Origin of the sequence: Clostridium sp. (genome assembly GCF_018372875.1) — a bacterium.
In the GTDB taxonomy this organism is placed as follows: domain Bacteria; phylum Bacillota; class Clostridia; order Clostridiales; family Clostridiaceae; genus Clostridium.
The window spans coordinates 1-57,671 of sequence record NZ_JAHAIF010000013.1 but is presented as its reverse complement, the minus strand read 5'-3'; the positions used below and the strand labels follow the sequence as shown (position 1 = coordinate 57,671).

The window sequence follows — 57,671 nt, the reverse complement described above, 5'->3', positions numbered from 1 at the left end:
TTCATCAAGTACTCCCTTATTCTTTAATACTTTATGGAAGTATCTTAATGAGTCTGCATCATGCACGTTTACCGCACTTAATAATCTATCTACGAAGCTTCCAAATACATAGTAAGTATCGTATTCTTCACCTTCTTCAACTCTGATTTCATAAGTAAATTTCTTTTCTTCTGGTATATATCTTTCATCTTCAGCTATTTCAAGTTCAGTTATTGGAATTTCCTTAAGCATTCTAGCTGCTTCCTTAATAACATCATCAACACCATCTCTTGTAGCTGCTGACATTTTAAATACCTTATCAAAACCTAATTCTTGTACCTTCTTTTTGAAGTTTTCAAAAACTTCTTCATCATATAACATATCAGTCTTATTAGCTACAACAATTTGTGGTCTATCCCAAAGCTTAACTGAGTAATTTTTAAGTTCTTCATTAATCTTTACAAAGTCTTCAAATGGGTCTCTACCTTCTATTCCTGATATATCAACTACATGTATTAATAATCTTGTTCTTTCAATATGTCTTAAGAACTCTAATCCTAAACCAACACCTTCTGACGCACCTTCTATAATACCTGGAATATCTGCCATAACAAATGGTTCTACTCCATCAGCTGCAACAACACCTAAATTTGGTTTTAAAGTTGTAAAGTGATAGTTTGCTATCTTTGGCTTAGCTGCTGTAGTCATTGAAAGGAAAGTTGACTTACCTACATTAGGGAAACCTAATAAGCCAACGTCAGCTAAAAGTTTAAGTTCTAATACAATTTGCATTTCTTCTCCAGGCATTCCTGGTTCAGCAAAGTGTGGTGCCTGTCTTGTAGGAGTAGCAAACTTAGCATTTCCTTTTCCACCCTTACCACCTCTTAAAAGAACAAATACATCATCCTTATGTGAAAGGTCAGCAATTACCTTATTTGTTTCGGCTTCTCTAATAATAGTTCCCATTGGAACAGTTATATAAAGATCTTCTCCATTTTTACCATAGCATTTTGATGTTGAACCCGCTTCTCCATCTTCTGCTATAAATTTCTTTCTATATTTAAAATCAAGAAGAGTAGTAATTCCAGTATCTACTTTAAATACAATACTTCCACCTTTTCCTCCATCTCCTCCATCTGGTCCACCTAATGGGACATACTTTTCTCTTCTGAAGGAAACAGCACCATTACCACCCTTACCAGACCTTACAAATATCTTGGCTTTATCTATGAACATAATCTCACCTATCCTTATGTAAAATCTTCTTTATTTATCTATTGTTTCTTATTTCTCACCTTATTATAACATGAACATATATGTAATAAATTAAACAAATATTACAAAATTATCTTTATATGCATATTACTTAAAAAAAGCACCCTGAACCAGGGTGCTTTATTTAACAAATTATTCAGCTATTGCTTCAACGTCAACTGGGTAAACAGAAGCTCTCTTCTTGTCTCTTCCCACTCTTTCGAATCTAACAACACCATCGATCTTAGCAAATAAAGTGTCATCTCCACCTTTACCTACGTTTAGACCTGGGTGAATCTTAGTTCCTCTTTGTCTTACTAGTATGTTTCCAGCAAGTACGAATTCACCGTCAGCAGACTTAACACCTAATCTCTTAGATTCTGAGTCTCTTCCGTTCTTTGAGCTACCTACCCCTTTTTTGTGGGCAAATAATTGAAGGTTCATTTTTAGCATGGATTACACCTCCTCTTTAATTAAAGTAATATATTCTCTACGTTTCTTACTACCAAACATTTCATCCAAGCTTAAGATTGTACTCTCAATGCTTTTCTCAAAGGTTCTTAAAAGAACTTGAGATTGCTCTATTTCTTCTTGGGTAAACCCATTAAGATCTAGGGCAAGATATCCATCCCTTATTTCATAGTTTACATTAAGTTTTAACACTTCATCTAAACCTACAACCACACTTTGAGATAAAACTGAAACTGAGTTACACACCATATCGTAAGCATCTCCAGCTAAAATAGCTTCTCTCTCAATTAGAGCATGATTATTAATTTTAAAGGATATTATGTTTTCGTTTTTAGATTCAATCCTAATTTCTATCATAAGAATTAAGCTTCGATCTTTTCTACTACTAACTTAGTATAAGGTTGTCTATGACCATTCTTTCTTCTGTAGTCTTTCTTTCTCTTATACTTGAAAACTGTTACCTTCTTAGCCTTACCTTGAGCTAATACTTTAGCAACAACCTTAGCACCTTCTACTAATGGAGCTCCAACCTTTAAAGTTTCTCCTCCAACAGCAAGTACTTCAGTTAATTCAACTGTTGAATCAACAGCAACGTCTAGCTTTTCAACGAAAAGAACGTCTCCTTCTTGAACTCTGTATTGTTTTCCACCTGTCTTTACTACTGCGTACATTAAAAACACCTCCTCATAACGGTCTCGCCACTATAGGTACAAAACTATTATGTTTTGTTTTTTAAAAAAACCTGTGCGTGTGCGGTTTACTGTACTAGTCTATCATAATTTAAAAATATTGTAAAGCAAAAAGTAAGTTTATGATAGTTTGAATAATCGATTTAATAAAGATAATTAAGATACGTATAAGTTTTTAGTCAAACTCCAAATAAAACATTTGTAAAATCTTTACTTGTTATATACTTACATCTATTAATCTTACTACTTTTATCAACTATATTCATAATTATTACTCTTTCACTATTCTCTTCAGTATATATTTCACCTTCAGAGCATTTTTTAATAAATATCCTCCTACGTTTCAATATAGTTTTTACAGTATTCTCATTACATTCAAGAACCTATGCAATCTGAGATATCTTTATATCTCCATAATTATAAAGTATTTCTAAATATAAATTTCCAAACTCTTTATTTCCCATGTTGCTATTACAAATAGATAAAGCTTAATCACTCTCTCCTAAGGATACATAAGAATTTATTAACATGCTTAAATTTTTAGTATATGCTTTATAATTCTCTCCCAGCTCTAATCCTTTTTTAAAGTTTTCAATAGCTTTATATACTCTATTCTTATTTCCAGTTGTAATATTTGTTATTCCATCTGTTCCAATACTTTGTTTATCCTTTAGCACATTATAATAGCTTGTTACAATTTTATAGTAAGTTTCGCCAATTTCAGGTATTAGCTTCAGAAGTTTTGTATACCCTTCCATCATTGCAGCCCCATAATACCTTTTATTAATAGAATAGGTATTCTCCCCATAGCCTACTAATGAACTTCCAATAACATATACAACTCCTGGAAATATAAAAAGCAAACTTACTAAAGCAATTACTATATGTCCAACCTTTATTTTCACTTTATATTTCTTCATACTTAAAGCCCCCTCATTTTTCTTCTTACTTGGTTAGACTAAGCATTTCAGAAAAAGTTTCACTTTGAAAGTTTATTTCTTCTTAAGTTCCTACATTCTTTTAAAACAAAAAACTCGCCATGAAACATGACGAGTTTAAAATTCAAACTATTGTTTTTGCCATAACGCTGCTACATTAGCTGGCTCCCATCCTGGTAAAGATGTATGTGCCTGTCTACAAACATAATTGCTTCCATTATAACTTACTATATCACCATTTTTATATGATACATAAGCTGCCCAAGCTTGAACCTCTGGTGTATAGTTTTCTACTACAACAGTTACTTTATTTGATACAACAGAATTTGATCCTTCATAAAGAACAACTGTGTAATCATAGCTACCAACCTCTTTATTTATGATTTTTTTTGTAAGAATTACTTGCTCACTATTTCCAGCAGTTAGTGTACCTGAAGCTACTTCTATATTTCCTTCAAAAATTTTATAGCTTGTTGCCTTATTATATTCAGGAACTGTAGCTAATAGAGTATAATTTCCATTATTAACAGTGCTAACTGATAGTGTTGCTGCTTTTAGTGAAAGTTCTGGTTGTGGTTCTACCTTTACTACTACCTTATTTGATGTTACAGAATTAGTACCATCACTTAAAACCACAGTATATTCATATTGTCCATTTTCTTTATTACTTAAACTCTTTGTAATTGTAGTATCCTTAGAATTTCCTGCTGTTAATGTTCCTGTAGCAATCTCCATTGTACCCTCTAGAATCTTATAACTTGTTGCAGTATTTCTTGACGGTACTGTGGCTGTTAATGTGTAACTTCCATTATTAACACTACTAACAGAAAGAGTGGCAGGCTTTAATGTATTTTGAACTGGAGTTAGTTTATCAAAATAATCTCTATAATTATTAGAAAACTCAAAATTATTTTTAGCATCCCAATTAATAGACCATGTCATTAAACCTCTGAATGCTGGATATCCTTTACCATTAGCTAACTTATAACTTCCACCATATGATACACCTTTAATTAAATAATCTAATGCTTTCTTCATTTCTGTTGGATTTATATATCCACCACTTGGTGCAGCAGCCTGAGTTGCTGGCAATCCAATCATAACTTGGTCTTCTCTTAAAGCTGGGAACATATTATTACTATTACCTGCTATAGGGAATCCATATAAAAGCATTTCTGCCATTGCTACTTCATAATCTGCTGTTCCTTGTGTATATGTGACACCATCTAACCCTTGATTACCACCAGCATTATAATGTTGTACATGAATATAAGTTAATTTGTCTCTTAATCCATATATTATTGGAAGATAAGCTCCCCAAATGTTTCCATAAGCAGTAATTCCACCTTGAACATAAGCTGTTTCTGGAGCCATACTTATAATAAAGTTTGGTCCATATTTATCAGATATTTCCCTTACACCTGAAATAAGATTAACTATTTGTGGTGTTTTAGGATTCTTGAAATCTGTATCTGATGCTTGTAATGATATACCAGATTCTAAGTCTATATCCAAACCATCAAAGCCATATTTATCTACCAAACCACATATTGATTTAACAAACTTTTCTTTAGCTATTGCATCCGGTAGTAATACTACACCATTTTGTCCACCTATTGATAAAATAACTTTTTTACCTTTGCCCTTAATGTACTGAACATCTGAAATAAACTGTTCTTCATCATAACAAGGTGTAAATTCAACTACAGCTCTATCACTATATGTTTCTCCAAAAGCTACGTTTATAACATCCCACTTATCTGATACATCCCTCAAGTTAATAATTCCTGTGCCATTATCAAAATTATGCCAATATCCCACAAGTAACCTTTCTCCTAAGCTTTGTGCTGCACTAACTGCCTTAATAGGAATAATTGATGAGAATAGTAATACAGCAGCAAAAATTGATAATAGTTTTTTACACTCTCTAGTCATAATATACCCTCTCCCTTTTTACTTTTTCATATTTTTTTAATATGTATTCTAAGACAGCTATTCGTATTAGCTAGCTATTTTAAATATTCCCACTAGTCAATTCACTATATTTGTACTAATTAACTTAGGTTTTTATGCTTCTACAATTATTGATTTTTTGTGAACTTATAAAAGATATGTATTTAGTAATATTTTTAGATATTACTAAATATGTTTTATTGATAATTATATAAAGATAAGGGGTTGCTTTATGTTTAAAAACTTTTTTAATTCAAATGTCAAATTTCTTATTTCTATAACTCTTTCAATTACTCTTTTCTTAACTCTACTTCCAGCGACACTTACCTCCGCTTCAACATCTTCTGTTCCTAAACATGTATTAGTTGGTTACTGGCACAACTTTGAAAACGGTTCAGGTACAATAAAGCTACGAAATGTTTCTGATAACTGGGATGTAATTAATCTATCCTTTGGTGAACCTACATCTGTAACTTCTGGGGATATTCAATTTAAACCTTTTAATGCTACAGAAGAAGAATTTAAATCTGATGTGAAATATCTACAAAGTAAAGGAAAGAAAGTATTACTTTCAATTGGTGGTCAAAACGGCCAAGTTCAATTAAAAGATGCTACTGCAAGAGATAAATTTGTAAGTTCTGTATCTAATATAATTGACACTTATGGATTAGACGGATTAGACATAGATTTTGAAGGTCATTCTTTATATCTTGACCCAGGTGATAAAGACTTTAAAAATCCTACTACTCCAGCTATTGTAAACCTAATTAGCGCTTTAAAAGAATTAAAAGCTAAATATGGTGATAACTTCATGCTTACTATGGCTCCTGAAACTTTCTTTGTTCAATTAGGATATACTTACTATGGTGGTTTAAATAGTTATGTTGATTCTAGAGCTGGTTCCTACCTACCTGTTATTTATGCACTTCGTGATTCTTTAGACTGGCTTCAAGTTCAATACTATAACTCAGGTGCTATAAATGACTTAAATGATAAATCTCAAACTATGGGCTCTGCCGAATTCTATGTTTCATTAGCAGATATGCTTTTAACAGGATTCAATGTTAATAAAGACCCTAATTACTTCTTCCCTGCTTTAAGAGAGGACCAAGTAGTTATAGGGGTACCTACGTCATCTTATGCAGGTAATGGATGGGTTTCAAATAGCGAAGTTGAAAAGGCAATTACAACATTAATGAATGGTGGTACTGTTGGTAGTTATACTGTAAAAAATGCTCATCCTAACTTAAGGGGACTTATGACATGGTCAATAAATTGGGACAAATATGCTTCTTATTCATGGTCAAATCATTTTCGAAAGTACTTTGATTCTTTAGCACCACAAACAAATACACTTAAAGCACCTACTTTATCAGCTAGTTCTGTACAAAATGGTAGCTTTACTTTAAGTGCTAAAGTTCCTGCTTACAACACTGCTACATCCTATAAAATATTAGAAGATTCAAAGATAATATCATCTGGTACTTTAGTTCCTGGCCAATCCAAAGAAGGCTCTATAAGTTATGAAGTTAAAAATAAAGCTGATGGAACTTATAAATATAAAGTGGAATTATCAGACCCTACTAGTTCTGTAAATTCCAACGAAGTAACTGTTACTATAAAAGCTCCAACTCCACCTGCTTTAAAAGCAGCCACTATATCTAATAGTGAATGTAAAAATGGAAATTATACAATTTCCATAGAAATTCCTGATAATAACTTAGCTACTTCTTATAAGTTATTTGAAAATAACACTGAAATCGCTTCAGGTAATCTTTCTTTAAATGAAAATACTCAAATAATAACTAAATCTATATCTAACAAACCTGAAGGAACTTATAGCTATAATGTAGTCTTATACTATGAAAACTCATCTATTAACTCAAATGAAATAAGAGTTAATGTTCCAAAATATGAAGTAGAGACTTCTGCTTGGAAAGCTTATACAACCTATAAAGTTGGAGATATAGTAACTTATGCAGGTAAAGAATATAAATGTATTCAACCTCACACTTCACTAAATGGATGGGAACCTAGCAATGTACCTGCTTTGTGGAGTGCAATTTAATATATAGAAAAATCCCGTCACATTCTCATGACGGGATCTTTCTATAAACTTATTTTGCTCTTCTCTTTCTAAACATTATAGTTGTAACACCTAGTGATGCTCCTGATAAACCTATAAGACTTAATATAGGAGTCATATCTCCAGTCTTAACTAATTCACCTTCACCTGGCTTCGTTTCAGGTTTTACTTCTGGCTTAACTTCTGGTTCTTGATCTGGAACTACTACTTCTTCTCCAAAGCCATTAATGTTAAGTTCTTTTGCTATTTGTGCAACTAAAGAATTATCATAGTCAGCACTAAATTCCCAGAACATAGTTCCACCTAAATTATTATCTTTAACATATTGAGTTTTTGCAGAAAGTCCTTGTGGTTCAATAAAACTCATAACAAAATACTCTTTTCCATCTGTATGCTTATATGTTACATACATAGCTTTAGCATCATTATCCCAATGTTTATAGAATCCATCTGATTCCTTTAAATTCTTAACAGCTAATAACACTGGTGTTTTATTAGTTTCATCCATTGGGAATCCAGCCCTTATAAGAGCATCTTTTATAAAGCTTAATTCACCATCTAATTTATCACTAACCAATTGTGGTATGCCAGCACTAAAGGATAATCCAATATTAATTTTTTCAGATGGACATCCATTTTCTAAATATAATTTAACTGCCATATCTGTATTATAGTCATCATAATCAAATTCAGTTTTCCATGTCTCTGAAGCATATAAAGCTGAATCAAAATAACATGAACCATATCTAAAATCATATGTCATAATATTTATATAATCTAACAAAGGAATTACATCTTGGAACTCTGTCCAACCACCATTTGAGAAGTTAATATTTGCAGAACCAGCTATTGTTAATAGTTTATCATCACCTATAGCATTTCTTACTTCTCGTAAAAGTAAAGTAAAGTTTTCTTTGTCTTCTGGTCTAGCTTTTATTACTCCCCATCCACCATTAACAGGATATTCCCAGTCTAGGTCTATTCCAGCTAGTCCATATTCATCAATAACATTCTTACAAGATTGAGCAAAAGTCTTTCTTCCTTCCTCTGTTGCTGCTGCATCTGAGAATCCTCTACATTCCCATCCACCAACAGACAATAGAACCTTTAAATCAGGATTTTTTTCTTTTAAAACATCAATTCTTGAAAGATCACTCTCTACCTTTTCAGGTAAATAAATTGTGTGTAGTAAACTGTCATCAAAATCATGAGGAACTACTACATCCGGGTTAGTCTCATCTCCAAGTTCTTCATATTCCCTATTGTAAATAAGACCAAAGGAATAATTTAAATGAGTAATCTTTGTAACATCTAATGTATCAATGTCACAATTTCTTTGGAACACATACCCCACATTTCTATATTCTTTTTCTTGTGTAGCAGCTTTAGTTGGAACAGCTAACATACTTCCAGCTAATAATGTAACACTTGCTACAGATGCCACAAATACTTTTAAAAAATTTTTCTTCATCAAAGAACCTCCCACATATTATAAATTATCTTTACACATACATTGTAAACTATTACAAATATTTTTACAATATTTTCCATATATGTTTTTTAGGCGTAAATAATCTCTAGTAACATCTAAATGTTGAAGTTATAGACAATTTAATAATAGATATAATTTCCTAAAGAATATAAAAGAAACCACCTTGCGGCAGTTTCTTCTCAATTCTGCTAGTTCTTAATAAGATACTTACTTACGTTAGCTTTCTGGTTCTTAAATATTAATGGTTCTAAAGTATATCCTTCAACTTCATCAATATAGTTTAAATATATACCCTTATCTAATCCATCTATTTCTTTTAAGAAAGATAGCATATCTCCTTTTATCATATCCTCATAAGTTTTGTTAACCTCTATAAAGAAATCATTAATTCCATTTTCACTATGAAATCTAAGAATCTCATTTCTAATTAATCCTTCAAGATATGATAGCTTTAATAATCTTCCACTTCCTTTACATAAAAGACATGGTTCTTCCATATACTCATATACGCTTTTACCTATTCTCTTACGGGCAATTTGTACTAAGTTTAATTCAGTAAATGGGAATATTTTTACATTTCCACCATCATCTTTAAGTGCTTCTTTAAGCTCTCTCATAACTATAGATTTATGAGCTTTATCTCTTAAATCTATAAAGTCTATTACTATTATTCCACTTAAATTTCTAAGTAATATTTGTCTCCCAATCTCTTTAGCTGCTTCCACATTAGTTTCTAATATAGTCTTCTCAAAGTTTCTTTCCTTAATATTTTTGCCAGTATTAACATCAATAACATACATAGCTTCAGTTTTATCAATAACAATTGATCCACCACAAGGAAGTACAACTTTATTATGTCTAAGCTTTAATAATTCTTTTTCAATCTCATATGCATCAAATAAGGCTCTATTATCTGTATATAATATAATTTTTGCACTTTCATCATCTTTAAGATAATTCTTTGCAAATTCATAATCCTCTTTATTATCTAATATAACTTTAACAGGATCTACAGAAATTTTATCTCTTAGTACCTTGATTAAAGAAAGATTTTCTCCATAAAGCTTACCTAAATTAGAAGAATACTTAGCTTTTCTTTGTATATCCTCATACTCATTAAGAAGTACTTTTCTTTCATGCTTAAGTTCTTCAATACTAACATTAGCTGCTTCTGTTCTAACTATAAGCTTTCCATTTTCTATTTCCTCTAATTCAGCAAGGATAAGCTCTTTTTTAACCTCATCCTTGAATCTTTTAGAGAACTCTATTCCGTATCCATTACTTTCAAGTACTAAATACTTTGATGGAATACCAAACTTTGCACTTATTTTAGCTCCCTTATCATTAATAGGCTCCTTTAGAATTTCAACTATGATTTCTTCACCCTTCTTAATGCCTCTAGCTTTAAGTTCATTACTATAGTAAAGATACCCTTCCTTATTTAATCCTAAATCTACAAATATTGAGTTAGTTGCAGGAACTATATTTTTCACTCTTCCCTTATAGATTTCACCTATTACTGGCTCACCATTTTCCTCTTCTACAATACACTCTTGTAACTTGCCATTTTGCCTAATAGCAATTCTTAGGATATTCTCTCTTCTTTCTATAAATATCTCTTTCATATAATTAACACTTCCTATACACAGTTATATAGTGGTACTAACTTATTACCCTTTTCAAAATACATTTCTTCTCTCTTTATATCTACAAAAGCATCTTCATCAACATTAGAAGTATGTTCTTTAATGTATTTAGCTAATAAATCTGCTGATAAATGTTCTCTACTTCCTGACTTAACTACAGTATTTATAACTAAAGCTTCATCCTTAACCCAGAATTTAAATTCATAGATGAATTCCTTAATATTAACTTCTTTTTCAGCCTTTTTACTCTTCTTTAAAGTAATCCATTCATTCTTTTCAACTAAAGCCTTAACTTCATCTTCAAGACCTTCAACACTTGTATAATTTATTTTTATAGTATATCTACAAGCATCTATCATAGCCATAGCTTGTGGCATCTTCTTCTCATTTGGCTCAGTTGGTGGAATTTGAGTTGCTGTAACAAACTTAATTCCTGAAGCTGATTTTTCATTTAATCTATCTATAATTTCTTGTACATCCATCTCTTCAACTAAGATTAAATCCATATATTCACCACTTGAATATACTCCAACTCCTAAAGGTTGAGCTATGGATAAAGCCATATGTGGGTTAAATCCTTGTGAATATTTAACTGGTAATTCAGCTCTTCTTACAACCTTTTGTATTGTTCTCATTAAGTCTAAGTGAGAAATAAACTTTATATTACTTTCTTTAGTATACTTTATTAAGTATCGCACCCTCAAAACACTCTCCTTCTTTGAAGTTTACATTTACTCCACATCCTGTACATCCTTTTCTACAGTTTTGAGTAAGCTCTGCTTTTTTAGCCTTTTCATTTTCTCTTTCAAGATACTTTCTTGTAACTCCAATATCTATAAAGTCCCAAGGAAGTATTTCATCATATTCTCTTTCTCTATAAGCAAAGAAATCTCCATCAACATTGCATTCTGCTAATGCTTCTTTCCATATATCAAAGCTGAAGTATTCAGACCATCCATCAAACTTAGCACCCTTTTCAAAGGCTTTAATTAATACTTCACTAAGTCTTCTATCTCCTCTTGCAAATACAGCTTCCATATATGAAGTCTTTTGCTCATGGTAGTTATAGTGAATGCTTCTTGATTTTATTGAACCTTTAACTGCATTTATCTTTTCATCTACTTCTTCTAATCTAGCCATTGGTGCCCATTGGAATGGTGTAAATGGCTTTGGAACTAATATAGAAGTACTTACTGTAATACTAAGTCCTTTAGCTCTAACACTCTTTGGAAGTGCAAAATATTCATCAGCCATCTTTCCTGCTAAATCACCAATACCAGCACAATCTTCTAATGTTTCATATGGTAACCCAATTATGAAGTAAAGCTTAATCTTGTTCCATCCTGATTCAAAAGCGTTTCTAGTAGCTTCTAAAATTCTTTCTTCAGTTAACCCCTTGTTAATTATGTCTCTCATTCTTTGAGATCCTGCTTCAGGAGCAAAAGTTAATCCTGTCTTCTTAACCTTTTGGATTTCCTTAATTAAATCTACTGAGAATGCATCAACTCTAATAGAAGGTAGAGCAATTGCAACCTTATCCTTTTCATGTTCCTCCATTAAATCATGGATAAGTCCTTCAATATCAGAGTAGTCACATGTACTTAATGAAGAAAGTGAAACTTCTTGATAACCTGTACTCTTAAGCATATTTCTAGCTTGCTTTACTAAAGTTTCTTTTGACTTTTCTCTAACTGGTCTATAAATCATACCAGCTTGACAGAATCTACATCCATTTGTACAACCTCTGAAGGTTTCAAGAACTATTCTATCATGAACAATTTCTGTATAAGGTACTATCATATTCTCTGGGAATGATACTCTATCAAAGTTATTTATTATTCTCTTTTTAACAACTGCTGGAACATCATCATACTTTGGCTTAAAACTCTTTATTGTTCCATCTTCATTGTATTCTACATCATATAGTGAAGGTACATATATACCTCCAATCTTTGATATCTCTCTTAGGAAAGCCTTTTTGTCCCACTTTCCTTTCTTGTACTTGGCATAAACCTCAAGTACATCATCCATCATTTCTTCCCCTTCACCAATTTCAAAGAAATCAACTATTCCAACTAATGGCTCTGGGTTGTAGGCACAAGGTCCCCCTGCCATAACTAAAGGTTCATCTTCTCCTCTTTCTTCTGCTCTTATAGTTATTCCAGACATATCAAGCATATTTAATATGTTTGTATAACTCATCTCATATTGAAGAGTGAAACCTAATATATCAAACTCTTTTAATGGAGTTTTAGTTTCTAATGTGCATAGAGATATATTATTCTTTCTTAATTGCTCTTCCATATCTGGCCATGGAGCAAATACTCTTTCACAGTATGTATCTTTTCTTTCATTTATAGTATGATATAGTATTCTTGTTCCTAAGTGAGACATTCCCACTTCATAAACATCTGGGAAACAGAATGCAAATCTAATATCTACTTCTTCTGGATTTTTAATTATTTCATTTAATTCTCCACCTACATATCTAGCAGGCTTTTCTACTTTACATAGAATGTGATCTGTTATTTTATTCATTAATAGATCCTCCTAAGTTTATTTACTTAATTTATTTCATATCTTCTAATTCTATCACAAAGCTTAGTGGCTTTCAAAAAGAAAAATAAGACAGATTGTAATTAAGATAAGAAAGATTACGAAGTTCTTTAAAGCAAATTTTAAATTTAATTTCTATAAAATTTAAAATATAAAAATAAATATTTAAATATTGCTTTAAATATAAAAAGAAATAAATATATAAATATGGACCTAAATCCAAACAAAAAATTCTGCCTAAGCAGAATCTATTCTTATCTTTATTATTAATATTATACTAAGAAACTGCATTACAATCTCTCTATCTTACTATCTTATCGAATAAATTCTCTTGCACACCATCATTCTCTTCCCTTACCAACGGTTCAACTTTGTTATATACATCATTAACAAACTTAACTATTCTTTCAACATCACTATCTAAAGCAATTAATTCATCCTCTTGAGAACATCTTGCTCCAATATAAAACTTGTCTATAAACGAACATCCCTCATCAAAATCTTTAAACATTTCATTGTATTCTCTACAATATCTACACAACTTAAATGTATCATGAGTTCTTTTTAACTCGCAGGCTTTTTTTATTATTTCTTCCTCTAACTTATCATTTCTATCATTTAATATAATGCATAAATCTATATCACTATTTTCATTTATACACTTTTTAGCTACTGAGCCAAACAGATAGCAATGAATAACCTCCTTTGGAAATGTATCAGTAATATCTTTTATTACTTGTACATAATGTTCAATTAACTTCATTATCCTCCACCTACCATATATAATAATTAATTATACCCTATATGATTACTTTAATGCAGACATTAAGATTAAGAATATACTGCATAATAACCTACCACGATTATTCAAGTCATTCAAAAAAAGAGAGATTGAACGGCAATCTCTCTAATTATTAATATTATTAAATTTCTTACTATCTCTACCTCTTACCTTCTTACCTAAGGAAGTGTATTTCCTGCTGCCTTAAATATATCATACCATTCTTTCCTTGTAAGAACTATATCAGATGCTTTACAAATTTCCTTTAATCTTTCTACATTTGTAGTACCTGCTATACCTTGCATCTTAGCTGGATGTCTTAAAATCCAAGCCATAGCTATTGTTGTATTTGAAACCCCATATCTAGATGCAATTTCATCAATAGTCTTATTTAATTCTGGGAACTTATCATTATTTAAGAAAACTCCCTCAAAGAATCCATATTGGAATGGTGACCATGTTTGTATTGTAATATCATTTAATCTACAATAATCAAGAACACTCCCATCTCTATTTATTCCAGCTTCATTTTCCATATTTACATTTAACCCTGTTCTAATCATTCCTGAGTTAGTAACACTTAATTGAAGTTGGTTAAATACAATCTTTTGATCTAAGTACTTTTGTAATAATTCTATTTGAAGTGAATTGTGGTTAGAAACCCCAAAATGTCTTACTTTTCCAGAGTTCTTTAATATATTAAATGCCTCTGCTACTTCTTCTGGCTCTACTAAAGCATCTGGTCTATGAAGTAGGAGAGCATCCAAATAATCAGTTTTTAGTCTTTTTAAAATTCCATCTACAGACTCTAAAATATATTCCTTAGAAAAATCGTAGTTTCCATCCTTTTGATTTATACCACACTTTGATTGAATAAACATCTTTTCCCTTAAAGTAGTATTCATTCCTATAGCTTCTGAAAAAATCTCTTCAGACTTCCCTTTTCCATATATATCAGCATGATCAAAATAATTTATTCCTTCATCTAATGCAGTCTTTACTAATGTTTCAACCTCATTGTTAGTAAGGCTTGCGATTCTCATACACCCTAAAGATACTTGTGATACTTCCATATCTGTATTAGCTATTTTTATTTGCTTCATTTATACAACCTCCATCACCCTTGAAAATGTTTTCTTTTTATAGATTACCACCATATATATAATTAAATCAACTAAATTCTGTTCTTTCTAATAATGTATATATAATTTATATAACAAAATAAAATTAAAACTATAGGTATAAGTATTGCCCCTACAGAATAGCCCCCTAAAAATTGAAATACCTTCATAGATATTAAGTTATATGATATTAAATTTATCCCATCACCGCCTCCATTAACCCCCAATATTATTCCAACAAATATAATCACTCTCATTATTATTGAAACAGCTTTTTCACTAATCTTTACCTAGGCTTTCAAAGTAAAACTCCACTAATATTAAATTGAATAATATATTCATTTCCCCAAGGTTCTAAACTCCTCATCCCTATAAAAACTATACAAATGCATATAAATAATTTTCCTATATTAGTTACTATACTTGCTCTTAAATCCCCACTTATTCCCTTGTAGTAATCTAAACTAAGATACTTCCTCATAGTTTATTTCCCCCTCACCATAAACTATAGCATTAGATTTTTTATATGAATTAAAGCAACTAAAGACAGCTATTACTATACCTACACTATACATTATTAACTTATCTAATATATTGAATTTATCACTTTCTATTCCTAAGTAATAAAATACTATAGCTATCATTACCATTAATGCTGGAATTAATAATGCTCCATCTTCTTTATTATTTCTCAAGCCCCTATCTGAATTTAAAAACAATAAAATATTTAATTCTATTATTACAACTGATAATTTATATATAAAATATCCTAGTTCAAGTTCTCCCTTAAATGCTAATCCCACTCCCCCTAAAATAAATCCTAATATTACCTGAACATATGAATTTATATATTTAAGTTTTAAAATATCCTGTGTTTTCATAGGAAGGGTAAATAATAAATTATATTCTTTTTCTGTAATTAAAAGTGAAATTACTAACGGAAACATTACTACAACTAATTCTAACCCAGGATTATTTATAAATAACACTAGTGCAAATCCCATTATTCCAAGCAATGAACTAGGTAGAAAACCTTTCTTTGCTAATGCAATGTATATTTTTAATAAACTCACTATTTATTCACCCCTTTTTATATACCTGTCTTTTTACATATAAATAATTAAATATAAATATTAAGCTAATGATTGCTAATCCTAACCATAGCCCACTTTCACTTCCCCCAAGGCTTTTAATAAATCTATTATTAAAGGATGAGTTAAAAATATAAAAAATACTTTCATCACCTGTAATTTCGAATATTATTAATGGAATAAAAGAAGGGGCTAGCATTAAAATAAGTCCTAATATATTTACTAACTTTTCCCCTATACCTCTCTTTAAAAATCTAGTAATATTTTTTACTGTAAAAAATAACAGTGCCATTATTATAAAAACTGCTATTACTCCCCTTACTTCTATAATTAAGGAATTTTCAATCTTAACATTAAACATACCTATATAAGGAATTAATAATAATAAAAATGCATATCCAAAGCTTAAAAACCTACTTATTACCAACTCTTCTTTATTTATAGGTAGAAATGTACTCATTTTAGTTATTTGATACTCATACTTTTGCTTTGGCAAAACCCAGAATACTACAAAGGAAACACTAATAGATATTAAAGAAATAATATCTAAAGCCTCAACTAAAACATTGAAATTTTCTTCATATATTTTTGAAAATAATGAAAAATCATAAATATTATTCAAAGTATATTTAATAACTTTCATACTTACAATACTTAAAATTAAATAAAGTATTAGATATAAATTAATACTTGTTCGCCCCTTACCATCCATAGATAAATTCATAGTATATAACACTCTCTTAATTCTATCCTTCACTTTGCCCCCTCCAAATCAAATATTATTACTCACCTTATTAGGTAATCTTTTTATGAAATTTAGTCCTTATATACCTGTCTTTTTACATACCAATAGTTAAAGATAAAATAAATACTAAATAATACTGCCCCTACAATAATACCAACGCTCTTATCACCTAAGGCTTGAACAAAACTACTTCCATGAATTATATTTACTATATTATTAATTTCATCTTCATAATTAATTAAAGTAAATAATGCTGGAATTAAATAAATTAAAAGTAACAATATAAAACCAATTATTTTTACTCTTTTATATGCCTTCTCATTTCTAAAGAATCTAGTTATATTTATAAAAGTTAGATATATCAATATTAAAATCATAATTATACATAACATTCCTCTTATACCAATTCCATAAAAGTCATTTATATTAATAGCATATAAGCTAAAATATAATACAAAAATTGATATTGAAACCAATAATAAATTAATAACTCTTTCAAGAAATATTTCTCCTTTTTTAGCAGGAAGAATTTCAAATATTTTTGATAACTTATTATTGTTTTTTTGTGTAGGTAGAGAGCATTGTATAATTGATACAAGAACACCAGCAAATGGTGAATACACACGAAGTAAATTATTTAATATAAAACTATTATTTATAATGAATTGATGCTGAATATCATAAGCAATTGAATCAAACTGCATATCAAAAAATATCATTCCCAAAAGGCATACTATAAATAAACAAACAAAGGATACAATATTCTTATTTCCATCAGTTATAAAATCCATCATTAAGGCTATTCTCTTAAATCTTCTCTTCATTTCTTATTACCCCAAATATGAAACGATAATAAATTTTCTATATTAGGAACTATAGTTCTTAAATTCTTTAATTCTCCTACTAATTTTTCTCTTTTAATTAACCCTTCAAAGGAATCATCCCACTTTTTTATACCTATAAAGTCATCTTCATAGCCAATAATCTCAGATAAATCCCCCTTAACTACAGCAAAACTTTCTTGGATATTATCCATAGAATCAAATTCTAAAATTCTTCCTTCATGAATTAATACTATATAGTCTGCTACCTTATCTAAATCAGAGGTAATGTGAGTTGATAAAATAACAGATTTCTTCCCATCTCCTACAAACTCTCTAAGCATATCAAGGAATTCTAGCCTTGCTACTGGATCTAACCCTGATGTTGGCTCATCTAAAACTAAGATTTGTGGGTCATGTGCTAATGCTAAAGCTAACATAGCTTTTGTCTTCATGCCAGTAGATAAATCTCCACACCTTTTATTCATATCTATACCAAACTTCTTTATATACTCCATATAAAGCTTGTGATCCCATTTATCATAGAAAAATTCAAAAGTTTCTTCATGTTCTTCAATTGTTTTATTCTCTATAAGATAACTTTCTGCTGGTACATAACCTATATTATTCTTTACAAAAATCTCATCTTTAATATTATCTTTTCCTAGAACTCTTATTTCCCCTGAAGCCCTTTTATAACTGTTTAGAATAAGCTTTAATGTAGTAGTTTTTCCTGCACCATTTTGCCCTATAAATCCTAAAACTGTTCCTCTTGGAACACAAAATGATACATTTTTCAAAGAAAAGTCCTTAAACTTAATACTTAAATCCTTAATCTCTAATAAATTTTCCATAATTTTAATTCCCCCTCAAAATCTTATTAACCCTTTTAACTATCTCTTCTTTTGTACACTTACCATCTAATAATTTACCTACTATATCATCAAGTTCACAAAATAACTTTTCTTTATTTTCATTAATTAATTCTTCATTATCCTTAACTCTCACAAAGGTACCCACCCCTGAAACAGAATATGTTATTCCAGCCTTCTCTAATTCTAAATAAGCCCTTTTTATAGTAATAGTACTAACATTAAGTTCCTGAGACAGCTTCCTAACAGAAGGCAGTAAGTCATTTTCCTTTAGACTACCATCTATAATTAAATTCTTTATTCCCCTTACTACTTGTTCATACATAGGCAAATCACTTGTATAATCTAAAATTATTTTCACTCATACACCTCCTTAGGTGTGTATACTATATATTCACACTATACACTCTACAGTTATTTTTTGTCAACACTTCAATTATTTTTAATTTAAATTAATATAATATTGCTATAACAATTAAAAAAGAGAAATTGCAAAGCAATTTCTCCTTCTAATCTTTCTTATTCTTTTTACTTACTAATAGTTCCTCAAGGGTCATGTTACCACTTTCCTTCAAGGTCTTTATAAGTTCGTCTTCATAAATTATTCCTAAAAGTCTCATATCATCATCTAAAACAAAAAAAGAATTAAACTTATTCCTATCTACTAGGCTTAAAACCTTAATTAAATCTCTCTTGTAATAGACAGAAATACTTTTATTCTCTATATATCCATCACTAATTAACCTTCTACTCTTTCTTACTATACTTCCCATAATTATATAAATAGTTTTTTCATTCTCTAAGAAGGTTGTATATGTTAATAAAACTGATGCTAAAAGCAAACTAATATTGACCTTATGTATGTATATTGTTAATAAGAAACCTATCATAATAAATGCAGCTACCATAAAACTAGCTCTTACTAAAAGTTTCTTTGCTTTTTTATATAAGATTTTCTTACTTAAAAGTATCTCATATATTCTTACACCATCTAAAGGATACGCTGGCAACATGTTAAAGAATAGTAAGCCAAGATTTATCCATATGCTACTTTCAACATTTAATCCATATTCACTCTTTAAAAATAATAATACCATTGCTGAAACAAAGTTAAACAGGGGTCCAGAAACATATAAAATCAGTTTTCTATTTTCTGATAAATCATCGATATCATCTATCTCTGTTCCTGCCCCTGTTATATGAATTTTAAAACTATTTAATCTTAGTCCAAATTTATTTGCTACTAAGATATGAACTGCCTCATGCAGTATAACCCATATAAAACCCACCAACATTTGCTTATTTAAAGTACAAATTACTAATAAGAATATAAATTCTAATATTAGCATCTTTCTTTTTCTGTCCATTTAAAACTCCTAAGGATTGCTAACAACTAAACGCTCTTTAAGGATGAAAAATCCATCATTTCCACTGGATCTTTTTCAACCCCCATATAACTTATCTTATATACTATTCCTTTAGTTCCTTCAGAGTCTAACACCCCTGTTTTACCTATTGACTGTCCCTTTTCTACCTTATCTCCTTCCTTAACATCAACTGTAGAAATTAATCCATAGTATGTCTCTATACCATTTCCATGGTCAACTATTATATGTTTTTCATCTCCATCTTCCTTAATTTCTCTTATCTTTCCATCAAAGCTTGCAATAACATCCATTTCACTATCTGTCTGTATTATAATTCCTACATTTTCACCTGATAAATGAGATACTGTACCTACTACTGGTATTACATAGTTATCCTTTATATCTTCTTTAAGAGTTTTATCACCTGTTACAAAACTCTTAAAGTTATCTATATAGTCTAAAATGTTTTCTTTATAATCCTCTACCCCAGGTATATTCATGGCCATTATTGCTTCTTCAACATCAAAATTCTTATCTAAAGCTTCCCTAGTTACAATATACGCTTCTTTTGCACCTTCTATAGGAATTAACTTTATTCCCATAAAAATCACTAAAAGGATTAAGGCTCCAACAAGTTGAAAAATAAACTTTTTTACAAACCTATTTTCTGTTCTATTATTACCACTTTTTCCTCTTCCTAAATAATCATAAGAAGAGGCTGGTTTAGGTGTTTTACCAGGTACCTTATTCCTTAAGTTTTTATAGTATTTCTCGTATTGCGACTTGTACTCTCCCATCTCTTTCCTCCTAGTAGTTTTACTAATAAATTATATTTTCACTATATGGTTAATATTCCTATGTCATAATTTAACCAAACTTTTTAGGAAAAAGTTGAGTAACTTTTAATAACAAAAAAAAGAAATTGCTTAGGCAATTTCCCTTTTAAAAAAGTATCTTTTTCTTTCTCATAGAAATATTTAAAACCATTGCTACACCAATTACAGTAGTTAATAAAGAGCTACCACCATAACTTATTAAAGGCAATGTTATACCTGTTATAGGCAAAAGCCCTATAGTCATACCTATATTTTGTGTAACTGCAAACATAAAATAAGATATAACTCCAATACAAACTATAGATGCAAATCTATCTCCACAATTTCTTGAAATTACTATCATCTTTGTAATTAACACTCCATATAAAAGCAAAACAAATACACCTCCAATAAAGCCCCATTGCTCTGCTATGGCTGAAAATATAAAATCTGTTTGTATTTCTGGTACATTAGTTCCTGCATAACCTGGATCAATATCAGGATCAAAGGATTTATTAATTCCAGTTAATCCCCCTGCTCCAATCCCTATAACCCCTTGAGTATACTGATATGATAAATCATCTGCATATTCTTCTGGATTTAAGAAGGAATTTATTCTATCAGCTCTATATCCTCCAAGTAGTCCTGAGTACCAAACAAATACAATTCCTATAGCTAAAACTGATAAGCCTCCAATTATAACTCTTTTATCTAAACCTGCTATAAAAAACATTCCAAGCACTATAAAAAAACATACCATTGTCATTCCCATATCTCTTTGTAACAATATAAAGAATACTGGAATAGCTATATAAAATCCTAATCTAAGTAAATTTCTTATATCATTAATCTTATAATCCATCTCATTTAACAGCTTGGCTACCATCAATATAATTCCATACTTAGCTATTTCAGATGGTTGAAACAGGCAAATTTTTAAATCTATCCATCCTCTTGCTCCATTAACTTCAACCCCCACCTTAGGTATCCATACCATTAGTAATAATATTACTGATCCCCAGAAAATTATAGGAATATAATTATAAATAACTCTATAATCTACAGTTAATATTATGTAAAGAGCTACCATAGAAATTAAAAACCATATAATTTGTCTTTTAGCGAAATAAAACGGTCCGAGTATAGGAAAAACTTCTCCCTTAGTGCATAAATATATATTTAGTATCCCAAACATTATTAATAATAACATTGATATTAATATACCCTTGTCAATCTCTTTAACAAATCTACTGTCTAATTTATATCTTTGTATAATTCTATTAGTATTCAGCATTTTCTCATCTCCCTGATTTTACTAACTTAATTATATATTTAAAGAGATTTTATATCCACATTTTACCTAAACCGTAATAATTATTTAATTTATAGCAAAAAAAGAGAAATTGCTAAGCAATTTCTCTTTTAACTATCTTTTTGATAACTCATTTATTAAAATTTCTGCTGTTCCTATATTGGTTGCAACTGGTACCTTATGAACATCACAGATTCTAATTAATGCTGAAACATCTGGTTCATGTGGCTGAGCTGTTAAAGGATCTCTTAAAAAGATTACTAAATCTATGCCTCCTTCAGCTAAACTTCCACCTATTTGCTGGTCACCACCATATGGTCCTGATAAATATCTATGAACTTCTAATCCTGTAGCTTCATTAATTTTTAATCCTGTAGTTCCCGTTGCTACAAGTTCATGATTTTTTAAAATATCCTTATGCTTCTTTGCAAAGTGAATTATTTCTTCCTTTTTCTTATCATGAGCAATTAATGCCACTCTCATAATCTCATCCCCCTAAATTCTTAAAAATGTATCTTTTTCTTTCTCATACCTATATTTAGAACTAGTCCTACAGCCATTGTTGTTGTAAGCAAAGAACTTCCTCCATAACTTATAAGTGGTAATGTAATACCTGTTATAGGAATAAGTCCTATTGTCATACCTATATTTTGAGTTATGGCAAATAAGAAATAGGATACTAGTCCAATACAAACTAATGACGCAAATCTATCCTTTGCTTTTCTTGCTATGTTAATCATTTTAGTAATTAGTATTCCATACAGTAACAATAAAAGCATGGCTCCTAAAAATCCCCATTGTTCTCCTATAGCTGCAAATATAAAGTCTGTTTGAATTTCTGGAACATGAGTACCTGCATACCCTGGAGAAACCTCTGGATCTAAGGATGGTCTTGTTCCTACCACTCCTCCTGATCCAATACCAATTAAAGATTGATTTAACTGATATCCTTGAGCTGATGTATCTGTTTCTGGATTCATAAAAGCTGTTATTCTTGCCTTTTGGTGAGGTAATATTAATCCTGAATTCCATAAAACAACTACTCCAATAAGTAATGCAGAGAATCCACCTATTATTATACGTCTATCTAACCCAGCAATAAATAACATACCTAAAACTATAAAGAAACAAACCATTGTCATTCCCATATCTGGTTGAATAAGAATTAAGCTTACTGGTATCATACAGTAAATACCTATCTTAATTATATTTCTTAAGTTATTAACCTCATAGTCCATTTCCTCTAAGAGTTTGGCTACCATTAATATAATACCAAACTTGGCCAATTCTGCAGGCTGAAGATTAGATATTCCTATATTAATCCACCCTCTAGCTCCATTAACCTTAACCCCAATGCCCGGAATCCATACACATAATAGCAAAATAACTGAACCCCAATAAAAAATAGGTACATATCTATAGATAACAGAATAATCTACTGCCACTAAGAAATATAAAGCAACCATAGATATGATAAACCACATAAATTGTTTCTTTACAAAAAAGAATGGTGCTGCATCCCCCTTTGTACATAAGTATATGTTAAACATTCCATACAGCATAAGTGCTATAGCTGAAAATAGCAGTCCCTTATCTATCTCTCTAATAAGCTTAAAATCTAATTTATATCTACTTAAAATTCTATCTCTTCTCTCCAATGTTACACCTCCATACTTTCAGAGATTACACACATAATTATATATTATTATTGCCTTTTTCTCTATAGAATAAATATAATATGACAAAATATAAGAAAATATTAATTTTTTTCTACCAAAAATAAGAAGAACTTCGAGCAAAGCTCGAAATTCTTCTATCTTCCTCTTACAGCTTTAATAGGAATATTGGCTACTAAAGACGAAGGTGCATCTCCTTCAATACACTCACTCTTAGTAACAGAAATTTCTACGTCATCTGATTGGATTTCTATATATTTAGATAATACTTCTAATATTTCATCTCTCATTTTATCTAAGGTTTCTCCAGGAATATCTCCTCTATCATGAATAAGTATTAACCTTAGTCTATCTTTTGCAACCTCTTTGGGTTTAATTTTTGCTGAAAAGCCATCAAAAAGTCCCATATTCTCAGTCCCTCCTTTATTTACGTCCAAATAACTTCTTTAAAGATCCAAAGAACCCTGACGAATTTTCTTGTAAATCCATTATAGGAACATCTTCCCCTGTAATTCTCTTTGCTATATTTCTAAAGGCTTCACCTGCATAAGCTTTCTCCTCTAAAACAATTGGTTCCCCCTTGTTAGTTGACACAGTAATATTCTTGTCATCTGGAACAACCCCAACAAGCTTTACTGATAGAGTTTCAATTATATCTGAAACATCCAGCATATCTCCTCTTCTAGTCATTTCATAATTTAGTCTGTTTACTATTACTCCATGATCTTCTAATCCCTTTGCATCAAGCTTACCAATTACTCTATCAGCATCTCTTACTGAAGTAATTTCTGGATTTACTACAACTATTGCTCTATCGGCTCCAATTACAGCATTTTCAAAACCTTGCTCAATTCCTGCTGGTGAATCTATAAGAATATAATCAAAATCCTTCTTTAATTCATTAACTAACTTTAACATTTGTTGTGGACTTATATCATCCTTGTCCTTTGTTTGTGCTGTTGGAAGTAAAAATAGATTTTGGAATCTCTTATCTTTAATTAAAGCTTGTTTTAATCTACATCTTCCCTCTATAGCATCAACAATTGTATAAACTATTCTATTCTCTAATCCCATTAACACATCTAAATTTCTTAATCCTGTATCACCATCAACGACTACTACTTTATTTCCTAATGCAGCTAATGCTGTACCTAGGTTAGCTGTTGTTGTTGTTTTTCCAACTCCACCTTTTCCTGATGTTATTACTATCGATACTCCCATTTACGAATCCCTCCACACTTTAATATATATACTTATTAGTTAAATACGGTTCAACAATTATGGCATCATCTTTTACTTTTGCCACTTCTGGATATTTAGGCTTTTCAAAATCATCTGGAGAAATTGTTATTATATCTCCTATTTTTAAGATTTCAGGTTGAAGTGCAAAAGCTGCTATAATAGCTTTTCTATTTCCTCCAACTCCTGCATACACATTTCCTTTTATGCTACCAAGAACAATTATATTACCCCCTGCATATACTTCAGCCCCACTATTTACATCACCAACAATTACAATGTTTCCTTGAAAGTCAACACATTGTCCACCTCTTACAGTCTTTCTAATGAACTTAGTTCTTCCTTCGTAAACTCCATTGAATATTTTTGATTCCGATTCTTTATCCTTTACATCCTTATCTTCAAACACTATATCTTTTATACCAATCTCTTCAAACAAAACAACCTTTAAACTTTCTACATCTTTTTCTGTTAAAGAGGAAAGCTTTGTTGTTATGCATAAAGTTGATCCTTTATAGAATTTCTTTCCTTTTGAAAGCTTTTCTATTAATGCATCTAACATCTCTTCAAAGTTGCCAAACTTATCTATATTTATTATTGCATTTAATCCTTCTTTATTTCCTTTTATAATTATTCTATCATTTCCCATTGGCTACCCTCCACCAATTACTAGCACTTATATAATTCAACAAAAAATATTACATTCCTTCTTATTATAAGAAATCTATTTTATTATATCATTAAATATTATGATTTTGTAGACATTATCATAAAATTGCTGAAACTGGTAATATTTAATTACAAAAAAAGGAGAAATCACAACTCGATTTCTCCTTTTAATATTTTTACTTTCTAGGAAAGTATAAAGTTTTAATTACTTGCCTTATTGTCCGCTGGAGCTCCTATTACATATTTTTGATAACTTTCAGAAGTATATCCTTCTGGTAATCTATCTTTAAAATATGCCTCATAAACAGCACGAGCTACTGACGCAGTATAATAACCATGTCCTCCATCATAAATAACACCAACAAATGCTATTTCAGGATCATTTAATGGCGCAAAGCTGACATAAGTTGCATAGGGTGCTCTTCCTACATCAGATTGATTTTCCCTAAAATCAGCTGTACCTGTTTTACCACCTGTTTCTATTGGGAATCCTCTAAATGCTGCAGCAGCTGTTCCTCCATCTTCGTTATTCGCTCTTCTCATACCATCTCTAATTGCATCAATAGTAGATTGTTTCATATCTATCTTTTCTACTACCTCTGATGGAAACTCTTGAACAACTTTACCTTCAGGTGTTGTTATTTTATCAACAAAATGAAGTTTATATCTTGTTCCACCATTAGCTAAAGTGGCAATATATCCAGCAAGCTCCATAGGTGTAAAGTTATTCATACCTTGACCTATAGATGAATTTACTTCTTGAGCTGGAGATTTTATAACAGTACCTCTATCATTTATTATAAATCTAGCAATAATTTCTGCTATAGTATTTGCTTGAGCTGATTCATTATAAGCTTTACCTTTTGCTTTATATTCCTCTACATTTTTCTTATATAGCTCTGAATTATTCATTATAGTTTTTATATCACTTACTAAAGTTTTTGCAAGTTCTTCATTGCTAGTTATTTCTTCATCAGTACCTAACTTCCAAAATGCAGCTTCTACTTTATCTTTTAAACTCTTTTTAGCATTATAAACTTTTTCGCTATCTTCATCTCTATATGAATAATCAAAAGGAATAAAAGTATACATATTCTCATATGAACCACTTTCTAAAGCAGCTGCCAAATCAAACTTAGCATAATAGATTGCACTTTCTTTATATGCATCAAAACTATAAACTTGCCCAACTCTTTCTTCTATTTCTATACCAGTTCCTCTCTCAGTTTGACTATTAACATCATATCCAAGACCAAACTTCCATGCATATTTTGCAATGGTATCCATAGCATTAACACCACCACCTGCTTTTTGGTATAATCTATAAGCAATTTCATAGAAATAGTAGTTACATGAAACTTCTAGTGCTTTACCTACATCTACAGCTCCATGAGTTTGATGCTTAGTAGTATATATTAAACACTCTGGTTGGAAATTTCCATATACATCTGAATGCTCAGTAAACTTTCCTTTATCATAGATAATTGTATCTGGATTTACAACACCTTCTTCTAAACCAGCAACTGCAGTTAAAGGCTTAAAAATAGATCCTGGTGGTAATAAACCTTGTGTAGCATAGTTAAAGAAAGATCTAGGATATAAATCATATATATCTCTTCTTCCTTTACCATCACCATAGTCTGGAAACAAATCATCTACTGTAACATCCTTTAAGTTTTTAGTTTTTATTAGTTCTTTTCCAAACTCCTCAAGATCTGGATTGAAATATTTTTTATACTCCTCAGTAGTAAGCTGTCCTGGTATAGCAAATAAATTAGGATCAAAATCTGGATATGATACAGATGCTAGTATTCTTCCAGTTTTCACCTCAACTGCTACTACAGCTCCTCTATTAGCTGTATTAAACTCACCATTATTCTTCGCTTTTATCTCTTCCATCTTATCTTTTAAGGCTTGCTCTGCAGCATATTGAACATCTTTATCAATTGTTAAATGCACATTATTTCCTGGGTAAGATTCTAACTTAAATAACTCTTCAGTTACTCTACCTGTAGAGTTTACTTTTACTGTAGTCCCACCTTTTACACCTTTTAATTGTTCTTCAAAGGCTGCTTCTATTCCAGAAATACCAATAAGATCTGAAGATGCATCGTACCCTCTTAGCTCATAATTTTCTTTTTGAGATGTATCTATAGAAGATAAATATCCTAATACTGATGATGCAGTAGTTTTATATGGGTAATATCTAATTGGTTCTTGAACAACATCAATACCTGGTAAGTCATTAAGTCTTTGCATAATATTGAAATATATATCTTTTTCTATATTGCTTGCAATTGTTACAGACTTATAGCCACTATAACTTCTCATTTTTAATGCATCTTTTATTACAATATAATCTCTTTGTTGTGTAAGAGTATATTTTTCTGATACAACTTTTGCAATTTCTTCTCCAGACATGTTTTTAATCATCTGTTGCTCTTCTTTTGTAGGGTTTGGATATATTAAACTAATCAATCCGTAATCCTTAACAAGTTTATAATAGATTTGTTGAGGTGTAATTTTAAGTAACTCCTCATCTATTTTAGCTTTTTGTTCATCACTAAGCTCATCAACATCAGGATATAATTTTTTCTGTACTTCCGCATCAAAATTTCTATCCTTCTTAAATCTTAAATCCTCTATTCTAATTAAATCATCATCACTATTTTTATATTCTAGATACCACTGATTTTTATCATCCAACTTTAATATAAGAGTATCTTCAAAGGTCTTCCCATTATCTTTAAGAATCTTAAACACTTCATCCATAGTAGTAAAGAATTGTTTATTGGATAAATCTGTAGATGTATAGCTTATTGAATAAGTTTGCTTATTTGTAGCTAAAATATTGCCATCTTGGTCGTATATAATTCCTCTTGGTGCCTTTTCTGATACAAATTTTGTTGATGTTGTATCAGCTTTTTCCTTATAATCATCATGTTTATATACTTGAATATAAAGGAGTTTTACTGTCATCACTGTAAATATAATTCCCATAATTATTAGTAAGACAGAATATCTTGATAATTGTTTTTTCTTATTCGGCTTATTAACTATCATTTAAACCTCCACTTTGTTTTTTCCTCATCATTATATAAAAACTTATAAAATAAAGGATAAGCAAAAAACATAATTATAGAATTGTAAAGTCCAGCAAAAATACCTCTTAACACATCTACTTTAATTCTTAATAAATACATTATAATAAAGATTCCAAACACTCTTAATGAAGTAGCTACAAACATAGTTCCTACAGGAATAAGCTTCTTATTTCTCCATATCCCTTCACCAACTACCCCTGCAAAAAGACAACATAACATATTGACTAGCGCATTAATTCCAAATCCATTAAAAAAGAATATATCTTGTAATAATCCACTTACTACTCCTATAAATACTGCTTCATTTTTCCCATTAATTATAGAATAGGCTATTGCAAAGATAAACAAGAGACTTGGATATATGCCTTTTATAGCTATAAAGGGTGACAATGAATTATCTAATATCAATAATAATATTGATATTAATACTATTATAAATCTCTTCATATCTCACACCTCTTAGTCATACTTTATTTCTCTTTTATCTTTTGGAGCCACTATAAATAATTCCTCTATCTTATTAAAGTCAACATAAGGTTTTACTATAGCACTCTTCATTACTTTAACCCTATCTTCCTCAACAGAAACTACTTCACCAATTTTAATTTCTTTTGGATAATATCCTCCTAATCCCGAAGTAACTATAATATCCCCTTCTTTTACTTCTGAATCCATAGGAAGATTAAGAACTTTAGCTAAATTATTATTAAAATAATCTTTATATCCTTGTAGTATTCCTGTGTTTTCTCTAGTGCTATCCACCATAACAGCAACCTTTACATTTTCATTTACTATACATTGCACTATAGCCCAATTATTCCCTACCGAGGAAACTTGTCCCACAAGTCCATCCGCTGAAATTACTACCATCCCTTTTTCTATTCCATCGTCTTTTCCTCTATCGACAATATATCCATTTAGTATACTATCGCCACTAATTCCTATTATGTTCGTACCTATGTAATCATAATTATTCTTTTCATCTTTAAAATTTAAGACCTTTTGAAGTCTTTCATTTTCTTCTTTTAATTTAGAATACTCATCTATTTCGGCCTTAAGCTTATCATTTTCTTTCTTTAATTCTTTATTTTCATCTCTAACATCTGAAAAATTCAAAAAGAAATCAACAAAATCTTTTACACCTCTATTAAAACCATATGCAACTTTTTGAACTGGATTTAAAGTGCTGCCTGCTCCACTTTCTAATCCTTTATTCTCTCTACTAACAGTAAAAGTAATTAACCCTAAAAATGCAACTGACAGCACTATAATAGTTACTGTCAGTTTGTTCTTAAGAAGCTTCATATATTATGCTCTATCTTTCTTCTCTACTTATTTTGTCGAAATCCTCTAGAGCTTTTCCTGCCCCTAGAACTACGCAGTCAAGAGGTGATTCCGCTATATGAACAGGCATATTTGTTTCTTTTCCAATTAACACATCTAATCCCTTTAATAAAGCTCCTCCACCTGCAAGCATTATTCCTTTTTCCATAATATCAGCTGCAAGTTCTGGTGGAGTCTTTTCTAATGTTGTCTTAATAGACTCAATTATTGCATATACAGGTTCCTTAAGAGCTTCTCTTATTTGAGACTCTGAAACTTCAATAATCTTTGGAAGACCTGTTATTAAATCTCTTCCCTTAATTTCAATTATTCTATCTTCATCTTCTACTTTATAAGCAGATCCAATTTCCATCTTTACTTGCTCTGCAGTTCTTTCACCTATCATAAGGTTATACTCTTTCTTAATATAAGCTATAACTGCTTGATCTAATTCGTCTCCAGCAACTCTTAGTGACTTGCTAGTTACAATACCCCCAAGTGATATAATAGCCACTTCAGTGGTTCCTCCACCAATATCTACTATCATACTTCCTGTTGGTTCACTTACTGGAAGTCCTGCTCCTATAGCTGCTGCCATTGGCTCTTCCATTAAGATAACATCTCTTGCTCCTGCAAGCTTTGTTGCTTCTTCAATAGCTCTCTTCTCTACTTCTGTTACTCCTGATGGATAACATACTATAATTCTAGGTGCTTTAAAACCGCTCTTACTAGCAGCCTTTTCAATTAATGATTTAATCATAGTGTGAGCAACATCAAAGTCAGCTATAACTCCATCCTTTAAAGGTCTTATTGCTACTATGTTTCCTGGTGTTCTACCAATCATAAGTTTAGCTTCAGCACCTACTGCTAAAGGTTTCTTTGTTAAATTATTTATAGCAACAACTGAAGGCTCTCTTAAAACTACTCCCTTTCCTTTTACAAAAACAAGAGTATTCGCAGTACCTAAATCTATTCCCATGTCTTTACTTGTTCCAAAAAATCCCATTGTATTTTTCCCCTTTCAGCTATATAATTCCTTTTTCTTTTAAACTTGTATATTCATTATTTCCAATAATAATATGATCTAATAGCTCTATTCCTATTATTTTACCACATTCTTTTATTCTTGCAGTTATGTTAATATCTTCCTTGCTAGGAGTAGAATCTCCAGAAGGATGATTATGACATATTATAATTGAAGCTCCACCACATCTTATAGCTTCTGAATAAATTTCTCTTGGATGTACTATTGATGTGTTTAAACTTCCTTTAAATACATCCTTTACTCTTATAATTTTATTCTTAGTATTTAATACTACTAATTTTAAAACTTCCTGATTTAAACAACTCATTTCATTCATAAGTAATCTAGATATATCCTTGGGATTTGATATTCCAATTTCAATTCTATTACTCTTCAGAGTATTAAATCTTTTAAAAAGTTCAGCTACTGCTAAAATCTGCGATGCCTTAACTTTTTTTATTCCTGTTATTGAAGTTATTTCATCGTATGATGCATTCATAATACCGTCTAAGCCTTGTAATTCACATAATATTCGTTGACTTAAAGAAAGAACATTTTCTCCTTTAATACCACATCTTAATATTATTGCTAATAACTCTGAATTATTTAAACTTTCTGCCCCTAAAGAAAGTAATTTCTCTAAAGGTCTCTCACTTAATGGTAAATCTAAAATCTTAAGATTATTGTCCATTTACATACTCCTCTTAAATTAGATTCCCCACCCCTTATATTATTTTATCCATCATACTTTTAAGCTTATTTAAAGGAAGCCCTACAACATTATAGTAACACCCTTTAATTTCTTCTACAAAAATGCCACCCTTACCTTGAATCCCATATGCTCCTGCTTTATCCAATGGTTCTTTGCTCTCTATGTATTTAATTATCTCTTCATCCTTAAGCTTTGAAAATCTTACTTCAGTACATAAGGAATCTTTCATAATTTCCCCTGTCTTTGTATTTATTAATACAATTCCAGAATAAACATTATGTGTTCTTCCGCTTAAATCTTTAAGCATACTAAAAGCCTCTGTCCCATCTTTAGGCTTACCTAAAATTTTATTATCTAAAGTTACGATTGTATCTGCTGCTATTATAATTACGTCTTCATGTATACTTTTTTGTACATCTATAGCTTTACCTAAAGCTATATTTTCTACATACTCTTTTACATTTCCTTTAAAAACAACCGTATTTTCATCAAAATTACTTACAACAACTTTAAATTCTTCAACTAATCTAGATAATAATTCTTGTCTTCTTTCAGAAGCTGAAGCTAATACTATCTTCAATTTTCTCACTCCTAAAGTATACTATCAAATAGTATTGCCATTTTTATCATTTTATAGACATATTTTTTTGTATTTTTTATAAAAGCTTAGGTGTAGCAAATGGTTGTAAGCATTACTACACCTAATATAGTTTATCATTATATATACTTATAAACAAGTATGTTCATTTAATTCTAATGCATTTTAATTTATTCTTAAGATTTTACTATACTCGATATTTTATGAGCAATTTGTATAAGAAATCCTTAGATGCTTTAACATCCTTTTGAGTATATTCATCAGGTAACTCTTTAATAACTTTCACCAAATCTTGAACTTCTTCACTAGGACTTTTAATATTTGCTGCTGTTTCTTCTGTCCACTTTTTAAAATCAACCGTTTTTACTGATTTCACGTCACTTTCTTCAAACTTATTTATTATCTGCAAGTATCCCTCTATTATTTGTGCCTCTATCTTTTTTTCTGAAGAGTCCTTTGGTATAGAACACTTAATAGTAAAGTTATTAATTGATGCTTTAGTTAACTCTTCTGTTTTTTTTGCACATTCTTCATCACTATATATACCAGCCATAACTTTGAACTTACCTTCCTCCTGAATTACAAATCCAGTCATAGAAGAAGGTAACGTTGTTAAGGCGCTATTGGCGTTTTCCTCTTTAGAAAACAATCCACATTGGATTACTTTAAATACGCCACTATTCTCATCTGTATTAATACTTTCTTCTTTCTGACTTTTATTAGGTACTTTCAGTGAATTACTTATTTCCCCATCACTAAAAAACATCTTGAAGATAGTAATTCCTATAGCTACTGCTAAAATAATAATTAATAGAATCCATAAAAAGAAACCTCCTCCACTTTTCTTCTTATAGTCGTATCTTGTGTATCTCATATTCTCCCCCCTTACTTCTTTAATATTATGTATATTAATTAAAAAGGAGAAATATTCGTAATTTAAGCACAAAAAAGGTGGAGTTGATATTTATTTTTCTTGTTCCGTCGCTGCGCTCAAAGTTACATCAAAACAAATATCAACTCCACTCCCACTAAAGGTATGGAAAATATAAAATTATTATCCTTGATTTTATATTTTCCTAGACAAAAAAAATCTCTACTTAAATAAATTTAAGTAGAGACCTTATATATTCATACACTAAAAACTAAAATTAAAATACTCTTCTTGCTCCTGCATATCTTGTTCTGTAGTACCCCTCACTAAGAGAGCTTATTTTTACCATACCACTTGATGCAGCATGTATAAAATCACCACCACCAATGTATAAACCAACATGACCTAAGTATCCTACTGTATTAAAGAATACTAAGTCTCCAGGCGCTAAATTATCTCTTGACACTGCACTTCCTGCACTAAATTGTGATTTAGCTGTACGTGGTAAACTCACCCCAAAATGTCTATATACATAACTTGTAAAACCAGAACAATCGAATGCATTTGGTCCATTTGCACCATATACATATGGTCTTCCTAGGAAATTACAAGCATAATTTGCTACTTGGCTTGATGACTTGTTCACTCCTCTGTTTATAGAAGAATTAGTATTTTTCTTACCTGTTGTGTTTGATGATCTTGAAGATTGTACGGTATTTGGTTCTTCAACCTTTTTAGGTGACACAATTACTTTATTAACCTTAAGTTCACTTGTCTTAAGTACTACACCCTGTTTTGTCTTTGCACTTGTATCTGCACTTATACTTTCTGCACCTACCATTGCAACTGCTGCACATACAACTGTAATAGCTACAGCCTTAGTAAGTATCTTTCTTTTTGAAATCATAGATACTCCCCTTCCTTTAAGAAAGTTTCACTTCCCACAATAGTTTTAGTAAACATTTTCACACACATTTATAGGACGTTCTTCTTGCCCTGCTTTTTTAATTATAGTAATTTATTCCAAAATAGTCAAGCTATTTTATTTACATATTATTATCTTTGCATAATAACAAGATTTCTTCCACTTTCTTCTTCATCCTGAAAAAAGTCTTTAGCTATCCTTTCTACTTTGAATCCTTTACTATCCCAAAAAGAAATGCCCTCTAAATTGTTTTGTACAACTCCAACTTTTATAGTATCTATTGTATATTGTCTTATAAAATATTCTATGACTCCTGACACAATTTCAGAACCATGGCCTTCATTCCTTAATTCTTTTTTTATTATAAAAAGCCATATAAATAATTCTTTCTTATTTTCTAACTCTAATCTTCCTTTAAACACTCCAACAAGCTCATTATTTTTGTGTATCTCTAAAAAGAATTCATTTTCTGTTACATAATATTCTAAAAATCTTCTATAAAACATTTGACTATCTAATGAATAGCAAGTATGATCTTCACTATTATTTATTTTTATCCAATTATTTAATTCTTCTAGTCCATCTTCTTCTACACTGGACACTACATAGTCCTTAAATTCAAATCCAATATATACCAACTAACTCTCCTCCCATTAAATCACTTAAATATAATAATTCTACAGAGAGTTTATATTCCCTTCCTTTAATTAATGAATAGTTATCCATAGTTTTTTAGACAAAAAAGGTGGGGTTGATATTTATTTTGCTTCTTCCATAGCAAGCTCCAAGTCACAGCAATGTAACAATATATTTGATTTATATCTAATTTAAATTTTATATTTTTCTAGACAGAAAAAAGAGACCATCAATAGATAGTCCCTTAATATTTTCTATTTATTAGCTGTATAAAAGCATCTCTTTGGAGATATGATCTTTTCTTCCGCCTTAAGAGCCTTAATTGCCTTATCTACATCTTTCTTATCTAACCCAGATATTTCTGCAATTTGTCCTCCCTTTAAAGGTTCAGCTGAATTATTTAAGACTTCTAACACTTTTTCTTTAACGTCCATCTTCTATTCCTCCTAAAATTTTATTAATATATTAACATTATACCCATATCATGTTAATTAATCAATACTGATTCTTTGTTAATATCAATAATCACTATAATACTTTATTAATAAAAAAGAAAGAAACTGCTATAAAGCAGTTCCTCCGTTATATTACTTAATAGCCTTTAATACTTCTAATAAGTATTCCCATACCTTCTTAGTAGAAGAAATAGATAAATGTTCTTCTGGAGTATGAGCTCCTCTTATATTAGGTCCAAAGCTTATCATATCTAAATCCCCAAGGATTTCTTCAAATAATCCACATTCAACTCCGGCATGTAAAGCATAAACTACAGGTTCCTCACCATACATCTTCTTATATACATCTTTGCAAATCTCTCTTATTTTAGAATCCGCTTTATATTCCCAACCTGGATATCCATCATTAGCAGAATATTTAGCTCCAGCTAATTCAGTAATTGTCTTAACCTTCTCTTCTATATTAGCTCTTAAAGATGGTACTGAACTTCTAACAGCGCTATCAAAAATAACTTCTGAGTCAGTAGTTGTAAGTATACCTATATTGGTTGAACTTTCAACTAAGCCATCTATATTACGGCTCATTGTATTCACTCCATTAGGATAAACAAATAATAAGTTCACAGCCTTTTCAGTAGTTTCCTTATTAAACGCCTTCTTGCTTTCTACCGAAACTTCCTTAACAGTTAAAGAAACTCCTGGATCTTGTGCTTCTAATTCCTTTTTAAATACCTTATCCCATGTTTCAACTATTCTTACTAGCTTTTCTTCATCTGCTGACTTTATAGCTAGGATTCCATCTGCTTCTCTTGGTATAGCATTATTCTTAGAACCACCATTAATAGATACTATTTTGTAATCTATCTTTTCTAATAAGTCTTTTAATACTCTACCCATAAGTTTGTTAGAGTTACCTCTCCATTCATGAATATCAGCACCTGAATGACCACCCTTTAATCCTCTTACTGATATTTCAAATATCTTTTCATCATTTAAAACTTCCCAAGTAATATCTAAAGAAGATTTAGTTCTTATTCCACCAGCACAACTTACTAGTAAATACCCTTCTTCTTCACTATCAATATTAAGAAGTATCTTTCCTTGTATGTCATCTTTATTTATGTTCATAGCACCAGTCATGCCTGTTTCTTCATCTGTAGTTAAAAGAACTTCTATAGCTGGATGTTCTATTGAATTATCTGCAAGAACTGCCATAGCATAAGCTACTGCAATACCATTATCTGCCCCTAAAGTAGTTCCATCTGCATATATTTCATCCCCCTTAACAACTAGCTTTATAGGGTCCTTAGTAAAATCATGTTCTGTATCCTTATTCTTTTCACACACCATATCCATATGACCTTGGATTATAACTGTAGGTGCATTTTCATATCCCTTAGTTGCAGGTTTTTTAATTATTACATTTAAAGCCTTATCTTGAATTGTTTCTAATCCAAGATTCTTACCAAAGTTAACTAAGTAATCACTTATAGCTTTTTCATTACCTGATCCCCTTGGGATATTAGATATCTCTTCAAAATATTTAAATACTTCATAAGGTTGTAAATTTTGTAAAACTTCCATTATTTTGACTCCTTTTCAGATATAATATGTTAAAATTATACTATAAACATCTACAGTATATCATAAAATTATTTTCTTATTTTAATTATGTGCAAAATAAATAAACATTACTTACTTTTTTAATGTTTGCACATAATAATTTTGACAAAAAACATTATTTTTAGGAGGAATCTCAAATGCAAAAAACTAAAATGATTTTTACTATCGGACCTGCTAGCGACAATGAAGAAACTTTAAGAAAATTTATTACAATTGGTATGAGTGCTGCAAGACTAAACTTTTCTCATGGTACTCATGAAACCCATAAGGATAAAATTGATCTTATAAAAAAATTAAGAGAGGAAATGAACTCTTCAACTGCAATAATTCTTGATATTAAAGGTCCTAAAATTAGAACTCATAATTTTGTAAATGATGGTATCGAATTAAAAAATGGTCAAGAGTTCTCATTTGTATGTGGAGAAGAACTTCTAGGAGATGATAAGCGCTGTTCTATCTCTTATGAAACTTTATATAAAGATGTTAAGGTTGGAGGTAGCATCTTAGTAGATGATGGACTATTAAAGTTTGAAATAATAGATGTAATTGGAAAAGAAATTAAGTGTAAAGTTTTAGTAGGAGGTATGATTAAAAATCATAAGGGGGTAAATGTCCCTAATGTAAAAATACAACTTCCTTCTATTACAGAAAAAGATATAGATGATATTATATTTGGATGTAAGATGGGGGTAGATTTCATCGCTGCATCATTTATTAGAAAAGCAAGTGATATATTAGAAGTTAGAAAAGTTCTTAAAGAAAATAATGGTGAAAATATTAAAATTATTGCTAAAATTGAAAGCCAAGAAGGGGTAGATAATATAGATTCAATAATTGAAGTAACTGATGGTGTTATGGTTGCTAGAGGCGATATGGGCGTAGAGATTCCTATAGAAAGAGTTCCAATAATTCAAAAGAACATAATAAAGAAGTGTAATACTGCAGGTAAGATAGTTATTACAGCTACTCAAATGTTAGATTCCATGATAAGAAACTCTCTTCCAACAAGAGCAGAAGCATCTGATATATGTAATGCAATATTTGATGGTACTGATGCAATAATGCTTTCTGGAGAAAGTGCTTCTGGTAACTTCCCGGTTGAGGCTGCTGAAACAATGTCTAGGATAGCTATTGAAGCTGAAGAAAACCTAGAGTATGACCATTTACTTAATAGAAATATTGATCCTACAACATCTTCTTATGCAGATGCTATAAGCTACTCAGCTTGTAGAACATCCTTTGTACTAAATGCTAAAACAATAGTGGCTGCTACCAAAAGTGGTTCTACCGCTAGACTTTTATCAAAATATAGACCACAATGCCCTATAATTGCAATTACTCCTTTTGAAGAAGTAAGAAGGAGCCTTTCATTAAACTTTGGAGTAATGCCTCTTAAGTGCGAAATGTTTAATACCACAGATGAAATTCTTACTGAAGCTAAAACTAAGGCAGTTGAGGTTGACTTTGCAAATCCTGGAGATGATATTATTGTTGCTGCTGGAATGCCAACAACCCAAACTGGTGGAACAAATATGTTAAAAATAGAAAAGCTATAAAGATTATATTACTATCAAATTTCAGTTTTTTCTTACATTGAAATTTTTATAAATGCTATAACATATATATTTAACGTACAGTTTGCTAAGTTGAACCTAAGTTCTGCTTACTAAGTTGTACGTTTTTTTATTTAAAAATTAATAATTGTAGTTGCGGATTTATGCATAACACATGTAAAAGAATATGAAAATTATATCTCTAATCTTGATAGAAAAAAATTAAATATAAGCTATAGATAACATCTTCCTATAGCTTATATTTATATATTTGTATATTTATATATTTAATTATTTATTAGATACCTTATCCATTCTTTTAACCTTTATTAATTTAATAATATTAGCTCCTATAACAGTTAAGCATACCAAAGAGGCTATAATAATTATTATTGGTATATTACCAAAAGTATATATCTCTATCTTTCTAAAGAAAAAAGTTGATGCCACCATAGCTAATAATACAATAAAAATAATTATAAAAGACATTATAGCTTCCTTCTTATTTTCATTTTTCCAAGGATGAATACATATATATTTTACTACACCAATAGAAAATATAAGAGCAATTATAAGAGATATAATTGGCGCTAATGATATTGTATATTTCATATTTAAAATATTAGATAAAGTTAATGGTTTAACAGTAGGTATGCTTGAAAGAATATCTAATGCTATAAAGAACACTAGCATATATATGGAAATCCCTCCAAAGTCATAGAAATATGATTTTAGAGAATACCACTTGTCATTTCCCCTATACGCATCTATTATATTATCGCAAAACCCCTTATAATCTCCAACTAATACCTCTAGATCCTCTCCCCTATACTGAGCCCCTAATAAAATATCATTTACATCATTAATTGCTTCTTCTGCATCAACACTATTTAATTTACCTCTTAAATAACATACTATATTTGTAACCAAATCCTGATATCTCTTGTCTATCTTCAGCATATTGCTATAGTTTACTTTTATTTGTTTGTCTAACTTATTCATCAATCCTACTTCCCTTCATAATACTTAAATATTCCATCAACAAACCCCTTAAACTCACCCCAGATTCTTGTAAACTCTTCAAGTTCTTGTTCTCCTTCTTCAGTCAATGAATAATATTTCCTCTGAGGCCCAAGTGGAGATTCCTTCTTTTGTGAAGCTAAACTTTTTCTTTTTTCTAATCTTGTCAACAATGGATAAACCGTTCCTTCTGTACATTGACCAAAGCCAAAAGTCCTTAATTCTGTTACAACTTCATATCCATAAGTTTCCTTTTTATGCCTTACAATTTTCAATATACAACCTTCTAAAACTCCCTTTAATAATTGCGATTTATCTTGCATAACAAATCTATCCCTTCTCCTACTTTGTATAACATAGTAGCTTTTGTAAAAAGTAAGTACTATGTATTACATAGTACTTACTAATAATATATTTTATTTCACATTTTTTGTCAACAAAAAGATAGGGTGAATATTTATTTTGCTTGTTCCATCGCTTAGTCCATAGATATTTATTCCCTTCGTACTTAATGTAAGGAGATTATAAAATTATTATCTTTTATTTTATATTTTTTGATATGAAAATGTAATAACACCTTTAATTTATAGCTAATTAAAATTTTATGCTTTCCTAAAAAATAAAAAAATATGGAGAAATCTCTATATGATTTCTCCATATTATTGTTTAATTAATTAGAACTTAAGATCTTTAAATAAATCTCCTAAACTTAATCCTTCTTCATTATCATTATACTTCATGTATTCCTTGTTTCTCTCAACAGCTTCTTTAATGCTTAAGCTTAACTTCTTATTTTCTGTATCAATGCTTAAAACCTTAACTTTTACATTTTGTCCTACAGTTAATACATCACTTGCTTTAGCTATGTTTTCATCAGTTATTTCTGTAATATGAACTAATCCCTCAACTCCAGGTAAAACTTCTACGAAAGCTCCAAAGTTAGTTAATCTAACTACTTTACCTTCCATTACAGCTCCATCTTTTATAGAACTTCCATGAACCTTCCATGGTTCATTATTAACATCCTTTAAAACTAAAGCTAATCTTTCTTTTTCTCTATCTACTTCACCAACAAATACTTCAACTTGGTCTCCAACTTTAACTACATCTTCAACTCTCTTAACTCTTCCCCAAGCTAAATCATTTATATGAACTAAACCTTGAACTCCACCAATATCAACAAATGCTCCAAACTTAGCTATCTTTGTTACAACACCTGTTCTCTTTTCTCCTTCATTAATAGAAGCCCACATATTTTTCTTCTCTACTTGATATTGCTCTTCTTCTATCACTCTTCTAGAAGCAACAACTTTTCTATTTCTTAAATCTAATTCTATTAACTTAACTTCAAGAATCTTTCCTACTACAGCTGAAGATTCAACTCTTTCTCTACCTAATTGAGAACCTGGAATAAATACTCTAACTCCACCATAATAAGCTACAACTCCACCCTTTACAGCTTCCTTAACATTTACATTTATTAATTCACCTGATTTAAATGCCTTCTTTAATTCTTCTCTTTCAGTAACTGCTAAAGCCTTAACTCTTGAAAGTAACACATATCCTTCTCCATCATTAGGTGATAAAACGTATACTTTAAACTCATCGCCCTTCGTTACAACTTCTTCAGGATTTGTTCCTTCATAAGTTAATTCTTCTTTAGATATAACTCCATCAAAGGCATAATTTATATTAACTATTACTTCCTTATCATTTACTTCTATAACCTTACCATCAAGGATTTCTCCTTCTCTTATTCTCTTAACGTCATAATCATTTAAAAACTCACTCATGCTATTCATGTTTGTTTCATTTGTCATATAAATCACTCCCTAAAATACAATTTTAATCCAATTTAAATTCTATATTATTGTTATCGCTAATACAAGTAGCATATAAATTATATTATATATTTACCCAAAATAAGTTTATGGTATAATATAGAAAATAGGTAAAATTTTTAATTATATAACTATAGTAAAATAGCTTACAATATAAAGAGTTATTTCATACCTCTTATTCTCACTTAACTCTTTTATCCTTTTATAGGTTAATTTCGCCTTTGCACTTTCAATATTTTACCATTATAATTTAGTTATAATATTAATTTAGATAATATGATGTACTTGATATTTAAATTAAATACTAATAAAATTAGGAGGTTATATCATGGGTATTTTTAAAAGAATGTCAAACATGATTAAAGGAAAAGTCAACTCAACTTTAGATGAAATGGAAAATCCAATTGAATTACTAGATCAAAAAATTAAGGATATGGAAGAACAATTAAGCAAAGCTAAATTAAACTCTGCTCAAGTTTTAGGTAATGTTCATGAAATTGAAAAGAAAATGAATGCTGCTAAAAATGAATCTGTTGATTATGATTCAAAAGTTAAATTAGCTCTTTCTAAGAATAATGAGGATTTAGCTAAAAGAGCATTAGCAAAGAAGGTAGATGCTGATAAGAAGTATGAATCTTTAGTAACTACCTATAATACATCTAAGGCCCAAGCAGATGCTTTAAAGAAAAACTTAAGAGCTTTAGAAGAAGAACTTGAAAAGACAAGAAGCTATAGGGATGAAGCTGCTGCAAGGTACTCTACAGCCAAAGCTTCTAAGAAGGTTAATGAAGTTTTAGCAAATGTTGAAACTAAAACTAATTCTATTAATATTGATAATATCGAAAGAAAGATTGCTAGAGAAGAGGCTATGGCTAATGGTCTTGGAGAATTAAAGAACATTGATGACTTTGATAGCGAATTCGAACAATTAGGTGATGTTGACATAGATGCTGAATTAGAAAAATATAAATCAGGACTTTAAAAGTTAAGAGAGAGAAATTGCTTAGTCAATTTCTCTCTTTATTTTTATGAATCTTATTAATAAAAAAACTGCCCTTAGGCAGCTTTTTTAGTCTATCTTTTCTATCTTCACAACATCATATCCTTCATCTTCAATGATGTCTTTAATTTCTTCTTCTGTCAAATCTCCTTCAATTACAGCTTTATTTATTTCTACATCCATCCCTCTAACTTTTCCACAATCTTCAAATGCATTTTTCACATGTCCTACACAGTGCATACAAGACATTCCATTCATTTCAATTTTAAACTTTGCCATAATAAATCCCTCCAAAAAATCTTTATATTTTATTAAAATTTAGGTTTAAATCTTTTTAATCTTAAAGCATTTAATAATACGGATACTGAACTAAAACTCATAGCAAATGCAGCTATCATTGGATTAAGAAGTGGGCCTCCGAAGGCATATAAAATTCCCATAGCTACTGGTATTCCTAAAGTATTATAACCAAATGCCCATCCTAAGTTTTCTTTAATATTCTTTATTGTTGCCTTACTTAATTGGATAGCTCCAACAACATCTAGAATATCGCTTCTCATTAAAACAATATCAGCTGATTCTATAGCTACATCTGTACCTGATCCAATTGCTATACCTATATTCGCCATTGCAAGTGCTGGAGCATCATTTATTCCATCACCAACCATAGCCACATTCTTCCCTTCATCTTGAAGTCTCTTAACTTCATTTGCCTTATCTCCTGGCAATACATCTGAAACAACCTTATCTATCCCTACTTCCTTAGCAATAGCTTGTGCTGTCTTTTCATTATCACCAGTTAACATAACTACTTCAATTCCAAGTTTATGAAGTGCTTCAACTGCTTTTTTACTATTTGATTTTAATGTATCTGCCACTGCAATAACTCCAGCTAAATTCCCATCTATAGCCATATACATTGGTGTCTTTCCTTGAGAAGCTAATAGCTTAACATCATTTTCTACTGAAGTTATATTTATATTGTTATTTTTCATTAACTTATTGTTACCAATAAGAATGTTTTTATTATTAATTAAAGTAACTATCCCTTCACCTGGTACAGATTTAAAGGATGCTATTTCAAATAACTCTAATTCTCTTTCTATCCCAGCTACAACTATAGCTTCTCCTAATGGATGCTCAGACCCTTTTTCCGCTGAAGAAGCGTATCTCAATAACTCATCTTCGCTTAATCCTTTAGTTACTATATCCGTAACCTTTGGTTTACCTTCTGTAATTGTACCTGTCTTATCAAATACAACAGTATTAATTTTATGAGCTCCTTCTAATGCAACTCCACTTTTAATTAAAATACCATTTTCTGCACCCTTACCTGTTCCAACCATTATTGCTGTTGGAGTAGCTAATCCTAAAGCACATGGGCAAGCTATAACTAGGACTGCTATAAATATTGTTAGCGAGAATTCTAGTCCCTTACCACTTATTGCCCAGACAATACTTGAAATAACTGCTAGTGTTATTACTGTTGGTACAAAGTATCCAGAAATAATATCTGCCATTTTAGCTATTGGTGCTTTTGATCCTTGTGCCTGTTCTACAAGCTTAATTATTTGAGCTAATGCAGTATCCTTACCAACCTTTGTAGCCTTATATTTAAACATACCAAATTTATTTATACTTGCTCCAAAAACCTTATCTCCAATATTCTTATCTATTGGAATACTTTCTCCTGTAAGCATTGATTCATCTATAGTAGTTGTTCCTTCAATAATTTCACCATCTACAGGAAGCTTTTCTCCTGGCTTTACTAAAATTACATCTCCAACCTTAACTTCATCAATGGAAATAACTTTTTCTACACCATCTACAATTATTGTTGCCTTCTTTGGAGCTAATCCCATAAGCTTTTTAATTGCTTCTGATGTCTTTCCTTTTGTCTTTGCCTCTAGATATTTACCTAAAGTAATTAAAGTTAAAATTGTTGCTCCTGATTCAAAGTATAAGTCCATTGAAAAATGAGTATCTCCACCAGCAATTTTTACTATTGCATATATTCCATAAAGAAATGCTGCTGATGTACCAATTGCAATTAATGAATCCATATTAGGACTTAAATGAACTAGGTTTTTAAATCCACTAATAAAGAATTTTCTACCTACAATCATTACTGGTATAACTAAAATCAATTGAATTAATGCAAAGTTCATTGCATTATCCATAGGATTTATAATATTAGGTAGGGGTGCCCCCATCATATGCCCCATTGATATATAAAGTAATGGAACTGCAAAAACTAATGAAAGTACAAATCTTTTCTTTAAAGAATTAATAGCCTCTTCTTTATCAGTCTCATCAATCTTTGTATCTTCTTTTACTTCATAAGCTCCATAACCTGCTTTTTCTATTTTTCCTATAATGTCCTGAGTGTTAAGTTTTGAATCATCATAATCTACATGAAGGTCTTCAGTTGCTAAGTTAACTTCAGCCTTAGTAACCCCTTCCATCTTGTTTAAAACTCTTTCAACTCTACTTGAACAAGCTGCACAGGTCATACCTGTAACCTTAAAATCTTTTTTCATAAGCTATATTCCTCCTATTAAAACTACTTATCAATAAGCTTATTTACAATCCCCACAACTTCCTCAATCTTTACATCTCTTTCAACCTCATTGCTTGCAGCCTCTTTTAAACAATGATGCATATGCTGAGTAAGAATTAACTTATTTGCTTTTTTTAATAATCCTTGAGCTGCAATTATTTGATTTGAAATATCTATACAATACCTTTCGTCTTCCAACATTTTAATTATTGCTTCCACTTGTCCCCTACAAGTTTTTAGTGTTTGTAACGCTTTTTGTTTATCAGAATTCATCTTTTACCTCCTCTACCCCCTGGGTAGGGGGTGTGATTTGATATTAATACTTCATTTCTATTTTGTCAACACCTTAATCTATTATTCATAAATTAATTAGACATTATCCTTTCATAAAATCTAATTTAATATGAAAATGTAATAATACCTTTAATTTATAGCTAATTGAAATTTTATGCTTTCCTAGACAGGAAAAAAGAGAAATCGCATTGCGATTCCTCTTCTAAACTCTTAACTATTTTTTCATTTCATTATAGCAATAATTAATTATATCACTTCTCTTTATAATCCCAATAAATATTCCATTGTCATCCACAACTGGAACAAAATTTTGATTTATTGCTAAATTAATTAAATTTTCTATATCTGAATTGATTGATACACTCTTATGAGATACTCTTCTATCTATCTCTTTTACCTTAACACATTCTGTGTTTTTAAAATTTAAATCAGGTGTATTCTTTAGTTTCCATAAAAGGTCACCTTCTGTAAGAGTTCCAACATACTTTCCACTCTTATCTATTAATGGAATAGCTGTATAACCGTGATGCTCCATCTTCTCCATTACCTGTCTCATGGTCGCTTCACAACTTTCACACACTACTTCATTCTTTGGTGTAAGAAAAAACGCTATATTCATAACTCTCCCCTTCATATTAAGTAAAACTTTTTCATTACAACTTTATTGTAACATAATCCTAATAGCTTGTCAGATTTTCTAACCACTTTCTTATTGGAATAAAGTGAATTATTTTCAAAAATCTATACCAGCCAGCCTCATTAGATATACAGCATTTTGTGTATTACTCTTACCTTTTCTAAGCTTATAATCAAACTGAATTTTATTATCTTTATAATATTCTCTAAAATTGTAGTTTTCTACTTCCTTCATCTCTTCTTCTAAATCACATAGTTCCAAGTCATGTGTTGAAACAAGACCTCTAGCTCCATTTGATATTAACTGTTTTATTAAAACAGTAGCACCTATGTGTCTATCCTTAGAATTAGTTCCCTTAAATATTTCATCAAGTAAAACAAATACCTCTTCTCCTCTTTTACAAGCATCTATAATAAGCTTTATTCTTAAAATCTCTGCATAGAAAGAAGATATACTTTCCTCTAAGTTATCCTTTGTTCTCATGCATGTGTAAATATTCATAATAGGACAACTAAATTCATTTGCACAAGCTGGTGCGCCAATATAAGTTAGTAAAAGATTTATTCCTACAGTTCTTAAGAATGTACTTTTACCAGACATATTTGACCCAGTAATCAAGGTTATTTGCTTTGGCGTTACTAATTCATAAGTATTGGCAACTGCTCTATCACCTATCAAAGGATGAGCCATATTAACGCCCTTTATTTCTTTTTCAGTAATATTTCCAAAACACCAATCCTCATGATCAAAACTTATGTTAGATATACTTGATAGAGCATCAAATTCTCCCATAACCTCAAGCCACTTTTCTATAGAGTCCCCATTCTTTTCTTTCCATTTATCTAAGTTAAATAATATAAATACATCTGCAAATACAAAGACATTTAAAATAAAATAATATGCATTTGCCATTGAGTCTCCAACCCAATCTAAGAGATCTGCTAATCTATTCATTTCCTTACTGCAAGAAGATTCTCCTCCTATAGTGAGTTTAGCTTTAGTTTCATTTAAATACTCACTTGTAAACTCTTCTTTTTCTATTAAATTTAATATATTAGAATAAGCTCTTACACTATTTTTAATAGAATGAAATAATTCTATTACATGGTTCATATCCTTTGTTAGCATTTTAATAACAACGTAATTAATCATTAAATCTAAAATAACTATACTAAAAGGTAATATTTTAAATGTACATGCTATTATTAAAGCTAATGTAACTGCTATAAATATCCCTGCAATTATTAGTTTTATAGAGCTTGTTTCAGAAGGTGTCTTTCCCCACTTTATTAACTCTTCAAGCTCTTCACCCTTCTTTTTCTTAAAAGTACCATCTATATAAAGTTTTTGTCTCCATTCAACCTTTTCTCCTAGTTCTTTTATTGCTTTCTGCTTTTTATTTACAACCTCTTTAGAAGGTAAGTTCTTAAGAAGTAATATTTCCTTTAACTTTTTACGCCCACTCTTAGTTCTTGTGGTATTTACCATCTGGAATAACGAATTATTGCCAAAAACATCCAAATCCTCACAGAAGGAATGCCCCTCTTCAATTAATTCTTCTCCCTTATCCTCATCTTCTTTATATTTTCCATTTAATCTATTTAAACCTTTTTCATTTATCTCTAATAAAATGTTTAATTTATTTCTTTCATTAATTTTTTTACCATGTATTATAGCTACTAGAATAAATAGCGCTAAAATTAATAACTCTACTAAAATAAGATTTAAAAAATTAGTTGATTTATATAACTTATATCCTGCAGCAATCCCAACTAATACAATAGCTAATCTCCCCCAGCCAATATAAGATATAGACTTATCTAAAATATTTATCTTATCTTTTGCACTATTTATTTTTTCTTTATAAAAGTTTTCTGCTCTGCTCATCTAATCCCTCACTTCATTCTTTTATCTAATAACATTAAATATTCCTATAAACAGTTAAGCCTAATCCTTAAGTAGACTTAAAACTTACTCTAATGTTAAAACTTCAATTTATTTAAAGATACCATAACATCATTCTTTTTCCAATATTTACAACAACCTTTTTCTATAATAATTTAAAAGAGAAATTGCAACGCAATTTCTCTTATATATATATTTATTATTAACTATTTAAGTGAATTATATATTGTTTCAAGGTTATATCTCATTGCTTCAATATAACTTTTTCCTTCAACCTTAGTTTCTAAGCTATATATCGGCTCAACCTTTCCACCAATTTCATTGGCTATAGTTTCTGCTTCCTTTTGAGTTTCGCTTCCTTCTGAAAATATAACTGTTATCCCTTTTTCTTTGCAATAATTAATTGCTCCAGCATTCTTCTTGGCTGTTACCTCTCCTTCACCAAATATATCGTGAAGTGAATTTTCTGTTAATCCAAAGTCTCTACAAAGGTATCCAAAAGCTGCATGACTAGTCATAAAATATTTTTGAGTCTTTGAAGCAAACTTATCCTTATATTCATTATATAATGAATCAAGTTCATCCTTAAATTTATTATAGTTTTCTTCATAGAAATCTTTATTTTCCGGGTCTACTTCTATTAATGCATTTTTTATGTTGTTACTTTGAACTGTTGCTTCTCTTAAACTTAACCATAAATGCGGGTCTTGTTTTCCATCTATAACTCTAACATCAGCACCAGTACTACTATCTACCATTTTAACTTTATCTTTATCAATTTGTCCTTCAACATTCTCTAACCAATGTTCCATGCCTAATCCATTGTATACAAATACTTGGCTTTTCATTAGCTTTTCTAGATCTTTTGGTCCAAAATCAATATCATGAGGTTCTGCATTTTCAGGAACAAGAGTACTAACTTCTATCTTGTCTCCACCTATTCTTTCAGCAAATTCCTTTAAAGGACTAATAGAAACCATAACATTAACTTTTTCACTTTGTTCATTATCATTACCACTTTTAGTTGAGCATCCAATTAACATAACTGGAAGTATCATTAGCACTGATAGTTTTACTAATAACTTTTTCATTTCGCACTCCTTATTGCATATGATTTGCATTTGCATTTCTTATTGTATACTCTCATCTATTTTTTGTCAATAAGATAACCACATATATCTATTATTGACAATATAACTAAAAAAAGGTTGTATGGATATTTATTTTGCTTGTTCCGTCGCTACGCTCCAAGTCACATCAAAACAAATATCCACCCCACTCCTACTAAAGGTAAGGAAATTATAAAAAAATCAGGTTAACAGTATTACTGATAACCTAACACTTTCCGTTCTATTCTTATATATGATTAAATGCTAATTATGTGCATATTCTTATAAATTTATTAAATTATATTTACAACACATCTCATCTAATATTTCTTTCTCTTTTTGCTGGCAAGTAAATATTATTCCCTGTCCTTTTATTTTATTATAAATTAGCTCAATAGCCCTCTTTCTTCTAGTATCATCATATTGAATAAAGGCATCATCTAAAATTATAGGACATTCTTCATGACTAAATAACATATCTATAAAAGCTAATCTTAAGGATAAATAAAGCTGGTCATATGCTCCATTACTTAAATAATCCCCTTTAAAAAGATTATCTTTATCTCTAACAAGCATCTCATAATTGTCACCAAGCTTAACATCCTCATATTTATTAAGAGATAATTCTTTAAAATTATTTAGTATCCTTCTATTAATTTCAGGACCTACTTCTCTTCTAATTTCATTAAAGGATTCTTTTAAAGTTTCCATAGCTATATCTAAAGCCTTAACTTTTTTATCACCCTTTCTAATTTCCCCCTCTACAGCTTGTATTTCTTCTTCTATCTTCACTAAATCTCTTTTCCCTATAAGTCTCGTAGCTATATTATTTTCAAGATCCTTTATTCTCTTTTCACAATCTATTAGTTCCCTAGATCTTTTCTTTTCTTCCCTTTCAATCTCATCTTCTGACTCAAAGGAATACTCATTTTCATCATTAACTATGTCCTTTAGTTCTTCTTTAATCTCATCAATATTTCTATCCTTTAGTAATACCTTATAAGTTTCCTCAATAGACAGTATATTACTATGAATTTCAGCTCTCTTTTTAAGCTTTTCCTTATATTCCTTTATATATAGCTCTATATCTAATAAATTTCCTAGGTCTAAATCCATAGCCTTTAGCTTTTCTCTAAGCTTTTCTTCTTGGACTTCTATATTAGAACTTAGCTCATTTAAAAGTTCAGTTTTTATGTTAAGGTCCTCTTCTAGCTTTTCTTTTGTAATGGACAAACCTTCAAAAATATTTACCTTTTCTAGCACCTCATCTAAATCTTTAGAGGAGGATAGTCTTTCTATTGATGAAATCATCTCACAATTCTTATTATACCTACTCTTATCTTTAAGAAGTCCCTCTTCATTTATCATTTTTTTCTTTTCTTCAATTCTAAGTAACAATCTTTCTTCATATTCCTTGTAAGAATTAAATCTTCTTATAGCAGTTATTAAATCTCCATAGTCTTTTGCATCCACTTTTTCCATGTATCCATCTAAGCTTAACTCTATTGAATCTATTTCCTTTCTTAAAGCTTCTACCCTTTTAGATGCATTCTTCTTTCCTTTAAGGGCATTACCTTCAATAAAACCTTTAACCCCTAAAAAAATTCCTAAGGAAATTAATAATATGCCTAAAATCATTAATGGTATTCCAAAGAAGGATAATGCTATACCTATCCCCCCTAGAATTCCACCTAAATACATATTGCTCATACTTTTCTTAAGTTTTATATCTAAATTTTTAGGAATATTATTTTGTTGAAGAATATCTTTTATTTCTTTTAGCTTATCTTCATAAGATGATAGCACTTCCTCTATTTCCTCTATATATTCTCTCATTTCATGGAAGTTTTTCATTACAGCCCTTCTCTTTAAAAGCTCCCCTTCATCTTCAGCCAAAGATTCTTCCAAAGCTTTCATTGAGTTTATTTTAGCTTCTAAGTTTTGTTGTTCATATTTAAGATTTATAAGTTTTTCCTTGATATTATCATCAAACATTTCTAAAAACTTATATTTATCTAACTCCTCTTTATTACAGTTAAATTCCCCTTTTATTTCTTCTACTACTTCCTTAAGTTCTTCTCTCTTATCTATTAGTCCTAAATAAACCCTATTATCATCCTTAAGAGCATCAATAAAATCCTCATCTATTAGGTTTCCCAAGGCTCTTTCTTCTCTTTTAAGTTCTTCCGACTTCTTTAGGTACTCACTTATATCCTTGTACTCCTTATGAAGTTTCACCTTTTTTAAATATTTTTTATATAACTCAAGCTTAGTTATCTCATCATTTAATGTTTTTCTTTTCTCCTTCTCTAGTAAAAGTTCATTTTCCCAATTTAAATTTTGCTCTGCTATGTTGTACCCCTCATACCTTTCTTCTAATAATGAGGAATACTTCTTTTTTAACCCATCTAAAGCACCTACTCCTCTAGATGTAGTTAATTCTTTCTTTATTCCCTCTATCTTAGACAGTGCCTTAGCAGCTGGGACCTCCTCCTCTGTACAACCAAATAAAGATGTTATTCTCTCCATTATTTCTTCTTCTTTATCTTTTCCAAATGACACCCCAAGCTGACTAATAAATAGTGTTTTTTCAAAGGTTGACCTATTTACTCCTAAAAAACTTTTTCCTGGCTCTTCTATATTAATATTTCTTGCAACTTCTCCTGTTAAAGCATCTAAAACTTCACAAGTATCTTCTTTTTTAGTTAATGCAAACATCCTTTTTATAATATATTCTCTTCCATCTTGCTCAAGTGTGAGCTCTCCTCTTATTACACCACCCTTGAAAGGTAAATATCTCTTTCTATCCCCATCTCCCTTACCTCTTTTTTGAGGAAAACCATATAACATTACCTTTATAAATTCCTCTATAGTACTTTTACCTGCTTCATTTTCACCATAAACTAAGTTTAATCCCTTATTTAAAGATATAAGCTTATTTTCTACTCCACCAAAGGAATCTATTTTTAACTCTTTAATAATCATTCATATTCACCTGCCCTTCAGATAGGCTTAATAATCCTACTTTAAGTGCCATCATTAGTACTTCTTTATCTTCTTCCGTCTCTGCTAAATCTATTAAATTCATTATTTTCTTTACATATAAAGATTTAACAGAATATCCTTTCGTAATCTCTTCAATATTATACTTAACTCTGGTTTTATCAACTATCTTACAATAATAAAAATCTAGCCCTAATCTTTCCCTAAGCAACTCCTCGTCTATTGAAAAATCTGGAGATATTTCTCCTTCAAGAACTATTTTATATAAATTATGTTTTCTATCACTTTCATTAATAGAATCTATAATACTTTTCTTAACTTCTTCATATCCAAAAGAATCTGAAATATCTATATGTTCCTCAATATAATTTCTTTTAGATGTTTTTACAAACTCTAAATCTACAGTTCCTTTAGATATATATCCATATATAATTCCCTTATCTCCTAATTCATCAAAACCTCTACCTTGTGGACATCCACTATAGGCATAAAAGGTTTGCCCTTCCTTGTTTATACCACTAAAATTATGTCTATGGCCTAATGCAATATAATCCATCCCACTATTTCTTATATCATCAAAGGTAATTGGATTGTATTCATTCCCTTTGTTGGAACTCGAAATTTCTCCATGTAAAACCATAAGATTTATTTTATCTGAAGGCTCTGAAAAATCTTTAAGTACAGATTCTCTAATATACTTTTCTCTAAATCCATAACCCCATACATTTATATCTAAATCCTCTAAATATACCTTTTCTAAATCCCCTTTAAAAATATGAACATTGTTGGGCCAATTTATTAATTTATAAAAAGACTTGCTTCCGTATGGATCATGATTTCCTGGACTTATAAAAACTTTAACTTCAAGTATTTCTTTTAATGATTGCTCAATAAAATACAAAGTTTCTCTATTTAACGTAAAATTATCAAATATATCCCCTGCTAATAGCAAGATATCCACAGCTTTTTCCTTGCAAAAGTGGATAATATTCCTAAAGACCTCTTTTAACTCTTCTTTATTTATTCTACTTTGACTTTCTCCCACATCTTTAAAAGGAGTATCAAAATGTAAATCACCTGTATGAACTATTTGTATCCTTTTCATATAATCACCTTTAAATCAATCGAACTTTTGTTCTCATTTTACCACATTTTATGTTTATAAGGAATATTATGTATCACCTATTTGTACGGAATTATTTTCCACTCTAAAATATAAGTATGACTTTTAGTTGTAAGGTAGAAAGAAAAGCTAATAAAAATAACGAAAGGAGAGCTTGGCTATTAACTGCTGATATACAAGTAGGCATAATGATATGTAAAATTTCTCAAGATATCACTAATATAAAAAACTTATTAAATTCAATTTATAAAACTATAAAATAAAAGGAGAATGACTGTTGTCATTCTCCCGGTAGATGAATACGTGTTAAGCAAATTTTTCTGGCGGTGTAATTTCCATTGGTAATTCTGTCCTTCTAAAACTAGTCAGTAGGTGCTTTTATAATCTACTTTCGTATTCTTCTACCATTCTTTTTACCATTTCGCCACCTACGGAACCACATTGTCTTGAAGTCAAGTCTCCATTATAATCTGAAAATGGAACTCCTAACTCTTGTGCAACCTCGTTTTTGAATCTGTTTAATCCTAATTTAGATTCTGGAACTAATGCTTTGTTTGACATATTGATCCCTCCTCAGCTTAAGGTATTTTTATTAAGATTTATTGAGTTACTACTCAATTCATCTTACACTATTATATTGTCCATATAACACTTAACTATACGAATTAATAAACGGTAAAGTACCCATTTTTAGTTTATTTCACCCTTATTTTCTGTCCTGCATATATTCTGTTAGCATTAGAAATGCCATTCAATTCAGCAAGTTTTTGGTAAGTTGTTCCATAAATAGTTGCTATTCCAGATAAAGTATCTCCATATTTAACAGTGTAGTATACAGGAGCTGATGACCCACCTGAAACTAACACTAAATCACTTATATAAACCCAACTTGTTATCTCTTTTATTAAAGCCTTATTTCCAGATATCTGTTGCACAGTATACACATTATTTTTAACCCAAGATGGTATAGCTTGACCTGTAGCATAATTAGACCCTATGATTTTTACTTGTGACCCTACTGAAATTGTACCTGAAGAAGTATTCCCACCAGAGGAATTTGATCCTTTTATTATTTTAAGAACTTGTCCAACATAAATTTTATTAGGGTTACTAATACCATTTAGTGCCGCTAGTTCCTGATAGGTTGTTCCATACATAGTAGCTATTCCAGATAAAGTATCTCCAGCCTTTACTGTATAAGTTTCATAATTATTTCCTGGCTCCTGCGGAACTGATGAAGAATTTAAAAGTATTCCATTTTTAAATTCATTCATATCACAATTTCCTGATATACCTGGAACACTGCCAGTAGAACTATATTGGAATCCTACCCAACTATTCCATATTGGATTGCTCCCCGGGCTTGAAACTCCATAGTGAGCTATCCAAAGCGGATAAACTCCCAATCTTGAATCAATATTAGTCCTAGCAAAATAAGTGTAGGTATATACAACTATATCTAAACCTGTTAAACTCTTAATTTCCTTTATAAATGTTAAGGCTTTATCTGTTAATACACTCTTACTAAAATTATCAGCAACTTCAAGATCCAATGCTAATTTACAATCAGATATCTTGCCGCTAATTGTATTAGCAAAATGTCTTGCTTGTGCCTTTGAATCTAAAGATGGCCTAAAGTAATGGTAAAATCCAATCTTCAAACCTTGAGCTTTTGCTCTAGAATAATTTTGATTTAATTTTTTATCAACAAAAGTTATACCTTCAGAGGCTTTCATATATACCATTTGAATTCCACTTTGCTTAACTTTAGCAAAGTCAATATCCCCCTGCAAGTTACTTACGTCTATACCTCTGAAATTATTTGAATTTCTACTTTCCATAAAAATACGCCCCCTCTTTATTAAAATATGTAGAATATGATAAATGTTCCACTGCTTCTTATATAACTATGTTAATTAATTTGTTTAGGGAGTTTTTTATGAGAATTGCCTCTAGATCTACAATTAACGACTGTCTTTAAATTTTTTTGGAAATAATTTTTAATTTTAAATAAAATTTTACAGAAAGAATGTGCCTACATATTTAATTTCCTAGACGTAAAAAAAAGACTTAATGAAAATTCATTAAGTCTTTTTTGGCAGGGGCAGTAGGATTTGAACCCACAACCAATGGTTTTGGAGACCACTACTCTACCGTTGAGCCATACCCCTATAACGAAGTTAATTTTATCATGATAATTAACTACTGTCAACAAATTATAAAAATAAATATTTTATAAAAACATTGTATATGTCAATAATTTAAACTATAATAATTATAATTATTTGACTTTCAAAATATTTGATTGTAGATTTATCAGGAGGTTGTTATATATGAAATTTAATCCATTAAAAATAGGAAATTTATCAGTCCCTCTTCCTATAATTCAGGGTGGAATGGGAATTGGAGTATCACTTTCTAATCTTGCTTCTGCCGTAACAAACGCAGGAGGAATAGGTGTTATTTCAGCTGCTCAAATTGGATTTAGAGATAAAAACTTTGAAAATAACGCTTTAGAGTGTAACTTAAAAGCTTTAAAAGAAGAGATAAAATTAGCAAAAGAAAAATGTAAAAACGGTATCCTAGGGGTAAATATTATGGTTGCTACAAAGGAATATGCTGAACATGTTAAGGCTGCAATTGAAGCTGGTATTGATATTATTATATCTGGTGCTGGTCTTCCAACTATGCTCCCAAAACTAACAAAGGGAAGTAGTGTAAAAATTGCTCCTATAGTTGGAACTCCTAAGTCTGCTAAAGTTCTTTTAAAGTTATGGGATAAGCACGACAACGTCACTGCCGATATGGTAATTGTAGAAGGTCCTAAAGCAGGTGGACACTTAGGATACGCTAAAGATAAACTTGAGCTTGAAGATGCAAATTTTGATAATAATGTAGTGCAAATAGTTGAAGAAGTAAAAAAGTATAGAGAAAAGTATAATAAAGATATCCCTGTAATTGTAGCTGGAGGTATATTTGACGGTAATGATATAGCTAAATACTTAAGACTTGGTGCCAATGGTGTGCAAATGGCTACAAGATTTGTTGCTACAGATGAATGTGATGCTTCTGAAGCATTTAAAAAAGCTTATGTTAATGCAAAAAAAGAAGACATATCTATAGTTAATAGTCCCGTTGGAATGCCTGGACGTGCTATATTAAACCCATTTGTTGAACATACAAGAAAAGAAAGAATTAAAATAACAAAATGTTATCAGTGTCTTGCTCCTTGTAATCCAGCCATAACTCCATACTGTATAAGTAAAGCTCTTATACAAGCAGTGCGTGGTAATTTAAATGATGGTTTAATCTTCTGTGGAGAAAATGCATATAAAATAGATAAAATTTCTACTGTAAAAGATATTATGAATGAATTAAAACAAGATTTATTAAATGCATAGAAAAAGAGGTTGCTTTGGTCAACCTCTTCTTTAACATTAATCTGCTAGATAAACTAAACCTATCTGTTTTCTTACTTCATCCATTATTTCTATTGTATGAATAGAATTTTCATGTGAATTAATTTCCGACTCTCTCTTTCCTTCTTTAATAATCTTTATAAACTCTTCCACCTCATAAAACATACTTTCTTTTTCAAATTGCTCATTTGAAATTACTTCTTCCCTGCCATCTCTATACCTTATAATAATTTTATTAAAACTATTAATTTGTTCAATTATTATACTTCCCTCTTCTCCTTGAATTTCTGAAGGAATATATGAGTTTGATATCTTAGAATACTGAACAGCTCCCATCATCTCATCATAATTGAAAACTATAGAACCTTCCCCATCCACACCTGTTTTAAGCATATAAGCATCAGCTTTTATAGAAGTAGGCTTTCCAAATAACGCCACCATTGGATAAATTGTATATACACCTATATCCATTAATGCTCCATTAGATAATTCTCTTTTAAATGCATTTTCTATAATTCCAGCTTTATATTTATCATATCTAGAAGAGTACTGACAGTAGCTACCAAAGTACTTTCTAACCTTACCAATCTTGTATAAATTATCTTTAAGTATCTTGAAGTTTGGCATTTGTACAGTTTTCATTGCTTCCATAAGAAGGACATCATTTTCTCTGGATGCCTTAATCATGTCTAAAACTTCTTTCGCATTAGATCCAAAGGCTTTTTCAACTAAAACATGTTTCTTATTATTCATGCACAAAATTGCCTGTGATGCATGAATAGCATTAGGAGATGCTATATATATTGCATCTATCTCTTCACACTTTGCCATCTCTTCTAAGCTATCAAAAAATAATTTAGCTCCATACGGTTCACCAAATTTTTTCGCCTTACTTAAACTTCTTGAATAAACTCCAACCAACTCAAAATCCCTACACTCTTTAGCTCCATCTAAAAACCAGTGGGATATATTACTTGTCCCTATAATTCCAAATTTAATTTTCCTCATATTAATTATCATCCCCTATGCTTTATTCTTATTGTTTCTTCCATATATCTTTTGCATACTTAAGTTCATCTATATCAACTAGGATATTAATAAATTCTATCTTATTAAAGACAAACCTTTCCAAAAATATATAAAAATTTCTTATTTCAATCTTGAACCTCTTAGTTATTGTCCTATAATTTTCTTTTCTAATTTCACTTATTTATATATTCTTATATTTATATATTTATATATTTATATATTTTTATATTTATAGTGGACCTAGGTCAATATTTTGGACACATTTTTATGAAAATTTTTTAAATTGATCTTCTTTCATTTGAGGGGTGATATAACCTATTGAACCATGAATTCT

55 protein-coding genes and 1 tRNA gene (1 of these 56 running past the window's edge) are annotated in these 57,671 nt (G+C 30.2%); 4 read left to right on the top strand and 52 right to left on the bottom strand.

Translation table 11 applies throughout. The features are described 5' to 3' along the window. From obgE to KIB46_RS06395, 6 genes are all read right to left on the bottom strand, one after another. Positions 1 to 1,215, bottom strand: partial view of a GTPase ObgE gene (gene obgE, locus KIB46_RS06420; RefSeq protein WP_156563154.1) — the 5' portion only. Its footprint begins 72 nt before the window's first position; only the first 1,215 of its 1,287 coding nucleotides appear in the window; it begins with the start codon at positions 1,213 to 1,215; its stop codon lies beyond the left edge, outside the window. A 171-nt stretch (positions 1,216 to 1,386) separates the two neighbouring features. Then, positions 1,387 to 1,686: a 50S ribosomal protein L27 gene (gene rpmA, locus KIB46_RS06415; protein WP_027096898.1), complete on the bottom strand. Its 300-nt coding sequence runs from the start codon at positions 1,684 to 1,686 to the stop codon at positions 1,387 to 1,389. Between the two features lie 3 nt (positions 1,687 to 1,689). Beyond that, positions 1,690 to 2,061 carry a ribosomal-processing cysteine protease Prp gene (locus KIB46_RS06410; protein WP_291671216.1) on the bottom strand — a complete coding sequence of 124 codons (372 nt, stop codon included), beginning with the start codon at positions 2,059 to 2,061 and terminating at the stop codon, positions 1,690 to 1,692. A gap of 5 nt (positions 2,062 to 2,066) precedes the next feature. Beyond that, positions 2,067 to 2,375, bottom strand: a complete 309-nt coding sequence (gene rplU / locus KIB46_RS06405) for a 50S ribosomal protein L21 (protein WP_027096900.1) — start codon at positions 2,373 to 2,375, stop codon at positions 2,067 to 2,069. Positions 2,376 to 2,881: 506 nt separating this feature from the next. Further along, positions 2,882 to 3,313, bottom strand: a complete 432-nt coding sequence (locus KIB46_RS06400) for a hypothetical protein (protein ID WP_291671215.1) — start codon at positions 3,311 to 3,313, stop codon at positions 2,882 to 2,884. A 147-nt stretch (positions 3,314 to 3,460) separates the two neighbouring features. After that, complete coding sequence (locus tag KIB46_RS06395; RefSeq protein ID WP_291671214.1) at positions 3,461 to 5,266, bottom strand: glycosyl hydrolase family 18 protein; 1,806 nt, start codon at positions 5,264 to 5,266, stop codon at positions 3,461 to 3,463. A gap of 250 nt (positions 5,267 to 5,516) precedes the next feature. Here KIB46_RS06395 and KIB46_RS06390 point away from each other — a divergent pair, with 250 nt between their 5' ends. Beyond that, positions 5,517 to 7,352 carry a glycosyl hydrolase family 18 protein gene (locus KIB46_RS06390; RefSeq protein ID WP_291671213.1) on the top strand — a complete coding sequence of 612 codons (1,836 nt, stop codon included), beginning with the start codon at positions 5,517 to 5,519 and terminating at the stop codon, positions 7,350 to 7,352. 49 nt (positions 7,353 to 7,401) lie between these two features. Here the strand turns inward: KIB46_RS06390 and KIB46_RS06385 are convergent, their stop codons facing one another. From KIB46_RS06385 to KIB46_RS06235, 31 genes are all read right to left on the bottom strand, one after another. After that, entirely contained in the window at positions 7,402 to 8,841 is a 1,440-nt protein-coding gene (locus KIB46_RS06385; RefSeq protein WP_291671212.1) for a glycosyl hydrolase family 18 protein, read from the bottom strand. 209 nt (positions 8,842 to 9,050) lie between these two features. Continuing rightward, a complete protein-coding gene (locus KIB46_RS06380) occupies positions 9,051 to 10,487 on the bottom strand; it encodes an Rne/Rng family ribonuclease (RefSeq protein ID WP_291671211.1) in 1,437 nt (478 codons plus the stop codon). Positions 10,488 to 10,501: 14 nt separating this feature from the next. Next, positions 10,502 to 11,206 carry a TIGR03936 family radical SAM-associated protein gene (locus KIB46_RS06375; protein WP_156563164.1) on the bottom strand — a complete coding sequence of 235 codons (705 nt, stop codon included), beginning with the start codon at positions 11,204 to 11,206 and terminating at the stop codon, positions 10,502 to 10,504. Further along, a complete protein-coding gene (locus tag KIB46_RS06370) occupies positions 11,181 to 13,046 on the bottom strand; it encodes a TIGR03960 family B12-binding radical SAM protein (RefSeq protein ID WP_291671210.1) in 1,866 nt (621 codons plus the stop codon). The genes KIB46_RS06375 and KIB46_RS06370 overlap by 26 nt, the downstream gene beginning before the upstream one ends. A gap of 319 nt (positions 13,047 to 13,365) precedes the next feature. After that, positions 13,366 to 13,827: a nucleotidyltransferase domain-containing protein gene (locus KIB46_RS06365; RefSeq protein WP_291671209.1), complete on the bottom strand. Its 462-nt coding sequence runs from the start codon at positions 13,825 to 13,827 to the stop codon at positions 13,366 to 13,368. A gap of 197 nt (positions 13,828 to 14,024) precedes the next feature. Then, positions 14,025 to 14,948 (bottom strand): aldo/keto reductase, encoded by a 924-nt coding sequence (locus KIB46_RS06360; RefSeq protein WP_291671208.1) that lies wholly within the window; start codon positions 14,946 to 14,948, stop codon positions 14,025 to 14,027. Positions 14,949 to 15,264: 316 nt separating this feature from the next. After that, positions 15,265 to 15,447 carry a hypothetical protein gene (locus tag KIB46_RS06355; protein ID WP_156561498.1) on the bottom strand — a complete coding sequence of 61 codons (183 nt, stop codon included), beginning with the start codon at positions 15,445 to 15,447 and terminating at the stop codon, positions 15,265 to 15,267. Continuing rightward, positions 15,431 to 16,039: a hypothetical protein gene (locus KIB46_RS06350; protein ID WP_156561499.1), complete on the bottom strand. Its 609-nt coding sequence runs from the start codon at positions 16,037 to 16,039 to the stop codon at positions 15,431 to 15,433. Before KIB46_RS06350 ends, KIB46_RS06355 begins: the two co-directional genes overlap by 17 nt. 7 nt (positions 16,040 to 16,046) lie before the next feature. Then, entirely contained in the window at positions 16,047 to 16,814 is a 768-nt protein-coding gene (locus KIB46_RS06345; RefSeq protein ID WP_291671207.1) for a hypothetical protein, read from the bottom strand. A 59-nt stretch (positions 16,815 to 16,873) separates the two neighbouring features. Beyond that, the gene (locus KIB46_RS06340) at positions 16,874 to 17,626 is read right to left on the bottom strand and encodes a hypothetical protein (protein ID WP_291671206.1); all 753 of its coding nucleotides are present in this window, start codon (positions 17,624 to 17,626) and stop codon (positions 16,874 to 16,876) included. Continuing rightward, on the bottom strand, positions 17,623 to 18,477 hold the full coding sequence (locus KIB46_RS06335; RefSeq protein WP_291671205.1) for an ABC transporter ATP-binding protein: 855 nt from the start codon (positions 18,475 to 18,477) through the stop codon (positions 17,623 to 17,625). Before KIB46_RS06335 ends, KIB46_RS06340 begins: the two co-directional genes overlap by 4 nt. 4 nt (positions 18,478 to 18,481) lie before the next feature. Next, complete coding sequence (locus KIB46_RS06330; RefSeq protein ID WP_291671204.1) at positions 18,482 to 18,856, bottom strand: GntR family transcriptional regulator; 375 nt, start codon at positions 18,854 to 18,856, stop codon at positions 18,482 to 18,484. Positions 18,857 to 19,004: 148 nt separating this feature from the next. Beyond that, a complete protein-coding gene (locus tag KIB46_RS06325) occupies positions 19,005 to 19,862 on the bottom strand; it encodes a site-2 protease family protein (protein WP_291671203.1) in 858 nt (285 codons plus the stop codon). A gap of 26 nt (positions 19,863 to 19,888) precedes the next feature. Next, positions 19,889 to 20,659, bottom strand: coding sequence for a M23 family metallopeptidase (locus KIB46_RS06320; protein ID WP_156561256.1), 771 nt, complete (start codon positions 20,657 to 20,659; stop codon positions 19,889 to 19,891). A gap of 145 nt (positions 20,660 to 20,804) precedes the next feature. Further along, the gene (locus KIB46_RS06315; protein ID WP_291671220.1) at positions 20,805 to 21,953 is read right to left on the bottom strand and encodes an FtsW/RodA/SpoVE family cell cycle protein; all 1,149 of its coding nucleotides are present in this window, start codon (positions 21,951 to 21,953) and stop codon (positions 20,805 to 20,807) included. Between the two features lie 150 nt (positions 21,954 to 22,103). Then, on the bottom strand, positions 22,104 to 22,472 hold the full coding sequence (mgsA, locus tag KIB46_RS06310) for a methylglyoxal synthase (RefSeq protein WP_291671202.1): 369 nt from the start codon (positions 22,470 to 22,472) through the stop codon (positions 22,104 to 22,106). Between the two features lie 20 nt (positions 22,473 to 22,492). Then, positions 22,493 to 23,629: a rod shape-determining protein RodA gene (gene rodA / locus KIB46_RS06305; RefSeq protein ID WP_156561300.1), complete on the bottom strand. Its 1,137-nt coding sequence runs from the start codon at positions 23,627 to 23,629 to the stop codon at positions 22,493 to 22,495. Positions 23,630 to 23,802: 173 nt separating this feature from the next. Next, the gene (gene minE, locus KIB46_RS06300) at positions 23,803 to 24,072 is read right to left on the bottom strand and encodes a cell division topological specificity factor MinE (protein ID WP_027096921.1); all 270 of its coding nucleotides are present in this window, start codon (positions 24,070 to 24,072) and stop codon (positions 23,803 to 23,805) included. A gap of 16 nt (positions 24,073 to 24,088) precedes the next feature. Beyond that, positions 24,089 to 24,886 carry a septum site-determining protein MinD gene (gene minD, locus KIB46_RS06295; RefSeq protein WP_156561258.1) on the bottom strand — a complete coding sequence of 266 codons (798 nt, stop codon included), beginning with the start codon at positions 24,884 to 24,886 and terminating at the stop codon, positions 24,089 to 24,091. A 19-nt stretch (positions 24,887 to 24,905) separates the two neighbouring features. Further along, positions 24,906 to 25,553, bottom strand: coding sequence for a septum site-determining protein MinC (minC, locus tag KIB46_RS06290; protein ID WP_049178018.1), 648 nt, complete (start codon positions 25,551 to 25,553; stop codon positions 24,906 to 24,908). 221 nt (positions 25,554 to 25,774) lie between these two features. Further along, the gene (locus KIB46_RS06285) at positions 25,775 to 28,636 is read right to left on the bottom strand and encodes a penicillin-binding transpeptidase domain-containing protein (protein WP_291671201.1); all 2,862 of its coding nucleotides are present in this window, start codon (positions 28,634 to 28,636) and stop codon (positions 25,775 to 25,777) included. Continuing rightward, the gene (gene mreD / locus KIB46_RS06280; RefSeq protein ID WP_156561260.1) at positions 28,633 to 29,124 is read right to left on the bottom strand and encodes a rod shape-determining protein MreD; all 492 of its coding nucleotides are present in this window, start codon (positions 29,122 to 29,124) and stop codon (positions 28,633 to 28,635) included. The genes KIB46_RS06285 and mreD overlap by 4 nt, the downstream gene beginning before the upstream one ends. 12 nt (positions 29,125 to 29,136) lie before the next feature. Then, positions 29,137 to 29,982: a rod shape-determining protein MreC gene (mreC, locus tag KIB46_RS06275; RefSeq protein WP_156561261.1), complete on the bottom strand. Its 846-nt coding sequence runs from the start codon at positions 29,980 to 29,982 to the stop codon at positions 29,137 to 29,139. Positions 29,983 to 29,992: 10 nt separating this feature from the next. Then, a complete protein-coding gene (locus KIB46_RS06270) occupies positions 29,993 to 31,006 on the bottom strand; it encodes a rod shape-determining protein (protein ID WP_027096927.1) in 1,014 nt (337 codons plus the stop codon). Positions 31,007 to 31,025: 19 nt separating this feature from the next. Then, positions 31,026 to 31,715 (bottom strand): DNA repair protein RadC, encoded by a 690-nt coding sequence (gene radC, locus KIB46_RS06265; protein ID WP_156561262.1) that lies wholly within the window; start codon positions 31,713 to 31,715, stop codon positions 31,026 to 31,028. A gap of 34 nt (positions 31,716 to 31,749) precedes the next feature. Further along, the gene (locus KIB46_RS06260) at positions 31,750 to 32,316 is read right to left on the bottom strand and encodes a Maf-like protein (RefSeq protein ID WP_156561263.1); all 567 of its coding nucleotides are present in this window, start codon (positions 32,314 to 32,316) and stop codon (positions 31,750 to 31,752) included. A 205-nt stretch (positions 32,317 to 32,521) separates the two neighbouring features. Continuing rightward, positions 32,522 to 33,208: a hypothetical protein gene (locus KIB46_RS06255; protein WP_291671200.1), complete on the bottom strand. Its 687-nt coding sequence runs from the start codon at positions 33,206 to 33,208 to the stop codon at positions 32,522 to 32,524. A 274-nt stretch (positions 33,209 to 33,482) separates the two neighbouring features. Then, positions 33,483 to 34,112, bottom strand: a complete 630-nt coding sequence (locus KIB46_RS06250; RefSeq protein WP_156561265.1) for a C40 family peptidase — start codon at positions 34,110 to 34,112, stop codon at positions 33,483 to 33,485. 149 nt (positions 34,113 to 34,261) lie between these two features. Continuing rightward, positions 34,262 to 34,768, bottom strand: a complete 507-nt coding sequence (locus KIB46_RS06245) for a GNAT family N-acetyltransferase (protein WP_291671199.1) — start codon at positions 34,766 to 34,768, stop codon at positions 34,262 to 34,264. Positions 34,769 to 35,020: 252 nt separating this feature from the next. Then, the gene (locus tag KIB46_RS06240) at positions 35,021 to 35,200 is read right to left on the bottom strand and encodes a MarR family transcriptional regulator (protein ID WP_156561267.1); all 180 of its coding nucleotides are present in this window, start codon (positions 35,198 to 35,200) and stop codon (positions 35,021 to 35,023) included. A gap of 153 nt (positions 35,201 to 35,353) precedes the next feature. Further along, complete coding sequence (locus KIB46_RS06235; protein WP_291671198.1) at positions 35,354 to 36,805, bottom strand: aminoacyl-histidine dipeptidase; 1,452 nt, start codon at positions 36,803 to 36,805, stop codon at positions 35,354 to 35,356. A gap of 176 nt (positions 36,806 to 36,981) precedes the next feature. Here KIB46_RS06235 and pyk point away from each other — a divergent pair, with 176 nt between their 5' ends. Further along, entirely contained in the window at positions 36,982 to 38,400 is a 1,419-nt protein-coding gene (gene pyk / locus KIB46_RS06230) for a pyruvate kinase (RefSeq protein ID WP_156561269.1), read from the top strand. 288 nt (positions 38,401 to 38,688) lie between these two features. On the opposite strand, the gene KIB46_RS06225 is transcribed toward pyk, so the two are convergent. From KIB46_RS06225 to rpsA, 3 genes are all read right to left on the bottom strand, one after another. Further along, positions 38,689 to 39,399: a hypothetical protein gene (locus KIB46_RS06225; protein ID WP_291671197.1), complete on the bottom strand. Its 711-nt coding sequence runs from the start codon at positions 39,397 to 39,399 to the stop codon at positions 38,689 to 38,691. A gap of 5 nt (positions 39,400 to 39,404) precedes the next feature. Next, positions 39,405 to 39,740, bottom strand: coding sequence for a PadR family transcriptional regulator (locus KIB46_RS06220; protein ID WP_291671196.1), 336 nt, complete (start codon positions 39,738 to 39,740; stop codon positions 39,405 to 39,407). A gap of 351 nt (positions 39,741 to 40,091) precedes the next feature. Then, complete coding sequence (gene rpsA, locus KIB46_RS06215) at positions 40,092 to 41,237, bottom strand: 30S ribosomal protein S1 (protein WP_156561270.1); 1,146 nt, start codon at positions 41,235 to 41,237, stop codon at positions 40,092 to 40,094. Positions 41,238 to 41,586: 349 nt separating this feature from the next. Between rpsA and KIB46_RS06210 the strand changes: the two genes are divergently transcribed. Continuing rightward, on the top strand, positions 41,587 to 42,240 hold the full coding sequence (locus KIB46_RS06210; RefSeq protein ID WP_156561271.1) for a PspA/IM30 family protein: 654 nt from the start codon (positions 41,587 to 41,589) through the stop codon (positions 42,238 to 42,240). A gap of 87 nt (positions 42,241 to 42,327) precedes the next feature. Here the strand turns inward: KIB46_RS06210 and KIB46_RS06205 are convergent, their stop codons facing one another. The 11 genes from KIB46_RS06205 to KIB46_RS06155 form a co-directional block, all read right to left on the bottom strand. Continuing rightward, positions 42,328 to 42,537 (bottom strand): cation transporter, encoded by a 210-nt coding sequence (locus KIB46_RS06205; RefSeq protein WP_027096940.1) that lies wholly within the window; start codon positions 42,535 to 42,537, stop codon positions 42,328 to 42,330. Positions 42,538 to 42,569: 32 nt separating this feature from the next. Then, a complete protein-coding gene (locus tag KIB46_RS06200) occupies positions 42,570 to 44,798 on the bottom strand; it encodes a heavy metal translocating P-type ATPase (RefSeq protein WP_291671195.1) in 2,229 nt (742 codons plus the stop codon). A 23-nt stretch (positions 44,799 to 44,821) separates the two neighbouring features. Next, positions 44,822 to 45,091: a metal-sensing transcriptional repressor gene (locus tag KIB46_RS06195; protein ID WP_049178966.1), complete on the bottom strand. Its 270-nt coding sequence runs from the start codon at positions 45,089 to 45,091 to the stop codon at positions 44,822 to 44,824. A 235-nt stretch (positions 45,092 to 45,326) separates the two neighbouring features. Then, on the bottom strand, positions 45,327 to 45,731 hold the full coding sequence (locus tag KIB46_RS06190; RefSeq protein ID WP_027096942.1) for a CBS domain-containing protein: 405 nt from the start codon (positions 45,729 to 45,731) through the stop codon (positions 45,327 to 45,329). Between the two features lie 114 nt (positions 45,732 to 45,845). Then, a complete protein-coding gene (locus KIB46_RS06185; protein ID WP_156561273.1) occupies positions 45,846 to 47,636 on the bottom strand; it encodes a MutS family DNA mismatch repair protein in 1,791 nt (596 codons plus the stop codon). Between the two features lie 224 nt (positions 47,637 to 47,860). Then, positions 47,861 to 48,745, bottom strand: a complete 885-nt coding sequence (locus tag KIB46_RS06180) for a zinc ABC transporter substrate-binding protein (RefSeq protein ID WP_156561274.1) — start codon at positions 48,743 to 48,745, stop codon at positions 47,861 to 47,863. Positions 48,746 to 49,045: 300 nt separating this feature from the next. Continuing rightward, on the bottom strand, positions 49,046 to 51,748 hold the full coding sequence (locus tag KIB46_RS06175) for an AAA family ATPase (protein ID WP_291671194.1): 2,703 nt from the start codon (positions 51,746 to 51,748) through the stop codon (positions 49,046 to 49,048). After that, positions 51,738 to 52,871, bottom strand: a complete 1,134-nt coding sequence (locus KIB46_RS06170) for a metallophosphoesterase (RefSeq protein WP_291671193.1) — start codon at positions 52,869 to 52,871, stop codon at positions 51,738 to 51,740. Before KIB46_RS06170 ends, KIB46_RS06175 begins: the two co-directional genes overlap by 11 nt. A 396-nt stretch (positions 52,872 to 53,267) precedes the next feature. Then, complete coding sequence (locus KIB46_RS06165; protein WP_027096947.1) at positions 53,268 to 53,450, bottom strand: alpha/beta-type small acid-soluble spore protein; 183 nt, start codon at positions 53,448 to 53,450, stop codon at positions 53,268 to 53,270. Between the two features lie 134 nt (positions 53,451 to 53,584). Beyond that, on the bottom strand, positions 53,585 to 54,730 hold the full coding sequence (locus KIB46_RS06160) for a GH25 family lysozyme (RefSeq protein WP_291671192.1): 1,146 nt from the start codon (positions 54,728 to 54,730) through the stop codon (positions 53,585 to 53,587). A 255-nt stretch (positions 54,731 to 54,985) separates the two neighbouring features. After that, positions 54,986 to 55,060: transfer RNA gene (locus tag KIB46_RS06155), tRNA-Trp, on the bottom strand. A gap of 162 nt (positions 55,061 to 55,222) precedes the next feature. On the opposite strand from KIB46_RS06155, the gene KIB46_RS06150 reads away from it, so the two are divergent. Continuing rightward, positions 55,223 to 56,290: a nitronate monooxygenase gene (locus KIB46_RS06150; protein ID WP_291671191.1), complete on the top strand. Its 1,068-nt coding sequence runs from the start codon at positions 55,223 to 55,225 to the stop codon at positions 56,288 to 56,290. 36 nt (positions 56,291 to 56,326) lie between these two features. On the opposite strand, the gene KIB46_RS06145 is transcribed toward KIB46_RS06150, so the two are convergent. Beyond that, the gene (locus KIB46_RS06145) at positions 56,327 to 57,316 is read right to left on the bottom strand and encodes a Gfo/Idh/MocA family oxidoreductase (RefSeq protein WP_291671190.1); all 990 of its coding nucleotides are present in this window, start codon (positions 57,314 to 57,316) and stop codon (positions 56,327 to 56,329) included. Positions 57,317 to 57,671: the final 355 nt, after the last annotated feature.

Bases quoted from the DNA above. Each gene is read 5' to 3' on its own strand.
- KIB46_RS06335 (WP_291671205.1), bottom strand. From the start codon at position 18,477: ATGGAAAATTTATTAGAGATTAAGGATTTAAGTATTAAGTTTAAGGAC.
- KIB46_RS06200 (WP_291671195.1), bottom strand. From the start codon at position 44,798: ATGAAAAAAGATTTTAAGGTTACAGGTATGACCTGTGCAGCTTGTTCA.
- KIB46_RS06235 (WP_291671198.1), bottom strand. From the start codon at position 36,805: ATGGAAGTTTTACAAAATTTACAACCTTATGAAGTATTTAAATATTTT.
- KIB46_RS06250 (WP_156561265.1), bottom strand. From the start codon at position 34,112: ATGATTTCAAAAAGAAAGATACTTACTAAGGCTGTAGCTATTACAGTT.
- rpmA (WP_027096898.1), bottom strand. From the start codon at position 1,686: ATGCTAAAAATGAACCTTCAATTATTTGCCCACAAAAAAGGGGTAGGT.
- KIB46_RS06270 (WP_027096927.1), bottom strand. From the start codon at position 31,006: ATGGGATTTTTTGGAACAAGTAAAGACATGGGAATAGATTTAGGTACT.
- KIB46_RS06240 (WP_156561267.1), bottom strand. From the start codon at position 35,200: ATGGACGTTAAAGAAAAAGTGTTAGAAGTCTTAAATAATTCAGCTGAA.
- KIB46_RS06145 (WP_291671190.1), bottom strand. From the start codon at position 57,316: ATGAGGAAAATTAAATTTGGAATTATAGGGACAAGTAATATATCCCAC.
- mreC (WP_156561261.1), bottom strand. From the start codon at position 29,982: ATGAAGCTTCTTAAGAACAAACTGACAGTAACTATTATAGTGCTGTCA.
- KIB46_RS06410 (WP_291671216.1), bottom strand. From the start codon at position 2,061: ATGATAGAAATTAGGATTGAATCTAAAAACGAAAACATAATATCCTTT.
- KIB46_RS06165 (WP_027096947.1), bottom strand. From the start codon at position 53,450: ATGTCAAACAAAGCATTAGTTCCAGAATCTAAATTAGGATTAAACAGA.
- KIB46_RS06180 (WP_156561274.1), bottom strand. From the start codon at position 48,745: ATGAAAAAGTTATTAGTAAAACTATCAGTGCTAATGATACTTCCAGTT.
- KIB46_RS06255 (WP_291671200.1), bottom strand. From the start codon at position 33,208: ATGAGATACACAAGATACGACTATAAGAAGAAAAGTGGAGGAGGTTTC.
- mreD (WP_156561260.1), bottom strand. From the start codon at position 29,124: ATGAAGAGATTTATAATAGTATTAATATCAATATTATTATTGATATTA.
- KIB46_RS06385 (WP_291671212.1), bottom strand. From the start codon at position 8,841: ATGAAGAAAAATTTTTTAAAAGTATTTGTGGCATCTGTAGCAAGTGTT.
- KIB46_RS06210 (WP_156561271.1), top strand. From the start codon at position 41,587: ATGGGTATTTTTAAAAGAATGTCAAACATGATTAAAGGAAAAGTCAAC.
- KIB46_RS06195 (WP_049178966.1), bottom strand. From the start codon at position 45,091: ATGAATTCTGATAAACAAAAAGCGTTACAAACACTAAAAACTTGTAGG.
- minD (WP_156561258.1), bottom strand. From the start codon at position 24,886: ATGGGAGTATCGATAGTAATAACATCAGGAAAAGGTGGAGTTGGAAAA.
- KIB46_RS06325 (WP_291671203.1), bottom strand. From the start codon at position 19,862: ATGGACAGAAAAAGAAAGATGCTAATATTAGAATTTATATTCTTATTA.
- KIB46_RS06370 (WP_291671210.1), bottom strand. From the start codon at position 13,046: ATGAATAAAATAACAGATCACATTCTATGTAAAGTAGAAAAGCCTGCT.
- KIB46_RS06360 (WP_291671208.1), bottom strand. From the start codon at position 14,948: ATGAAGCAAATAAAAATAGCTAATACAGATATGGAAGTATCACAAGTA.
- KIB46_RS06365 (WP_291671209.1), bottom strand. From the start codon at position 13,827: ATGAAGTTAATTGAACATTATGTACAAGTAATAAAAGATATTACTGAT.
- KIB46_RS06170 (WP_291671193.1), bottom strand. From the start codon at position 52,871: ATGAAAAGGATACAAATAGTTCATACAGGTGATTTACATTTTGATACT.
- KIB46_RS06225 (WP_291671197.1), bottom strand. From the start codon at position 39,399: ATGAATAAGTTAGACAAACAAATAAAAGTAAACTATAGCAATATGCTG.
- KIB46_RS06150 (WP_291671191.1), top strand. From the start codon at position 55,223: ATGAAATTTAATCCATTAAAAATAGGAAATTTATCAGTCCCTCTTCCT.
- KIB46_RS06390 (WP_291671213.1), top strand. From the start codon at position 5,517: ATGTTTAAAAACTTTTTTAATTCAAATGTCAAATTTCTTATTTCTATA.
- rplU (WP_027096900.1), bottom strand. From the start codon at position 2,375: ATGTACGCAGTAGTAAAGACAGGTGGAAAACAATACAGAGTTCAAGAA.
- KIB46_RS06285 (WP_291671201.1), bottom strand. From the start codon at position 28,636: ATGATAGTTAATAAGCCGAATAAGAAAAAACAATTATCAAGATATTCT.
- KIB46_RS06190 (WP_027096942.1), bottom strand. From the start codon at position 45,731: ATGAATATAGCGTTTTTTCTTACACCAAAGAATGAAGTAGTGTGTGAA.
- radC (WP_156561262.1), bottom strand. From the start codon at position 31,715: ATGGACAATAATCTTAAGATTTTAGATTTACCATTAAGTGAGAGACCT.
- KIB46_RS06400 (WP_291671215.1), bottom strand. From the start codon at position 3,313: ATGAAGAAATATAAAGTGAAAATAAAGGTTGGACATATAGTAATTGCT.
- mgsA (WP_291671202.1), bottom strand. From the start codon at position 22,472: ATGAGAGTGGCATTAATTGCTCATGATAAGAAAAAGGAAGAAATAATT.
- KIB46_RS06185 (WP_156561273.1), bottom strand. From the start codon at position 47,636: ATGAGCAGAGCAGAAAACTTTTATAAAGAAAAAATAAATAGTGCAAAA.
- minC (WP_049178018.1), bottom strand. From the start codon at position 25,553: ATGGGAAATGATAGAATAATTATAAAAGGAAATAAAGAAGGATTAAAT.
- KIB46_RS06340 (WP_291671206.1), bottom strand. From the start codon at position 17,626: ATGAAGAGAAGATTTAAGAGAATAGCCTTAATGATGGATTTTATAACT.
- KIB46_RS06160 (WP_291671192.1), bottom strand. From the start codon at position 54,730: ATGGAAAGTAGAAATTCAAATAATTTCAGAGGTATAGACGTAAGTAAC.
- pyk (WP_156561269.1), top strand. From the start codon at position 36,982: ATGCAAAAAACTAAAATGATTTTTACTATCGGACCTGCTAGCGACAAT.
- KIB46_RS06395 (WP_291671214.1), bottom strand. From the start codon at position 5,266: ATGACTAGAGAGTGTAAAAAACTATTATCAATTTTTGCTGCTGTATTA.
- KIB46_RS06380 (WP_291671211.1), bottom strand. From the start codon at position 10,487: ATGAAAGAGATATTTATAGAAAGAAGAGAGAATATCCTAAGAATTGCT.
- KIB46_RS06355 (WP_156561498.1), bottom strand. From the start codon at position 15,447: ATGAGGAAGTATCTTAGTTTAGATTACTACAAGGGAATAAGTGGGGAT.
- KIB46_RS06220 (WP_291671196.1), bottom strand. From the start codon at position 39,740: ATGCAAGATAAATCGCAATTATTAAAGGGAGTTTTAGAAGGTTGTATA.
- rpsA (WP_156561270.1), bottom strand. From the start codon at position 41,237: ATGACAAATGAAACAAACATGAATAGCATGAGTGAGTTTTTAAATGAT.
- KIB46_RS06205 (WP_027096940.1), bottom strand. From the start codon at position 42,537: ATGGCAAAGTTTAAAATTGAAATGAATGGAATGTCTTGTATGCACTGT.
- KIB46_RS06320 (WP_156561256.1), bottom strand. From the start codon at position 20,659: ATGGGAGAGTACAAGTCGCAATACGAGAAATACTATAAAAACTTAAGG.
- minE (WP_027096921.1), bottom strand. From the start codon at position 24,072: ATGGGACTTTTTGATGGCTTTTCAGCAAAAATTAAACCCAAAGAGGTT.
- KIB46_RS06175 (WP_291671194.1), bottom strand. From the start codon at position 51,748: ATGATTATTAAAGAGTTAAAAATAGATTCCTTTGGTGGAGTAGAAAAT.